Source organism: Gemmatimonadaceae bacterium (assembly GCA_036003045.1).
Lineage (GTDB): Bacteria > Gemmatimonadota > Gemmatimonadetes > Gemmatimonadales > Gemmatimonadaceae > JAQBQB01.
In genome coordinates this window covers 1-56,466 of sequence record DASYSS010000088.1, presented here as the reverse complement: position 1 = coordinate 56,466, position 56,466 = coordinate 1, and the positions used below count along the sequence as shown (strand labels likewise).

Genomic DNA, 56,466 nt, shown 5'->3' with positions numbered 1-56,466 from the left:
TGGTGAAAACGACGCGCCCCTCTCCCGTCCGCCCAGCCCGCCACATCCGCGCGCGATCCCAGGTGAGGATCTTCTCACGTGGGTCGGCGGCGTCGCTCAAAGCGGTCCTTCGGCGCGGGGATGGAAGTGGAGCTCGCGAACGTGGCCCGGCAGCTCGACCGGCTCGTCGTAGAACGACTCGACCGAGATCACGCCGCGCACACGGCGAACGATCACGTGCCCCGCCGCTTCCGGGAGTCCCAGCGAATCGGCGGCGGCGCGAAGCCGCGTCACGATCGCGTCATTGGTCCGTTGGCCGGCGAAACGGACTTCCTGCTGGATGTCGTCGCGGAACTGATAGAAGCGCCAGTACGCCTCACCCACGTTCACGCCGAAATACACCACCGCGGCGAGAAGAAGGAGGCTGAACAGGCAGCCGATCGAGCTGGCGCCACGCCGCGTCGTCACCAATTGCTTTGCACTCCGTCCACGATCTGCTGGACCAGTTTGGCGATCGCCTGGCGGCGTCCTTCCGCCTCGGCGCGCTCGTTGTAGTCAGCTTCGCCGGTGAGCGCCTTGTTCGTGAACAACAAATGGCCATTGGACTGATCGACGATGTCGATCTCGATCGTGATCTTCAGATGCCGCCGGGCGCTGAGCGCCTGTTGCGGGTTGGCGCTGAAGCCCACGGGAACGTCGGCGTCGTATGTCTGGATCGCGCCCTTCACCAGCGCGTCGGCGCGTTCGGCCGGCGCGTCGCGCACGCCGAGCTTGTGCTGCAGCTCCTCGTGCATCCGGTCGTACAGCTCCTTGGTGACATCCGGCGACGCGGTCTGATTGTCGAACGCGGAGATCGCCATCGTGTGGATGTTCGGCGGCAATCCCCCGCCCGCCAGGCTGTAAAGGCAGCCGGACAGGAGGAGCAACGTGAGACTACCGATCGAACCGCCAAATCGCCGCATCGAATTCGCCGCCGTCTTCCGATTTCGTAATCGTAAGTTGTACTGTCCGCCGCGCGCCTTCATTCCGATATTTGATATGAGAGGGGTCACTGCGATCGACCCACTCTGCTACACGGTCACCCTGAACGCGTTCGACGCGAAACAGTGAGTCGCCGTGAAAGCTGAGCCGCCAGGCGACCGGACGCCCGATGTCGGCCCGAAGGGTCACACCCTCAACACGAATGACGGTATCGGGGAGATTTGGCAACGCAACACGCCCCAAAGCCGCCCAAAGCAGGGTTGACGACGGAATAAGCCCGGCCGGCGAGTCGCCGGTGGGTGGAGTTCTTAGCGAGTCGCCCACCAGGACGACCGCCCCGGCGTAGATCCCGCCATTCAAGAAGAAGTCGAGGCGCGCGCTGTCCGGGGACGCCACGCGGGCGGCTCCCTCCCCCTTCGTCGACATCGTGTACTGGCTGACTTCCCAGTTGAACACAATGCGGTGGTGCCCGGGCGCCATCGCGGCGCGCGGCAGCCGTGTCGGTGCCACCAAATCGCCCGTCAACGGCGTGAGTCGCGGGGGCCGACAGGCGGCCATCGCGACGGCGGCGCACGCGAGAAAGCCCGCGCGACCGGCACGCGTGGCGCGTCGAGCCATCAGCGATTCTCCGGCGGCGTCTGCGTGTGAGTGTGTGGATGAGCCTGAGGCAGGGGGAGGGGCTGGAACAAGCCGCGCACGGTGGATGGGATGGCGACGAGACGTCCGCTCTTGTCGATCGAGACGAGCGTGGTGCTCGCGCTCACGAGCCGCTCGTTGGTTTCCGCGTTGGTGATCACGTAGTCGAAGGTGATGCTTCGCGACCGCAGGTCAGCCAGAGTCGTGCGTACTCGAACCAGGTCGTCGTAGCGTGCCGCGCCGTGGAATCGCGCCTTCAGGTCAGACACAGCAAGACCGACGCCGGATCGTTCGATGTCGGCGTAGCTCATTCCGCGCGCACGGATGAAGTCAGTACGCCCGACCTCGCACCAGATCAGATAGTTCGTGTGATAGACGACACCCATCTGGTCGGTTTCGGCGTAGCGCACGCGAAACTGGATGTCGTGCGGCGGCAGGGCGCCCGCCGGAGGAGTCACGACGCGGGGAGCCGCGGCCTCGTTGGTCACGTCGCGAAGATCGTCGGGCATGGTTTGTTTGTAAAGCGAGCGCGGCGCAGGTAAAATTCGCGCGTGCTGAAAGCGCCTTGCTACGTCTTCTCCGACGCTCATTTGGGCTTCGCCGGCGCTGACGTCGAGCGCGCTGTGATCGGCTTCCTCCGGCATGTCGCGACCCACGCCGGTTCGTTGATCGTGAACGGCGACCTCTTCGAGTTCTGGTTCGAGTGGCGCACGGTCATTCCTCGCGGCGCGTTTCGGACGGTGGCCGCGCTGGGCGACGTGGTCGATGCGGGCGTGCAGGTGTTGATGATCGCCGGCAACCACGACTGTTGGGGAGGTGACGTCCTGCGACAGGATGTCGGGGTCGACTACCGATTCGGCCCGCTCGTCGAAGACGTGGCCGGCTGGCGTACCCACATCGAGCACGGAGACGGGCTCCGCCCTCGCGAGGACCGGCGGTACCGCGCGCTACGCCGCGTGCTTCGGAATTCGTGGGCGATCCGGTCGTTTCGCTGGTTGCACCCCGATCTCGCGACGCCTCTCGCGTCGGGCAGCTCGAGCGCAAGCCGCAACTACGCGGCGCGCGACCACGGTCGCGGATTGCGCGTGGCCGCCGAACGCGTGGCGGTGGCGAATCCGGCGATCGACCTCGTGTTGTTCGGCCACTCGCACGTCCCTACCCTCGAGCGATTGACCGGCGGCGCGGCCTACGCGAACGCCGGGTCGTGGCTCGACGCGCCGACCTTTCTCCGGATCACGCCCGACGAGATCGTGCTGCGTCGCTGGGAAAGCGGCGCACGCGGCGAGCCGTCAGCCGAGAGTGCGGATCTCGACGTTCTCCACCGCGCCGCCAAGAAACCGCTGGCCGACGCGTAGGAACTGGTCGGGGTCGTCGGAGGCAACGAAGCGATACGCCGGCGCCGACGCGTCCGGAGCGGAAAGACTTTTTCCGGCCAACGTGCGCGCCGCCTCCGCCGCCGTTTCCTCGGCGCTGTCGATCAGCCGGACCTCGGGACCCATCACAGTCCTCAAAAGAGGCTTCAGCAGCGGATAGTGCGTGCAACCAAGAACCAGCGTATCCACGCCGGCGGCCACCAAGGGTTCGAGGTACTCGCGCGCGACGAGGCGCGTGGCTTCGTGGTCGACCCAGCCCTCCTCGACGAGCGGAACGAAGAGCGGGCAGGCGCGGGCCGTGACCTGCGCGGTCGGAAGGAGCGCGCAGATCGCCCGCTCGTACGCGCCGGATCGGATCGTGCCGGCGGTCCCGATGACACCGATGCGGCCGGCGCGCGTCGCGGCGACGGCCGCGCGAGCACCGGGCTCGACGACTCCCACCACCGGCAACGACAATTCGGCCCTCAGAGTGCCGAGCGCATGCGCCGTGGCAGTGTTGCAGGCAATGACGATCGCCTTGACGTCTTGCTCGGTGAGAAAGGACGCAATCTCGCGACTGTAGCGTCGCACCGTGTCCGGACTCTTTGGTCCGTAGGGCACGCGCGCGGTGTCGCCGAAGTAGACGATGCTCTCGTGCGGCAGCTGGTGGATGAGCTCGTGCACGACGGTGAGTCCGCCGATGCCCGAATCGAAGACGCCGATCGGACGAGAGCTGGACATCAGCGCTGAATCGCGACGGCGAGCGCCAGACCGCGGCCGCCCGGCGCCACGCGCATGCCGACGTGGATCGGAACGTCCCACAGGTGCGACGCGACGAACGCGTCGGCGCCCGCGAAGAGGTGGTTGCCGACGAGGAGCGCGGCCCAGTCCTCGACGTGCGCCTCGCGCGTGTGAATCTCATTGTCGCCGAAGCGCGGCGGCGCGGTCGTGACGGCGGGATTTCCCGCCGCATCGACGTACGAGATGATCAGCGTGTCGTTGGCGGCGCGGCGTGCCTCGTGCACGTCGGCGCCCGATTCGCGGATCATCGCGATACAGACCGCCTCGACGAACATGAACGCGGCCGCGGCTTTGTGGCGGCCGAGGATCGACTGACCGGAGCCCGGGACGAGAAACGAGTAGAAGAACGCTCGGCGCGCGCTGATCGGCGGATGCAGCGAATCGGGCGGGACGGTCGACAGCGGCCGGATCGGCTCGCGCGGAATCGTGTCGGTGCGCTGCCCGGTGGCGCGCGACGGAAGCGCGATCGCAGCGATGGCGGCGGCGGCCAGGCCGCGCCGAAGATTAGACATCGATAACGATGGCATCATGATGACGGCGGCAATCGACGAAGCGCGCTTGGCGGGAGTGCATGGGAATCGAACCCACCCAACCCGACAAAGGTCAGGTCGCAAACGGTTTTGAAGACCGCGAGAGCCACCAGGCCCCCTCCACTCCCCCTCGACGTTTCTCCAAGCGTCACGCGAACACGAGACCGTGCGTGTGCCGGTCGACAACCACGCCGATCTCGATCCCTTCCGAAACCAGCGAAAGGTATTGTCCGACCTTGTCGGCCGGCACGGCGACGAGCAGACCGCCCGACGTTTGTGGATCCATCGCCAACGCGCGCAGGAACGACGAGGAGGTCCGCCAGTCTACACGCTCCTCCAAATAACGTTCGTTCCGCTCGGATCCGCCCGTCGTCACGCCACGATCCCAGGCGTCGCGGGCGCCGGGAAGCACCGGAAGCTTGTCCGCGTCGATGACGATCGAGACATGGCTCGCTTCGGCGATGTGGCTGGCGTGGCCCAGCAGACCGAAGCCGGTGATGTCCGTCGCGCAGCGGGCGCCGACGGCGACGGCGCCGCGGCTTGCCGACGCATTCAGCTTCGTCATCGAATCGATCAGCCCTTTCGTTTCGCTCGCTCCGAGATCGCCTCGCTTGGCCGCCGTGGCGAGAATCGCCGTGCCGAGCGGCTTGGTGAGGACCAGATGGTCGCCGACCTTGGCGTTCGCGTTGCTCAGCATCTTCTTGGGATCGACGCGGCCCGTGACCGACAGACCGAACTTCAACTCGTCGTCGATGATCGTGTGTCCGCCGACGACGAGCGCTCCGGCCTCGTGAACCTTGTCCTGGCCCCCGCGGAGGAGTTCGGTGAGCACCTCGAGCGGCAGCCGATTCGCCGGAAAGCCGACGATGTTGAGCGCGGTCAACGGCTCCCCTCCCATCGCGTACACGTCCGACAGCGCGTTGGCCGCTGCGACCTGGCCGAACGAATATGGGTCGTCGACGATCGGCGCGAAGAAATCGACGGTCTGCACCAGGGCCAGATCTTCGGACACCTGAAATACGCCGGCGTCGTCGAAGGTCTCGCGTCCGACCAGCAGACGCGGGTCCGACCTTACCGGGACGCCGGCGAGCGCCTGCGAAAGATCGAGGTGTCCGAGTTTCGCCGCGCATCCGGCGCATCGCGCGAACGTGGTGAGCCGGGCGGTCTCTTCGGCGATCATGGAACGGCGACCACCGCGTCGATTTCGACGAGCACGCCCCGCGGCAATGCCGACACCTGCACGGTCGAGCGGGCGGGACGCGCTTCGCCGAGGGCCTTGCCGTAGACTTCGTTCACGACGGGAAAATCGCCCATGTCGTGCAAGAAGACCGTGGTCTTCACGACGTCGGCCCAGGTCGCGTTCACCGTAGCGAGCACGGCCGCGAGATTCGCCATGACGCGCTCGGTCTGCTTAGCGACGTCCCCCGTCACGATCTGTCCAGTCGCGGGATCGATCGCGATCTGGCCGGCGGTGAACAGAAACCCGTTGGCGACGATGCCCTGCGAGTATGGCCCGATCGCCGCCGGCGCGGCGTTCGTGTGCACGGTCTTCACGCTCACGACAGATTCTCCGAAGAAATTGATAGTCCGAACAAGCGCGCGGCATTGCGCGACGTCTCGGCGCCGAGCGTCACGGACTCGACGCCGCGGACGTTCGCGACGCGCGCGACGGTCAAGCTAACCCACGCCGGCTCGTTTCGCCGACCGCGGTTCGGGACGGGCGCGAGGTACGGCGAATCCGACTCGACGAGGAGCCGATCCGCCGGCACCAGCCGAATGACCTCGTCCCCCTCCCACTTCTTGAAGGTCACGATGCCGCTGAACGAAACGTACCAGCCCACCGAGAGCGCCGCCTCGGCCAGCGCGACGCTGCCGGTGAAGCAATGAAGCACGCCGCGCACGCCGGCCGCTCCCGCCTCGACGATCATGGCGCGCGTGTCATCTTCCGCTTCGCGCGTGTGCACGACGACCGGCCGGTCGAGCTCGCGCGCGATCGCCAACTGCGCGGCGAAGGCGCGACGCTGCATCGGGCGCGGCGAATGGTCGTAGTGGTAGTCGAGGCCGCACTCGCCGATCGCGACCGACCCGCGTGTTGCGAGTTCTCTGATGGCGGCGGCGTCGCGCGGCTCGTCGAAATCCGCCGCGTCGTGCGGGTGGACGCCGGCGGTGAACCAGACGAACCCGCGGTGCCGTTCGGCCAGCGCCGCGGCGCGTTCGCCGGCAGCGACCGATTCCCCGATGCAAACGACGCCGACCGCGCCCGCGGCGCGCGCATTCTCGATCACCATGTCGCGGTCGGCGTCGAACGCCGGATCCGCGAGATGGGCGTGGCTGTCGAGAAACGCGGTCATGAAAGCACGAACCGCCGCGCGAGGCGGCGGTTCGGAGAGATCGTCATCGCGTGCCGACGGGCGCCGGCCGTTCGCGCCGTCGCTCTTCGGCGAGCGCTCGGGCCGTTCCCTTCTCGTGAGGCGCCGGCGTACGGGGCCAGCGGTGCTCGATGTAGAGCAGGATCGCGCCGGCGACGTAAATCGAGCTGAACGTTCCGGTGAAGACGCCGAACGCCATGATCCATGAGAACGGACGGATCACTTCGCCGGCGAAGACGAGCAGCGACAGCGTCGCCGCGAACACCGTGGCATGCGTCAGCACCGAGCGCGGGAGCGTCTCGTTGATCGACCTATTCAGCACCTCGCGCAACGTTTCCTTGCGCTGCTTTTTCAGATTCTCGCGGACGCGGTCGAAGATGATGATCGTGTCATTGAGCGAGTAGCCGATCACCGTCAGGATCGCGGCGACGACCGTGAGCGAGATCTCGAGGCGCATCATGGCCAGGAACGCCATCGTGGTGAGGATATCGTGGGCCGTGGCGATCGTCGCCGCGACGCCGAACCGCCACTCGAACCGGATCGCGAGGTAGATCAGCGTCACGAGGAACGAGAGCAGGATCGCCGTGATCGCCTTCGTCTTGAGCTCCGCGCCGACACGCGGGCCGACCGACTGCGCCTGTTCGACGCGCGCCGGGTTCCCTGGAACTCGCTGCTTGAGGACATTCACGATGTGCGCGCCGACGCTGTCTGCGTTCGCGGCGGCCGCCATGCCCTCGACCGGCGGGACTTTGATGAGATAGTTGCGCACGTCCCCGAAGGTGGTGACCTCGGAGCCGCTGAAGCCCGCGGCGTCCACGGCGGAGCGAACGACGTCCGTCGGCGCGTCCTGCTGGAACTGAAGCTGGACCACGGTGCCGCCCGTGAATTCGATGCTCTGGTTCAACGCGTTGCCGTTGTGGCGAGCCGCGTGAACGACGAGCAGCACGAGACCGAGGGCGATGAACGCGACGGTGCCGATCGCGGCCGTCTTCCAGTGCTTGATGAAATCGAAATTGGTGTCGTGAAGAATGCGAAGCATGGAAGACCCTTAGATGCTCAGTGCCTGGGCGCCGCGGGAGCGGTTGAGCCAGATGATGTAGAAGGTGCGCACGACGAAGATCGACGTGAACAGCGAAGCGGCGATGCCCGCGATGAGCGTCACGGCGAAGCCCTTCACGGGCCCGGTGCCGTACTGGTAGAGTACCGCGGCGGTGAGGATCGTGGACACGTTCGAGTCGACGATCGCCGGCATGGCGTGGCGGAAGCCCTCGTCGATGGCGGTCCGGACCGTCTTTCCTCGCGCGAGCTCCTCTCGAATGCGCTCGAAGATCAGCACGTTGGCGTCCACCGCGATGCCGATCGAGAGTACGAACCCCGCGATTCCCGGCAGCGTCAGCACGGCGTCGAAGCCAGCGAGCGCAGCCAGCGTGTAGAGCACGTACAGCGCGAGCGCGGCGACGGCGAGGAATCCGGAAAAGCGGTAGTACACGAGCATGATGATCACGACGAGCGCCACCGCGATCAGCGAGGCGCGCAATCCTTTGTTGATCGAATCCTGACCGAGGCTCGGTCCGATGCTACGCACTTCGGCGACGCGAAGCGGAACCGGCAATGCACCGGCTCGCAAGACGAGCGCCAGGTCCTGGGCGTCGGCGAGAGACTTGCCGCCCATCGTGATCTGCCCACGCGTCGAAATCGCGCTCTGAATCACCGGCGGCCGACCCTGGACGCGATCGTCGAGGATGATCGCCATGTAGTCGCCGATGTGCTTGCCCGTCTCATTGCGGAAGCGACGGCCACCTTCGTTGCTCAACGTGAACTCGACGACCGTTCCCTCGAGCGCCTGCTGATTTGGGCGCGCGTCCTTGAGGTAGTCGCCGGTGATGATCGGCTTGGCGTCGACCAGATAGTAGGCCTTGTAAACCTTGCCGCCGAGGTTCTGCGAATCGGTGCCCGGAAGGAATTCCTTGCCCGGCGGGAGCGCGGCATGAACGACCGAATCCGCCAGATATGCGTCGAGGGTCGGGACGTTCTCGCTCGCGACGAAGAAGCCGCCGGGCGTGTCGCCTTGCTGCAGGAGGCTCGAGAACGCGCCGCCGGCCTGTAGCTTGAGCGAATCCGCGTTCGCCGTATCGCTCTTGGCGGTGTCTTTCTTGGCGGCGACGACTTTCTTGGACGTATCCCCCTTCTTGGCCGGGGTCGCCGGCGACAGCTTGCCTCGAAGCCCTGTGTCGGCTTGGGTCAGCAGACCTTGAAGTCCCTTCGTGGCTGCCTGGCCCTTCGAAGTCGTATCAACCTTTCGGCTCAGACCGCGCTGCTTGATGACCTGATCGAGCTTCGGCAAAGCGCGTTCGAGCGCCTGCGTCTTGTCCGTGATCTTGAATTGCAGGAACGCCTGATCTTGCATCAAGCGCTCTGCTCGCTCGCGATCTTGAATGCCCGGAAGCTGAACGACGATCCGATCGTCGCCCTGCGTCTGCACGACAGGTTCGGAAACGCCGAATCCGTCGATGCGCGAGCGCACCGTCTTGAGCGCGCGATTGATCGCTTCCTTCTTGTCCGCCGGAGCGATGGCCTGCTTCGAGTCGTCGACCTCGAGCGCGAGGTACATGCCGCCCTGCAGGTCGAGCCCCCGTCGCAGCGGAACGTGTCGACTGGTGTCGACGCGGAGAACGCCGTCGGCGCCGCGATAGCGCGTCGTAACGTCGCGAGGGAACAACAGATAAATCGAGGCGAGACAGAGCCCGACGATGATGAGGATGCGATACTTCAGGGGCATACGAACCGCGGGTGGAAGGTTGGTGTGCGGAACCTTTAACGTTAACTGGCCCTTACGCTTGCGTCAACGCGCGGCGGGCCATATCGGCGTCTCGGCCGAGTTGGCTCACCAGAGCGTCGATCGACTCGAACTTCGTCGTGTCGCGAAGCCGCTCGACGAGCTCGACGCTCACCGATTCTCCATACCAGTCGCCTGACACGTCGAAAAGATGTACTTCGAGCGTTCGATCGAACTCCCCGAACGTCGGGCGTGGACCGAGGTTCATCATCCCGCCGAAGGACCCGCGCGCCGTCTGGGCGCAGACGGCGTATACCCCGGCCGGAGGGAGAAGTTTGCGCGACGAACCCAGCTCCAGATTGAGCGTCGGATAGCCGATGTCCCGCCCACGTTGCTGGCCCGGAACGACCACACCGCGGAAGCTGTAGTGGCGGCCCAAAGCCGCCCGAGCGTGGGAGAGGTCGCCGTGCGCCACCGCCGTTCGGACCGCGCTCGAAGAAACCGGCACACCGCGCGAGTCGACGGTCGGCGCGACGACGTCGACGTCGAACCCGATCTCGGCGCCGATCTGGGCGAGGAAGCGGGCATCACCGCTCCGACCCCGCCCGAGCCCGTGGTCGTAGCCGATTACCAGCCGGCGGACCCGATATCGCCGAACGAGCAGGTCGCGGACGAACGACTCGGCCGAGTACGCGGCGAGCGACGGAGTGAACGGGAGAGCGGCGACGAGCAGCGGACCACTGTCGGCGAGCGCGTCGAGCTGCTCGACGCCGGGCGTCAGCAACATCGGCGCGGCCGACGGGTTGACGACCTCGAGCGGGTGAGGGCGAAACGTCACGAGCAGCGGCGGGCACGAGGTCTCCGCCGCGTGTTCGTGCAGCCGGCGGAGAATGTCGCGGTGCCCGAGGTGCACGCCGTCGAACGTGCCGACGGTGACGACGGCGCCATCGAGTAGCTGCGGAAAACCGCCCGCCTCTTGTCCGGGGCTCACGACACGCGCGCCTTCATCCGGCATCGCGAATCACCGTCTTCGGCTGGAGCGTGTCGTCATGACGTTCGGCGATGGCGACGAGCGCGCCGGTTTCGTCGACTAGCGAAACCGTCCGACCGCCGGTGCGCACGGCGACCGGGTTGCCGTGCGCGACCCGCGCGAGCTCGGTTTCGGTCAACTGCTGCACCGGAAGGTGCGACACCGCGTCGAGTGGAGGTCGAAGCGCGGCGGCGTGATCGCCGTACTCGTCGAGCGAGTGTGCGTCTTCGACGGAAAACGCACCGCTGCGAACACGCCGCAACGCGACGAGGTGCGCCGCGCTGCCCGTGGCGCGGCCGAGGTCGCGGGCCAGCGCGCGAACGTACGTTCCCCCGCCACACGTGATTCGCGCGTTCAGGTCGTTTCCGGAGAGAGCACCGAGTTGCCACTCGTGTACGACGACGCGAACGGGTGCAAGCTCGAGCGGCGCGCCGCGGCGCGCGGCCGCGTAGGCGCGCACGCCGTCGACGCTCTTTGCCGAGTAGGCCGGCGGCATTTGCGCAATGTCGCCGGTCAGATGCTCGACGCCGCGCGCGATGGCGGAATCATCGGGAACGTCGGCTCGACGCACGGCGATACCGGTCGCGTCGTCGGTGTCGGTCTCTTCGCCAAACCGAATCGTGGCGTCGTAGACCTTGGGTTCACCCTGGATGTGCGGAATGAGCCGGGTTGCGCGGCCGAGTAGCACGACGAGCAGTCCCGTGGCGAAGGGGTCGAGCGTGCCGGCGTGTCCCGCGCGCTTCGCGCCGGTCGCTCGGCGAACGACCGCGACCACGTCGTGCGAGGTCATGCCCGCGGGCTTGTCGACCAACGCGAGCCCGGCGACGTCAGTCGTCCGTGTCTCCATCGGGTGCCGGGGGCGTCTTTCCATCTTTGATCTGCGAAAGCAACGACTCGATTCGCGCGGCCCGCTCGACGCTTTCGTCCGGGAGGAACACGATCTCGGGCGCGAGGCGCAAGCGCAGGGCGCGTCCCACGCGGGCGCGCAGATGCGTCGCGACGCTCGCCAGCCCCTCGAACGTCGCTTTGCGGTCGGCGTCGGACCCCATCACGCTCACGAACACTTTGGCGTGGCGCAGGTCGCGAGTGACCTGCGCCCCCGTCACGGTCACAAGGCGCGTGATGCGCGGATCCTTCGCCTCCTCGGCGAGGAAGGTTGCAACTTCCTCGCGGATCGCTGCGGCCACGCGATCGGCGCGGCGGTGGTCGGCGGCCACGCGTGCACTCCCGGAAATCAGGCCGACGCGGAGCCTTCGAGCGTCCGCGCGACCTGTTCCTTGCGGTAGCACTCGATGACGTCGCCGACCTTGATGTCGTTGAAGTTCTCGACCCCGATGCCGCACTCGAACCCTTCGCGTACTTCGCGAACGTCGTCCTTGAAGCGCTTGAGCGACGCGATCGTGCCGTCGAACACCTCGACGCCGTCACGCACGACGCGCACGCGACCTTGGCGGTTGATCACGCCGCTGCGAACGGCACAGCCGGCGATGGTGCCGATGCGCGAGATCTTGAACACCTCGCGCACGGTGGCTTCGCCGAGGACGACCTCGCGCTCCTCGGGCCGGAGCATGCCTTCCATGGCGGAGCGGACGTCGGCCACCGCCTCGTAGATGATGCGGTACAGCTTGATCTCGACGCCTTCGCGCTCGGCCGCGGTGCGCGCGTTGTTGTCCGGGCGTACGTGGAAGCCGATGATGATCGCCGCCGCGGTCTTGGCGAGCAGGATGTCGCTCTCCGTGATCGCGCCGACGCCGCGATGGATGACGTCGACCTTGACCTCGGCGGTCGAGAGACCGGTGAGCGAGTCGGCCAGCGCTTCCGCCGGTCCACCTTGGTCGGCCTTGATCAGGATGTTGAGCGTGCGCGTACCGCCCAACGCCGACTGGGCCATGAAATCTTCGAGCGTGACTCCGGCGCGGTTGCCGCGGCGGCTCTTGGCTTCGCGGTCGAGGCGCTCGCGGCGTTGCGCGACCTCGCGCGCCGACGCCGCATCCTCGACGACGAGCAACTGATCGCCCGCCATCGGAACGCCCTGGAACCCGAGGATCTGCACCGGAATCGCGGGGCCGGCCTGTTTGACCGCCTTGCCGCGCTCGTCGAACAGGTTTCGCACGCGCCCGGAGTACATGCCGCAGATGAAGTCGTCGCCGACCTTGAGCATGCCGTTCTGCACGAGCACCGTGGCGACCGGACCCTTGCCGGGATCGAGGGAGGCCTCGACGACGGTTCCTGACGCGCGTCGGTTCGGATTCGCCTTGAGGTCGAGAATTTCCGCCTGGAGCAGGATCTGGTCGAGCAGGGAGCCGACGTTCGTCCCCTTCTTGGCCGAGATTTCGGTCGAGAGCGTGTTGCCGCCGAACTCCTCGAGCACGACGCCGTGCTGGAGCAGCTCCTGCTTCACCTTGCCCGGGTTCGCCTGCGGCAGATCGATCTTGTTGATCGCGACGATGAGCGGTACGCCAGCGTTCTTCGCGTGCGAGATCGCCTCGATCGTCTGCGGCATGACCGAGTCGTCGGCGGCAACGACCAGGACCACGATGTCCGTCACCTGGGCGCCGCGGGCGCGCATGGCGGTGAACGCTTCGTGACCCGGCGTGTCGAGGAACGTGATGTTCTTGCCGCTGGGCAGTGAGACGTGGTAGGCGCCGATGTGCTGCGTGATGCCGCCCGCTTCGCCCGCGACGACGTTCGCCTTGCGGATGTAGTCGAGCAGCGACGTCTTCCCGTGGTCGACGTGGCCCATGATCGTCACGACCGGCGGACGCGAGACCAACTCCTCGGGCTGATCGGCTTCGGCGGCGATGCCCGCCTCCTCGGCCTGGTACTCGCTTTCGCGAACCGCCTGGAAGCCGAACTCGCCGGCGATCAACTCGATCTGATCGAAGTCGAGCCGCTGGTTGATCGTCACCATCAGGCCCATCTCCTTGAACGCGAACGCGACGATCTGCGTCGCGGGCACCTTCAGGATCTGAGCGAGCTCGCTCACCGTGATGAATTCGTTGACGCGGACGGTCTTGCGCTCGCGCTCGGCCTGGGCGGCGCGCGCCGCCTCGAGCTCTTCGCGCGAGCCGCGACGGAGATCGCTCGCGGTGCGCCGCGTCGGCGCGCCACGCATCGACGCCATCGTCTTCGCGATGTTCGCATCCACCGCTTCCTGGTCGACCGCGCCGCGCTTTCCTTTTTTGCGGCGGCCGCCGCCGCGGTCGATGACTCCGCCGCCGGCACTCGGACCACCACCCATTCCCTGGCCGCCACCGCCGCCCGGGCCCCCACCCATGCCGGGACGCTTGTCGTCACGACGCGGCGGTGCTGCGCCCCCCCCGGGCGCCGCCGACGCAATCGGCCGCGGCGGGAAGCCGCCGCTGCTGGCGACTGGACGCGGACGCGGTGCGCCCGGTGTGATGGGACGAGGACGCGGACGGTCGGACACCGGCGTGCTGGGCGCCGCGGTCGCGCTCACACGAGCGCCATCGGTCGCGGCGGGGCGCGCGATTTCCGCTTCGCGCTCCTCGCGCTCTTCCATCTCCGCGGCGGCGGCTTCCTCACGCGCGCGACGCTCCTCTTCGGCGCGCACGATCTCGGCGCGTTCCGCCTCGAGGCGCGCGGCTTCGGCGGCGGCCAGTTCACGCGCCTCGGCCGCGGCGTGCGCCGCGGCGACGGCGGCCGCTTGCTCCTCGGCGGCGGCTTGTACGTCGGCGGCTTTTCGTCGGCGACGAATGGGCGCTTCGGCGGCGGCCGGAATCGGAGCGGGTTCTGGCACGGCGGCCGTCGTGCGGCGGCGCCGAGCGGCCGGGGCGGGCGCGGCCTTCTGTTCGGCGCGCACGCGTTTTTCGCGCTCCCACCGAGCTCGGACGCGCGCGACCTGGTCGTCCGTGAGCATGCTCACGTGGCTGCGAAATGGAATGTCCATCTGACGAAGTAGCGAGGCCACTTCCTCAGACGGCATTCCGAACTCATTCGCCAACTCGCCAACCGAAAGCTTGCTCAAACATCCTCCTGACCGGTTCGGGGCGCGCCGGCCGAAGCCAACGCCCGAACGCCGGCAGCCAACTGCCGATCAATGATGCCAACGACGGCCGTCTGATCCCGGCCGACGGCGGCGCCAAGCGCCGCAGCGGAAGGTACTTCCATAAAGTTAACTCGCCGAGCCTGCAGCAGCGGGACGATCTTGTCTCTGCTGTTGGCCGAGGCGTCACTTGCTACCACCGCGAAAATCAACGTGTTTCGCCTCGCGGCTTCACGTACTTGTTTGACTCCAACAATGGCCCCGCGACTGCGTACGCCGAGCCCCAGCAGGCGGAAAACCCGCGTCGCGATCTCGGCGTCAGCGGTCACGCAGCCGTGTTCCCTTCTCCTCCTGTTCCGCCCGCTTCATCGCCGCGGGATTCTCCGTCTTCGGTCGTGAGCTCGTCGATGAGCGCCATGATGCGATCGGCCTCTTCCGGCGCGATGCCGGGGAGCTTGAGAAAGTCCTCGCGCTCGAGGTCGATGATGTCGTTGAGCGTGCGATAGCCGGCCTCGGCGAGGACGGCGACCGTCGCCGGCGGCATCCCCGCGATGTCGGTCAACCGAACGTCGGCCATTTCCTCCGTCTCGCCCGGCAGCGGAGCGAAGATCTGGCCTTCGCCGCCGCGCTCCAGCCACTCACGGCTGGAGTAGAGGTCGATCTTCCATCCGGTGAGCTCGGACGCGAGTCGAACGTTCTGGCCGTTGCGGCCTATGGCGAGCGACAGCTGGTCTTCGTCGACGACGGCCTGGATCGTCTTCGTGCTCGGGTCGCTGAAGACGCGCGCGACCTTGGCCGGAGCGAGCGCCAGCTTGGCGAAGCGTTCCGGGTCCGGGGACCACGGCACGATGTCGATCCGTTCGCCATTCAGCTCGTTGACCACGGCCTGCACGCGCGAGCCCTTGAGGCCGACGCATGCGCCCACCGGATCGATGGAATCGTCACGCGAGAACACCGCGATTTTTGTCCTGCTGCCCACTTCGCGGGCAGCAGCCCGGATTTCCACGATGTTCTGCTGAATCTCGGGCACCTCGAGCTTGAACAGCGCCTTCACGAAGAGCGGGTCTCCGCGGCTCAGCACGAGGCGCGGCCCCTTGGGCGTCTCTTCGACGCGCTTGAGCACCGCGCGAATCGGTTCGCCCTGGTGGAAGTGCTCGCGGTGATTCTGCTCGCGGTACGGAATGATCGCTTCCGCTTCGCGGAACTTGTTCAGCATGACGACGAGCTTGCCGCGCTCGATCTGTTGGATCTCGCCGGACAGCAGATCGCCCACACGGGTCGCAAACTCGTCGCGGATGCGCGTGCGCTCACCCTCGCGGACGCGCTGGATGATGCGCTGCTTGGCCGCCTGCACGGCGGCGCGGCCGAAAACGGCGAAGTCGATGGGCTCTTCCATGACGTCGCCGGGCTCGAAGCTCTGGTCGAACGCCTTGGCGTCTTCCAGGGAGATTTGGTTGCTCGAGTCTTCGACCGCTTCAACGACGGTTTTCAGGAGCACGATCCTGATGTCGCCCTTGCCGTCGTCGATCTCGACCTCGGCGTGAACGTTTGGGCCGTACTTCTTGGCGAGGGCGGCGAGGATTCCGTCCTGGAGCAACGCGTACAGTTCCGCGCGATCGAGCTGCTTGGTGTTCGATACTTCGCGAAACGCGGACAAGATTTCCGTCGAGCTGACCATCCAGGACTCCTCGTGAATGTCTCCCACGGCGACGAGCGCCGACGGGTACCGTGCACCATCGAATTACAGATGAAACGCCAGCCGCGCCTCCTTGATTGCAGCCAACGGAATGCGCCGAGCCGTTCCGTTCTCGAGCTCGAGGACAACGGTCTCTCCCGCTGACCCCGCGTCTTCGTCGACCGTCATGATTCTTCCTTCGACACGACCACCGTGCTCCGGGCTCAGCACGTTGGCCCACTGCCCGACGAACCGCCGCCAGTCGGCGCTGGTTTGCAACCGGCGTTCGCCCGGCGACGACACTTGCAACACGTACTGCGGCGCGACGATCCCGCTCCCGTCGAGCCGCGCTTCCAACGCCCGCGACGCAACCGCACAATCGTCGATCGTCACCGCGGCCCCGTCGCGCCGATCGATGCGAACCTCGATCAACGGCCGACTCCGCGTTCCACCACGCCGAAGCTCGACGAGGTCGTAGCCGACCGCATCAAGCTCCTGCGCCACAACGTCTTCCAGCGCGTCCTTCACATCGAGTCGAGGAAGTCGTCAAGAACAAAAAAATGTGGGGAGCCTCCCCCACATTTCACTCGCGGCCACGTGGACCGCGCAGCAGAACCAATGTAATGGCGAAAATGAGGCGCGGGAAGGGGCGGCGAATCGGCCGTCACCTTCCCGCGCTCGTCACATCGCGGCGAGCCGCGAGGATGGCTGTGCTTACGGCGTTCCCGTCACTGAAAAGTGAACGGCCCCATTCGGACCGGTCGCCGTTACCGTCGCCGTACCGGGCGCCGGGTTCGTCGCCAGCACGACGGAGGCGAGCCCGTTTGCGTCGGTCGTCGAGGACGGGGCGCTCAGGGCGCCGCTGTCCGTCGTCCACGTGACGGTCGCCCCGGCGATGCCGGTTCCGTTCGCGTTGGAAATCTTCACGACGAGCGGCGCGCTGTTGGTTCCAGCCGTCACCGACTGATTGTCGCCGCTGATCACGGCGATCGTCGATCCCGCCGCCGTGGCGGTTGCCGTGATCGTCACCGAAGCGCCGGTCGCGATCGAGGCCGTCAGCGAATCGAGGCCGACCGCCGTGCCGAGCGTCCAGAGCACCGTCGCGTCGCCGTTCGCGTTCGTCAGTGAGCTGGCCGTGCTGACCGAGCCACCCGCGCCGACCACTGCCCACGCCACCGACACACCGGCGAGCGCGTTGCTGTTCTGATCCGTCACGTGGACGCTGATCGGATTGGCGAGCTGTTGGCCCGCCGTACCCGTTTGGCCGTTGCTCCCGGCGTTGACTGTTATGAACGTCGCGACGAGCGCCGCCAGGTTGTTGTCATTGTCGCTGCATCCGACCGCGACCATCGCACCGAGCGTGACCATCGCGAGCGAAACACGCGCTACTTTCACCGTCTCCTTCACCATGACCCTTCCTCCCTTCCCGCTGCGTTGACTGTTGGGTTCCTCGCGAGGTCCGGCCATCGCCGGCATCGTCGATCCGGTGGCTCGCGCGATCGCGGCCCGGCCACGTATTGCCCGGCGCGAACCCGGAGCCGTTGCTCGCGCCGCTAAGCCGAAGACGGGCCCGTTGCCCATTGCTGGTCCCGTCCGTTCTTTTCGGGCAAGAGATCGAACCGAGTTGGTCCTTCCCCTCGTTCTCGTCCCCGAAAAAATCCACCACGATGTGGTCAAGAACTGCGCCGACGACGGCCGGTTTTCTCTTATTCGCGATATCGAATGCGACTGCTCAGCGCGACACGCTCGCGTCGTCGCGAAGCGAGTCGCGCGATCGCGTGTCGATCGTAGCCGGGTTCGCCGATGCACAGCGCCGCGACGTCGTCGTGTCGCCGCTGACCTACCTCGGCAGCGGCTACGCCGCGTCCGCCGCGTACGATCACTTCGGCGCTCGCTCGGCGGTCGCGGTCGTCGCGACGTGGGACGCGCAGAGTCTGCGACCGCAAAGCAATGTGAACGAATCGACCGAGCGCGTCATGCAAGGCGGCCTGCGCGCGGCCGCGCTGCGCACTGTCGCCGACGCCTACGGCTGGTCGTTTTCCGCGGGCGCGACGGCCGGACTCTGGGGGATGGCCACCGAGCATCGCTATCCGGCGCCGTACGACAGCCGCGCCGGCTTCTTCGCGGCCTTCGCCGCGGCGGGCCCCGCCGCCCAGGCGCGACGGCCGATTCTCGGCGGCCTCGCCCAACTCGAGGTCGACGCGCCGGTATTTGGATTCTCTAATCGCGCGTATTCGGAGACCAAGACCGGCCAGCCGCTGTGGAACGTACAGCGGGTCGGGCCGCGCGAGCTTCGCGCCCTGGACGGGGCGCTGACCTATGCTCCCGCTCCGCTGGGGCGGGTCGGCCTGCTCTTCTCCTATCGATTCTCGATTCTCGACTATCGCGACGCGCAACCGTTGCGATCGGCGTCGCAGAGCTTCTCGATCGGCTTGTCGCGCGCCTTCGGCGCGTATCGCCCGCGATGAGGCGCCGCGCGTTCGCGTATGTGACGGCCGCGCTGCTCGCGGTGGCGTGCACGGATGTGGTCGGGCCCGCGGCCGCGACGGACTACGGCTCGCTGTTCGACGACCTGTGGCGCCAGTTCGACCTTCACTACTCGTACTTCTCGGTCGCGCAGGTGAACTGGGACTCGCTCGGCAAGTACTACCGGCCGATCGCGGTGTCGGCGCCGAACGACCGACAGTTCGCGCGCGTGCTCGGCACGATGCTGGCCGAGCTGAAAGACATGCACGTCACGCTGTCCGCCGGCGCGGCCGGCACGATGCGCTACATCTCCCGCTCCGATACCGCGTCGACCTACTTCAATCAGACGATGACGCTCGGCCGTTACGTGCGCCTCCCGGCGTCGACGCCGGGCGGGCACATACAGTTCGGTCTCGCCAACGACTCGGTCGGATACGCCCGCATCTCGACGTTCGACGGCGGCGATTGGTCGGGCGAGATGGACGACGTGATCCGGAGCATGCCCGGCATGCGCGTCCTGATCATCGACGTCCGCGACAACCCCGGGGGCAATTACGTGCTCGCCGCCGACCTGGCGGGACGATTCACGACGCAGCGGCGCGTGTATGGGTACACACGCCGCCGCAACGGGCCGCGCCACGACGACTTCACGGGGTTCACCGAAGAAACGATCGCGCCCGCGGGCAGGCACTTCGGCGGGCGCGTGTTCGTGCTGGCCAATCGCCACTCGTTCAGCAGCGCCGAGGATTTCGTGCTCGCCATGCGTGCGATTCCCGGCGTGATGGTCGTGGGCGACACGACGGCGGGCGCCACGGGCGGGCCGATCGTCCGCGAGCTGGCGAACGGATGGACGTACGAGCTGTCCGAGTGGATCGAGTACACGCCCGACCGCGTGCCGTTCGAATCCGTCGGGCTCGCGCCGACGATCGTCGCGCGCACGACTCCCGACGAGTCGGCCCACGGCGTCGACGCGGTGCTCGAGCGGGCGATGCGGCTCGCGCGAGAACCCTGAGCGGCGACGCCCCCCCGGTCAGCCGGCGCTGGCGACGATCACGCCAAGCTGTCGGCCGGCATCCCCCGCGCGGTGGGAAAAGAAACGCTCGTTGTCGTGGCGCGTGCACCACGCGCTGACCGAGACGTCGCGAACTCCCGAGCGGCGCGCATGGTCGGCGATCAGCGCCCGGAGGTCGACGCGCGTCGGCCGTCCCGGATTCGTGCCGGTGAGCTCCGCGTACACGTCGCCGCTCACCTCGTAACAATCGCCGCAGATCGCAGGGCCGAGATGCACGCGCAACTCGGCCGCGGCGACACCCCGCTTGACCAGCGCGTCGACTCCGCGCTCGACGATGCGGGCCGCGGTGCCGCGCCAGCCCGAGTGCAACAGCCCCGTCGCCCCCGATTCGTGGGCGATGAACACCGGAACGCAGTCGGCGACGGTCACCGCGAGCGCGGTGCCCCGCTCGAATGCGACGTGGCCGTCGGCGTCGTCGGCGCGAAGCCAGCCTTCCCAGCACGTCGCGTGCACCAGAACGGTGGACCCGTGCACCTGGCTCGCCGTCGCGAGCCTCGGCCCGGCGCTGCGAAGCTCGCGCCGCAATGACGACCACCGCTCGGTAACGTCTTTCGCCGGCTCCTCGCTCGCGAGCCCGAAGCTGCCGACAGCGCGCGTCGTCGTGAACGCCAGTACGCCCAGCTCGGCGAACCCGGGCGCGATTTCCGATTGACCGACGACGTTCATTTCGCGCGACGATCCTCCACGCGCTCGATCCGCGCGCCCAGCGCGCGCAGCCGCTCGTCGATCCGCTCGTAACCGCGCTCGATCTGGCCGACGTTGTTGATCGTGCTTTCGCCGTCGGCACAGAGCGCGGCGAGCAGCATCGCCATGCCGGCCCGAATGTCGGGTGACTCGACCACGCTGCCGCGCAGCCGCGACGGGCCGGAGACGATCGCGCGGTGCGGATCGCACAGCACGATCCGCGCGCCCATGCCCACCAACTTGTCGACGAAGAAAAGCCGCGACTCGAACATCTTTTCGTGAATGAGAACGAGTCCCGTGCATTGCGTGGCCGTCACGAGCGCGATGGACATCGTATCGGCGGGGAACGCCGGCCAGGGCTGATCCTCGAGCTTGGGAACGTGTCCCCCGAGGTCACTCTGGATCTCGCGCTCTTGATCGGCCGGGATCACCAGATCCGGTCCCTCGATCTTGCACGAGATGCCGAGGCGCGCGAACCCCATGAGCGTCGAACGAAGATGCTCGACACCAGCGTCGGCGATGCGGAGCGTCGATCGCGTCACCGCGGCCAACCCGATGAACGAGCCGACCTCGATGTGGTCCGGACCGATGCGGTGGCTGCCGCCTTTGAGTGGCGCGCCGCCATGGATCGTGAGGAGGTTGGTCCCGATCCCGTCGATGCGCGCCCCGAGCGCCACGAGAAAGTTGCAGAGATCTTGGACGTGAGGTTCGCAGGCGGCGTTGCGGAGGATCGTCGTCCCCGTCGCCGCGACCGCCGCCGTGATCGCGTTCTCGGTTCCAGTCACGCTCGGCTCGTCCAGAAAGACATCGGCGCCGCGGAGCCCCGGGGTGCTCAGCCGAAAATTGTCCGTCAGGTCGAACGATGCACCCAGCCGCTCGAGCGCGAGAAAGTGCGTATCGACCCGGCGCCGGCCGATGACGTCGCCCCCGGGCGGCGGCAGCTCGATTTGCCCGCACCGGGCCAAGAGCGGCCCTGCGAGGAGGATCGAAGCGCGTATCTTTCGACAGAGAACCGGGTCCAGGCTCGCGGAACGGACGGTTTTGGCGTGGATGCGCAGGGTGTTTCGCGCTTCCCACGAAATGTCCGCTCCGGTCGACGCCACGAGCTCCGCGAGGGTCTCGACGTCGCGGATCCGCGGGACGTTTTCGAGCGTGACCGGCTGGTCGGTGAGAAGAGCGGCGCAGACGATCGGCAGCGCGGCGTTCTTGTTGCCGGAAGGACGGACGGTACCGGAGAGGGATACGCCGCCGTGTACGATGAACTGCGAAGCCGTCATGTGAGGAAGTCGCTCGCGCGATGTATGGTCGGAGCGAAGAATGACCGGGGGCCTGAGCCAAAATCAATGCCGCCGTTCGCTTGCAGTCGTGTTCCGTGGTCCGTAGGATGCGCCGCGTTGGAGCCGTCGTCCCGATCAATGAGCCACGATGCCTAACGTTTTCGAGGAGATCACCGCGATCAGCAGCGCCATCATCGGCGCGTCGCTCGTCACGCTGATCGTGCTCCTCATCATCGGCGCGGCCCGGGCCCGCACGGCGGGAAAACGGTTCGAGGAAAAGCTCCAGCAAGCGGTCGACGACCTGAAGCCCCTCCTCGACGACCTCAGGCCGCTTCTGTACGATCTGAGGCCGCTCGTCGAGCGGGGCAAGGCGATTTCCGAAGATGTGGCGTCGATCGCGCGCACCGTCCGCGAGAACGTCGACCAGGTCGGCGACACGGTCACCGCGGCCAACGACCGGGTGCGCGCCGCGCTCGAGGCGACCGAGGAACGGCTGGCCGAGTTCGACGCGCTCATTTCCGTCGTCCAGGGCGAGGCCGAGGACATCTTCGTGTCGACGGCCGCGGCGGTCCGCGGCGTTCGCGGCGGGGCCGCCTCACTCCGCCGGCGCCGTGGGACAAACCTTGCGTCGGTTGAGGCCGAGGATGACGCCGCGAACGACGAAAGTTCGGACAAGGAGGAGGGCGACGATGGTATCGATGAAAGACCTGAGAAAGAGTCCCCGGCTCCGCGACTTCGACCCCGTGCGCCTCGTCCGCGGGCGTCGTAGGCGCCAGGCCGAGGTCGTCGCCGCCGCCGTCATCGGGGCGGCGGTGGTAGCCGGCCTCGTCTACTTGGTGACCCAGCGGAGCGGGCGACGCGGCAGTTCTTTGGCGCCGACGATGCGCCGGCTGCGCCGCAACGTCGCCGACTATGTCGGCAGCGCGCGCGAGGCGATCGACGACGCCGTCGAATCAGAGCTCAAGGATCTGCGCCGGTCGATTCGGCGGCAGCGCAAGCGCTTTGGAGTCTGACGTGCCGAAATCCGCGCGTCGGACCCGTCGCGCGGGACGAGTGCCGACTTGCGTCTGGTTGGCGGTCGTGTTCCTCGTGGTGACCCCCGCCGTCGCGCACGCTTGGACTCCCGGTACGCACGTGTTCCTCGGCGACGCGGTGATTCGGTCGCTGCAGCTGCTTCCGCCCAGCGTCGCCGCGCTGCTGAGCGAGTTCCCGTACGACTTTTTGTACGGTTCGATCGCGGCGGACACGAGCATCGCGAAGAAGTACGCTCCGGCCGGCCGGCACTGCCACTCGTGGACCGTCGGGATGGAAATCTACGAGAGCGCCGCCGAGCCGCAGCTGCGCGCGTTCGGGCTTGGTTATCTGGCCCACCTCGCCGCGGACGCCGTCGCGCACAACTACTTCGTCCCGCGCCAGCTGGCGGTCACGTCGAGCACGTCGTCGCTCGGCCACTCGTATTGGGAGAGCCGCTTCGAGACCCACCTGGGGACCGAAGTCGCTCGCCGCGCGCGCGAGCTGATTCTGATCGACCACTCGCGCTCGGACGGGCTGCTCGACCGTGTGTTGAGTCCGACGATCTTCAGCACTCCGACCAACCGGCGGATCTTCCGCGGCATGGTCATCGTGGCCGACAACGAGTCCTGGCAGCGCATCTTCCAGCTGCTGCGGGAGAACAGCCGCTGGGATCTCGCGGACGACGACGTCGGCCGCTACCTGGGCCGCGCGTACGATTTCATCATCGACCTGCTGCTGCGGATGGATCGGGCGGAGCCGTACCAGCTCGATCCGTCCGGCGATGCCGCGCTGCGGATGGCGAAGCGAATCCGGCGGCGCGTCCTCCGCGTCGACGGCGAAGAGCGTCTGCACGACGAGGCCGAACGGCAATTCGGGCTGCCGGCCACGTCACTCGCCTTCGCGGCGAAGCTTGCCGCGCCGCTCTACGAGCCGGTGCGCGTCGCGAGCAACTGATTCACGCGCTTCGGGTCGGCACTGCCGCTCGACTTCTTCATCACGAATCCGACGAGCACGCCCTGCAGCCGCCGCTCTCCGCGAAGGAAGCGGCCGGCTTCGCCCGGATGCTCGGCGAAGACTTCGTCGATCCAGCGAACGAGCGCGTCGTCGTCGCTGACCTTGAGCAGCCCGTCGCGTTCGGCGATCGCGCGCGGTTCCCCTCCACGTTCGGCCATCACGCCGAAGATCTGCTTCGCCGCGGTGTGACTCACGACGCCGTCGCGCACGAGCGCGAGCAAGTCGCCAAGTCCCGCCGGCCGGACGAGTAGCTCGTCGATCGACTGCCCCGACGCCTTGAGCGAGGCGAGGACCTCGCCGAGCACCCAGTTCGCGGCCGTCTTTGCGTCGCCGCTCCGCGCCGCCAATTCGTCGAAATAGTCGCCGAGCGCGCGGCTGGAGGTGAGCACGCCGATGTCGTAGGCGGTGAGCGACGGAAACGACGTCATGAATCGCGCGGCCCGCGCCGCCGGCAGCTCGGGAAGCTCGCGGCGGATCCGCTCGATGCGGTCGCTCGTCACCACCAATGGCGGAAGGTCGGGATCGGGGAAATACCGGTAGTCATGACTTCCCTCTTTCGATCGCGCCGGCCGCACTTCTTCCATGGTCGCGTCCCAGAGCATCGTCTGCTGCTCGACGCGCCCGCCCGAATCCAATAGGTCGGCCTGGCGGCGCGCTTCGGCGTCGAGCGCGCGCACCACGGCCGAGAACGAATTCATGTTCTTGATCTCGGTCTTGGTGCCGAGGGCAGTGGCGCCGGGCAGCCGGATGCTGACGTTCGCGTCGACGCGCAGGCTTCCCTCCTCCATGCTCACGTCGCTCACGCCGGCGAATTCGAGGATCTGCTTGAGCGTCTTGAGATACGACTCGGCCTCCGACGCCGACCGGATTTGGGGCTCGCTCACGATTTCGGCGAGTGGAACGCCCGCGCGGTTGAGGTCGACGGCGGTGGCGGCGGTGAACCGGTCGTGGATCGACTTCCCCGCGTCTTCCTCCATGTGGAGACGCGTGACGCCGATGGCTCGCGGGGACGGGTCATCGCCGTGGCCGGGCAGCGTCACGCGCCCATTCGTCGCCAGCGGCCGATCGAATTGAGAGATCTGATATCCCTTCGGCAGGTCGGGATAGAAGTAGTTCTTTCGCGCGAACATCGAGACCGGATGAACCGTGCAGTCGAGCGCGAGCGCCGCGCGGATCGCCAACTCGACGGCGTGGTTGTTCAGCACCGGCAGCGCGCCCGGCAAACCCAGGCACACCGGACACGTGTGCTGGTTGGGCGGCGCGCCGAAGTCGGTGGAGCAGCCGCAGAAGATCTTCGTCGCCGTCTGGAGGTGGACGTGCACCTCGAGGCCGACGACCATCTCGTATCCCAGCCCCGTCGCCGCCGTCATCGGTGCGCCTCGCCGCCGAGCGACCGCTCGAGCGCGTAGGCGGCCGTGAGCATGAGCGCTTCGTCGAAATGGTTGGCGATCAACTGACCGCCCACCGGTAGGCCGCCGACTCGCCCGATCGGGAGCGACATCGCCGGAACGCCGGCGAGATTCGCCGTGCACGTGAAGATGTCGCTCAGGTACATCTCATACGGATCGCTCTTCGCGCCGATTGGAAACGCCGGAGTCGGCGTGGTCGGCGTGAAGAGCACGTGCACGCCCGAGCCGAATACGCTGGCGAAATCGCGCGCGATGAGCGTGCGGACCTGCTGCGCTTTCCGGTAGTACGCGTCGTAGTATCCCGCTGACAGAACATACGTACCGAGGAGAATGCGGCGCGTGACCTCGCGACCGAAGCCGCCCGACCGTGTCGCCTCGTACATCCCGCGCAAGCCGTCGCCGGTGAGTCTCAGTCCGTAACGAACGCCATCGAAGCGCGCGAGGTTCGACGACGCCTCGGCGGGCGCGACGATGTAATACACGGGAATCGCCAGCTCGGTGTACGGCAGCGAGACGTCGCGAATCTCGGCGCCGAGCGAGCGCAGACGTTCGAGAGCCTCGTCGCACTTCGCGCGCACCCCGTGGGCCAGATCCGCGGGGAAATACTCGCGCGGCCGGCCGACGACGAGGCCGTGCAGCGACGCGTCGCGGCCGCTTCGATAGTCGGCCACGACCTTGACCGTGCTGGTCGAGTCGTTCGGGTCGTGACCGGCGATGGCTCCGAGCGCCATCGCCGCGTCGTCCACGCGGCGCCCGAAGACTCCGACTTGGTCGAGCGACGACGCGAACGCGACGAGCCCGAAGCGGCTCACGCGGCCGTAGGTCGGCTTCACGCCGACCACGCCGCAGAACGCGGCGGGCTGCCTCACCGACCCGCCCGTTTCCGAGCCGAGCGCGATCGGGACGACGCCGGCGGCGACCGCCGCGGCCGATCCGCCGGACGATCCGCCGGGCACGCGATCGGGCGCCAGCGGATTGCGCGTCGGACCAAACGCGCTGTTTTCGGTGGACGAGCCCATCGCGAATTCGTCCATGTTCGACTTCGCGACGACGACGGCGCCGTGCGCGCGAAGGCGCGTCACAACGGTCGCCTCGAACGGGCTCACGTAGCCTTCGAGAATCCGCGATCCGCACGACGTCGGCAGCGTGAGCGTCGCGATGTTGTCCTTCACCACCACCGGAACGCCCGCCAGCGCGCCGACCGATCCTCCTTCCGAACGGGCCTCGGCGCAGCGCGTCTCCACCAGCGCGGCGTCGGTCAGCGCCGATTCACGGTCGAGATGCAACAGCGCGTTGAGACCCTCCTTGCCCGCTTTGACCGTCTCGGCGCGTTCGAGCGAACGGAGGATGGGGTCGACGGCCGAAAGTCCGACCTCAACCGATTCACGGAGCATCGCCGCCGAATCATGCTCGAGCGGGGGGAGGGTCACGTGTCGTCGTCTTCGTGCGTCGACAGTCGCGGCACGAGGAAGAAGCCGTCTCGCTCGTTGGGCGCGAAAGCGGCGATCGCTCTCGCCAGCGGAACGGAGGGCCCGGCGTCGGGCCGCAGCGGCGCATAGTCGACGCCGATCCCCGTGAGCGGCTCGACGCCGGTCGTTTCGACGCGCGACAAGACGCTCATGTGCTCGAGAATCGTGTTCAGCTCGGCGACCAGCGCGCGCGCTCGATCGTCGGACACGCCCAGGCGCGCCAGCGACGCGATGTGTCTGACGTCGTCGATCGTGACGGCCATGTCACTCGTCTCCGCGCTCGAGGTTGGCCTGCGCGATCACGAGCGTCTTGCGCCCGATGGCTTCATCGTCGAAGTCGATCTTCACCTTGGCGTCGCGCCCGACGCCGGAGAGCTCGGCGATCGTGCCCGTTCCGAATTTGCGATGGCGCACGCGCGCGCCCACGACGAAGACCGCGGCGTCTTGCGATTCGTCCTCGACGGAACGCCCCCGCCCTCCACCGAGCGAGACTGGTACGCCCGGCCTTCGCGAGGCGGCCGACTCGCGAGCGGGAAGATCGTCGTCCCACGACGACGACGACGCGCCGCGAGGAAACATTCCTCCGCCGGAGCGCCCGTATCCTCGGCCGCCGTACCCCGTCGCGCGGTCCGCGCCCGCGCGCATGAACGCGCGGCCCGAGCTGCGCACCTTGATCGTGCTGCGCGATTCGAGCATCGAGGTCGGAATGCCGTCGAGGAAGCCCGAGGGGCGCGCGCCCATCAACTCGCCGTTGCGCCGCCGCTCCTCGGCGTGTGTGAGATACAGCTTCCGCTCGGCGCGCGTGATCCCGACGTAGAACAACCGACGCTCTTCCTCGAGGAGCGATGGCTCCTCGTACGCCTTGGCGAGCGGAAAGAGCCCGTCCTCGAGGCCCGTGATGAAGACGATGGGGAACTCGAGGCCCTTGGCGTTGTGCAGCGTCATGAGCGTCACCGCCTCGCCGTCAGCCGCGAGCGCGTCGGAATCGGCGACGAGGCTCGCCCGCTGCAAAAAGTGGTCGAGCGGCCGCAGGCCGACCTCTCCCAATTCGTCGGCGACCAACTCGGCGGCGCCCGTGATCAATTCCCTCACGTTGTCGAGCCGCTCGGCCGACTCAGGCCCTTCGGCGCGCAAATAGTCGCCGTAGCGAATCGCGTCGACCAGCTCGCGCAGCAGCTCGTCGACCGCCGACTCCTGGGCGCGCTCGCGCAGCCCACCGATCAGGCGGACGAACTCGGCCAGCGCGATGCGAGCCGCCGGCCGCAGCGCCGAGGTGATGTCTTGGCGTTGCGCCCCCTCGAACATCGGAACAGCGACGAGTCGCGACGCTTCCGCGAGCTGGTCGATCGTCGTTTCACCGAGACCGCGCTTCGGCACGCCCACCGCGCGCCGGAAGGCTTCGTCGTCGGCCGGATTCGCGATGAGCTTGAGGTACGCCATGAGATCGCGAATCTCTCGTCGATCGTAAAAGCGAACGGCGCCGACGAGCCGGTAGGGCATCGCCTGCCGGCGCAACGCCTCTTCCAGCGCTCGACTCTGCGCATTGGTGCGATACAGCACGGCGACGTCGGCGTAGCCGGCCGGCGTCTGACCGGAGCGCCTCACGCCGATCTCGCTCACGACGAAATCGGCTTCGTCGCGCTCGTCGAGCGATCGCACGAGCGTGATCGGCTCGCCGCCGCCGCGCGTCGCGCGGAGCGTCTTGCCCATGCGCGCGGTGTTCGCGCTGATCACGACATTGGCGAGATCGAGAATCTGGGGCGTCGAGCGGTAGTTCTCCTCGAGCCGCACGACCGCCGCGCCGGCGAAGTCCTTGTTGAAGTCGAGGATGTTCCGGATGTCCGCGCCACGCCATCCGTAAATCGACTGATCGTCGTCGCCCACGACGCACACGTTGCCGTGTTGGCCGCCGAGCAGCTTGATCAACTCGTACTGCGCGCGGTTCGTATCCTGGTACTCGTCGACGAGGATGTACTTGAACTGGTCGCGATACCGCGAGAGGCGCTCCGAGTGGCGCTGGAGCATCCGCACCGGAAGCACGAGCAGATCGTCGAAATCGACGGCGTTGGCGAGCCGCAGCGCCTGGTCGAGACTCTTGAAGATCGGCGCGACCGCCTTGGAGAAGGGATCGAACGCCATCCGCTCGTACTCTGCCGGCTCGACGAGCGCGTTCTTCGCGTCGGAGATCGCCGAGTGCACCGCGCGCGGAGCGAACTGCTTGGGCGAAACACCGTGCCGTTCCATCAACCGCTTCACGACGCCGAGCGAATCGTCCTGGTCGTAGATGGTGTACGTCGGCGTTCGGTCCACGAGATGCGCCGACGCACGCAGCATCCGTGCGCCGATCGCGTGAAAGGTCCCCGCCCACATGCCGGCCGGCTCGCTCCCGAGAAGTCGACCGATGCGGTCGCGCATTTCGCCGGCAGCCTTGTTCGTGAACGTGACGGCCAGGATGTTCCGGGCGTTCACACCTTCCACGTCGATCAGCCGCGCGATGCGCGTCGTGAGAACGCGCGTTTTCCCCGATCCGGCGCCCGCGAGCACCAGGAGGGGACCATTCACATGGAGCACAGCCTCGCGCTGCGCCGGGTTGAGGCCCGCCGTCAACCGCTCGTCCAGCATCGTCTGCATCAGTGAAGAATAATCTCGAAGGTGGCGCCGCCCCGGATGCCGGCCGCGCCGATGCTGCCCGGCGCCTCCGACGGCGCGAGCTGCAGGATGCCGTTGTGGTTCTCCTCGACGATTCGCCGGGCCAGTGAGAGCCCGATGCCCCACCCGCTCTGCTTCGTCGAAAAGCCGGGCTCGAAGACGCGCGAGCGCAGCTCGCGCGGCACGCCCGGCCCATCGTCGGCCACGCGAATCACGACGCCCTCCGTGCCGGAGTGCGCGGCCGTCAACCGCACGCGTCCTCCACGGCCGGCGAGCGCGTCGATGGCGTTCTTGGCCAAGACCTCGATCGCCCACTCGAGGAGCACGGGATCGCCCTTCACCTTCGGAAGGCCCGGCTCCTCGTCGTGCTCGACGATGATCGTGTTGGCGAGCGTCGGCACGCGCGCCTGGAAGTATCGGGCGACGCGCACGACGAGCGCGCCGGCGTTGACGTCGTCGAACTTCGGTTCACGCCCGATTCGCTCGAAGCGATGCGCAACGCGGTCCAGCCGGTCCAGGTCGGCGCGCATGTGCCGCGCGGCGGCGGCCGACGACTCGTCGTGCGCGCGCTCCTCCATCAGCTCGATCCATCCGGCCAGACTCGATAGCGGGGTTCCCAGTTGATGGGCGGACTCGCGCGCCATGCCCGCCCAAAGCCGCTCGCGCGCGGCGTCGCCGCGGGTCCGCACGATGTAGACCCACGCCAAGAGCAGAATGGCGGCCATGCTCGCCTGCAGTGCCGGGACGATGCGAAGCCAGCGCACCACCGCCGGATCGCCGTAGTAGACTTTTCCAATGAGCGGATCCACAATCGGCTCGTGTTCCGCTTGGAGCACGGCGACGTACTCGCGAATGCGCGGATCGGTGTCGGGCAGCGAGTGCGTGGGATCGAACGGCAAGTTGGCGTGCCCGGCGACGACGCCGCTCGGGTCGGTCACGACGAGCGGCACGCCCTGCGCCTGAATGCTCTTCGACAGATCGACGAGCGCCGCGTCCATCGCGCCGGGCGAGCTGTCGGCGAACGCGCGAAACACGCGCGCGTACATCTCGGTCGACCGCCGCGCGTCGCCGCGCAGGTCGACGATCACACGCTGCGTGTACCAGACGTACGACCCCAGCAGTACCAGAAACAGCGTGGCGACCAGCATCTCGGATTTGCTGCGCCGCATAATGGGAGGGGACGGACGGTCAGCCGATCTTGTCGACGCCGAGATACGGGCGCAACGCGTCCGGAACGGTGACCGTTCCGTCGGCGTTCTGGTGATGCTCCAACAAACAGGCGATCGTGCGCGGAAACGCCAGCCCCGATCCGTTCAGCGTGTGTACGAATCGAGGCTTCTCACCCTTGGCCGGGCGATAGCGAATGTTGGCGCGACGCGCCTGAAAGTCGGTGAACGTGCTGCACGACGACACTTCCAGCCAGGCGCCGACGCCCGGCGCCCAGCACTCCAGGTCGTACGTCATCGCCGAGCTGAAGCCGGTGTCGCCGGCGGCGAGCAGCTTCCGGCGGTGCGGCAGCTCGAGACGCTCGAGCATCGTTTCGGCATGACGCGTCAGGAGCTCGAGCTGCTCGGCCGACGTCTCCGGCGTCGCGTAGCGCACGAGCTCCACCTTGTCGAATTCGTGCGTGCGCAGAATGCCGCGCGTGTCCTTGCCCGCCGACCCGGCCTCGCGGCGAAAACACTTGCTGTACGCGACGAACGCCATCGGCATCGCGTCGAACTCGATGATCTCGTCCCGGTACAGATTCGTGACCGGGACTTCGGCCGTGGGGATGAGAAAGAGGTCGTCGCCGCGAGTGCCGTACGCGTCGTCCTCGAACTTGGGCAGCTGGCCCGTGCCGGTCATCGTCGCGCGATTGACGAGGAGCGGCGGCCACACCTCTTCGTAGCCGTGCTGTTCGCGATGCGTGTCCATGAACATCGCGATCAACGACCGGATGAGTCTCGCCCCCATGCCGCGATAGAAAACGAACCCGGAGCCGGAAACCTTCCCCGCCCGCTCGAGATCGATCATCCCGAGCGACGCGCCGATCTCCCAATGCGGCTTGACGCCGTCGCGCTCGCGGGGCGAGCCCCACTCGCGAACGACGACGTTGTGCGTCTCGTCGCCGTCCGGAACCGCCGGAAGCGTGACGTTTGGAATCTCGAGCAGCGTTCGGTCGAGCGCCTGCTGCGCCGCGCCCAACTCGTGCTCGAGCCTCGTGATCTCGTCGCCAAGGGCACGTCCCTGCGCGATCAAATCGTCGGCGTCTTCCCGCGCGCGCTTTCGCCGAGCGACTTCCTGCGAGTTGGCGTTGCGCGCTGCCTTCCGCTCTTCGACCGCCTGGATCAACGTCCGGCGGTCACGCTCGAGTTGGACGCCGCGATCGATGACGGGCTCCAGGCCGTCGAGCGCGCCGCGGCGCCGGAGCCCATCGCGCAGCAGATCGACCTGCTCGCGGAGCATCCGCGCGTCGTGCATGCGTCAGGTCTTCGGGATGCCGTCGGCGAACGACACAAAACCGCAGTTGGGATCGACGGTGAACATGACCTTCATCGACCGCGTGGTGAGATCGACCGCGGTGACGATGATCTTCGCGTACAGGTTCTGGCCGGTGATCGCGAGGCCGCAGGTCGTGAGGTCGTTCGACTGCGCGAGGACCGTCACGTTCGACGCACCGATCAGCGTGGTGTCGGCGCGATATCCGTTCTTCGGCGCTTGGAACACGTTCGTGAAAGAAGTCCCCGAGACCTGGAGACCGACCGCGTGGGTCGGCGCGAGACCAGAGGCGATCGTGCGCAACGGCAAGAACAGCACGTGCCCCGCCGAATCGATGTCGAACGCGACGTCGAAGAGAAAGGTCGACGACGCGGGCACCAACTGGCCGGTCGAGATCTGCAGCGCCGTCGGCGCACCGAGCGGCGCACCATTGATCGCGTAAACCACGCCGCTGTCGGTGAGCGTCGGAAGCGACGCCGGAACACCGGTGAGGTCGCCGCACGAGATGGCGGTGATGGCGGCGGCGAACGTCGCCAACGCGAAAAACGGAGCCGGAACCGGCGAGAAACGACGAGTCATCATAGGGGGATTCGTGCGAAGGATACGGACGAGTTGAGGATTGTTCAAGCGATTGGGGCCGCTTGACTTCGACCACTTCGATCTCTAGCTTCGCCACCACTTCGGGGGGAAGCGCGAACGACGGAATGCCGAGCATTCGTGATCTGGTCGCTGCCATCCGGCAGCGTGAAGGAGTCGACGCCGCCGTCGTCCTCGGACGCGACGGTTTGTTGATCGACGGCCAGCTCACCGAGGGGCTCGACGCCGACGACATCGCCGCCCGAATTCCCGCCATCCTGAGCTCCGCGGACGAGCTCGGCGTCGCCGCCAACCGTGGCGAGCTGGTGACGGCGGTGCTGGAGCACCGCCAAGGCATCGCGATCGTATCGGTGCTGACGGCCGATGCCGTGCTTCTCGTGCTCATGTCGCCCGGCGCCGCCGTCGGGCAAATGCTGCTCGAGATTCGCCGCAACCGCGAACGCATCGCCGCTCTCGTCTAAGCACACCGAGTCGCCGTGTCCAACTCGCCTCCGTGCCACGTACTCGTCGCCGACGACGAACCGCACATCGGCCGCATCATCAAGATGAAACTCGAGCAGGGACCGTTTCGGGTCACTTTGGCGTACGACGGGCGCGAGGCGCTCGAGACGCTGGAGCGCGAAACGGACATCTGCCTCGTCATGCTCGACCTCATGATGCCCCACCTGAGCGGCCTCGATGTGCTGGCCGCGATGCGCCGCGACGCGCGGTGGCAAAAAGTCCCGTGCATCATCCTGACGGCGGCCGGCCAGGAACAGCAGCACACGAGCGCCATGGCGCTCGGCGCGAACGACTTCCTGACCAAGCCGTTCAGTCCCAAAAAGCTCTACGCGAGAGCGGCTGAATTGGTCGGCCTCGCGGTCGACGATTCGAACGTGGACGCCCCCCCAGGATGAGCCGCTGGGCGGTGGTTCTGGCCGGCGGGGTCGGGTCGCGATTCTGGCCGTTGTCCACGCCGTCGCGCCCGAAACAATTGTTGCCACTCGTTTCCTCGCAGCCGCTCCTCGCGGACACGGCGGCGCGGCTACGTCCAATCGTGTCATCGGATCGAACGCTGATACTCACGAGTGAGACGTTGGTGCCAAGCGTGGCCGCCCTCCTTCCGGACGTGCCGGCGTCCAACATCCTGGCGGAGCCCCGCCCCGCCGGGACCGCGGCGGCCCTCACGTGGGCCGCGCAGGAGATCGCGCGCCGCGACGGTCCGGCCGCCGTCATGATGTCCGTGCATGCCGATTGGGCCGTGGCCGACGCCGCCGGCTTCCAGCACGCGCTGACGCTCGCCGCCCAGACCGCGGAACGGCACCACGCCCTGGTGACGGTCGGCGTCGTTCCGACCCGCGCGGATCCGGGGTTCGGGTACATCCACCCGGGCGAAGCGCTCGACGGCGAGACCAGTGGCGCACGCCGCGTCGCGCGGTTCGTCGAGAAGCCCGACCGGGCGCGCGCCGAACAGATGCGCCGCGACGGATATCTCTGGAACTCCGGCATCTTCGTGTGGCGCGTCGGCGATTTTCTCGACGACGTGCGGCGCTTCACGCCGGAAGTCTCGCGCGCGCTCCACGCCAATTCTGACGACATGCTCGGCTTCTTCGGCGCGGTCACGCCGATTTCCGTCGACGTCGGAGTGCTCGAGCGGAGCGACCGGGTCGTGGTGCTCGCGGGCGATTTCGGTTGGGACGACGTCGGGACGTGGGGTGCGCTGCGCCGCGTGCGCCGAACGGATGCCGCCGGCAACACGGCAAGCGGACGGCTCTACGCGATCGACTCGCGAGACAATGTCGTGCACGCACCCAGCGCCACCGTGGTCATGTATGGGGTGTCGAACCTCGTCGTGGTCATGGAGAACGACATGCTGCTCGTCACCACCACGGAACGGTCATCCGATTTGAAAACGCTCATGGACGCCCTCCCGCGCGGCGTCCGGGAACGTCCGTGAGCGCCGTCTACCTCTACGACGACGCGGCGGCCAGGCGCTTCGAGCCGTTCGCCAGCACGCGTCCCGTTTCGGAGCTCGTCGCCGGCGTGTCGCTCATCCGCGAGCGATGGCGCCACGCCATGCAGCCGAGCGACGGCCTGTTTTTTCTCGCCGGAGAGCGGCACGCGGACTTCGACGAGCCGGGCGCGGTCGGGGCGAGCGGCGTGATTCCGGCGGGCTCGATCATCGTCAACAGCCGCTGCGTTCCCCAGCTGCCCGCGGACCCGCAATCGGTGCCGCGGCGCGTCGCGCCCGTTACGATGTGGCGATGCGGAAACCAAATGGCGGCGATGCGCCTGCGCGAGCCGATGGATCCGCTCGAATTCGCCGACGGCACGCTGAGCCTCGACGAGATCGCGGCGGGCACGGGCGCGATCGCCGAGGTGCACGGCTGGTGGCTGGAGGACGTCTGGGATTTGATTCGCCTGCTGCAGGAACAGCTGACGCACGACATTCCGATCGCCACGCGCGGGATGTCGGGGTCGTTGCCCCGGCACGCGACCATTCTCGGCGATCAGCCGCTGTTCGTCTCGCAGGACGCCGTCGTCGAGCCGCACGTGGTGCTCGACGCGACCGCCGGGCCGATCATGGTGTGCGAGGGATCGCACGTCCGGGCCTTCACGCGGATCTCGGGGCCCTGCTACATCGGCCGGCACGTCACGGTGCTCGGCGGCGACGTGACGGGGAGCTCGGTCGGCGACTGGTCGAAGGTGCGCGGCGAGCTGAGTACGAGCATCGTCGTCGGCCACTCGAACAAGGGACACGACGGCTTCGTCGGGCATTCGTACCTTGGCCGCTGGGTCAACATCGGCGCGGGGACGATCACGAGCAATTTGAAGAACACGTACGGCCCCGTCGCGATGTGGACGCCCGACGGCGTGCGCGACACGGGGATGCAGTTCCTCGGCACGATGTTCGGCGACCACGTGAAGACCGGAATCGGGCTGCGGCTGACGACGGGAACGGTGATCGGCGCCGGGTCGAACGTGTACGGCGCGATGCCGCCCAAGGTCGTGGCGCCCTTTTCGTGGGGCGACGCGTGGCCGTACAAGCTCCACCAGGCCGACAAGTTCATCGAGAGCGCGACGCGCATGATGGCGCGGCGATCGATTACGTTGAGCGATCGCGGGCGGCGGCATCTCGCCGCGACGCACGCCAGCCGGTGGGTCCTCGAGGACGGGGAGCGCTAATCGTGAAGCTGTGGATGCTCGGGAGCGGCAGTCGGGGGAACGCGATTCTCGTGGAGTGCGACGGATCGCGGATCCTGATCGACTGCGGCTACGGCACTCGCACGCTCACGGGGCGGCTCAAGACGATCGGGGTGAAGCCCGATTCGATCGACGCGTGCCTCGTGACGCACGAGCATTCGGACCATGTGCACGGCGCGAAGTCGGCGATGAAGCGCTGGGGTTGGGAGATGTATGCGACTCCGGCGACGGCACGCGCGGCGAAGCTCAGCGGGTCGCATCTCAATCGCTTCGCCGCGGGAACGACGCTGCATTTCCCGACGATGACCGTGTCGACGACGCCGACGCCGCACGACGCGCGCGAGTCGGTGGGGTTCGTGGTGACGAGCAAGTCGACGGGCGCCCGCGCCGGGTTGTTCTATGACTTTGGCTACGTGACGCGGGCGATCGCGCGAGCGTGTGCCTCGCTCGACATCCTCGTGCTCGAGTCGAACCACGACGCCGACATGCTGCGCGACGGTCCGTACCCGGCGTTTCTGCAGGCGAGGATCGCGTCTCGCGTCGGGCATCTCAGCAACCTCGCCGCAGCCGCGTTCGCTCGCGAAGCGGTGACGCGCGAAACGAATCACCTCGTGCTCGCGCACCTGAGCGAGAAGTGCAACACGCCACGGGTTGCGCTGACGAACATGCGCACCGCGCTGGCGAAGTCGCGATTCCGCGGAACGCTGACGGCGGCGAAGCAGGACGCGGTCGTCGGGCCGTTCACGCCCGGTACCGCGCGCGCCGAAAAGCCGGTTCAGTACACGCTGTTCGCCTGACGCCGACTCCACGGCTGGCGGGAGTCGCCCGGGGGTGCCCTATTGATGGGGTCGCACTTCGCGGTTTGCAGACACGCCCCCCATCTCCGCCCAGAGGGTCTATGCGCAACACTCGCTTGCTGATCGCAGCCATCTCACTCGTCGCCTGTGCGAAGTCCGAGTCGGCGAAAACCGATTCCGCGGCGGCCATGTCGGCCGCTCCCGCCGCGCCGGCAGCCGTCACCGCGGCCGACATGGCCAGCACGGTGAACGGCAAAGTCATGGCGCAGGGTTCCGACTCGGTGTTGTCGACCTTCACCTGTTCCCCGGGTACGGCCGCCAACACCACGCGGTGTGTGGACCCGGCCGCGCCGAAAGACACGGTGAACTACACCTACACGCTGACCGGCGCCGACAGCGTGATGTTCGAGTCCGCGCCGTTCACGCCGCCGACCCCGCCCAAGAGCCCGAAGCTGATCAATCACGTCGTCGGGCACCTGGCGGGCAACCAATGGACGGGGACGACCGTGTCGGTCCTGGCGGCGAAGCCGGATTCCGTCGTGCAGCGCACGCGGTGGACGGCAACCAAGGCGCAGTGAAGCCGTTGCCGTGCGCCGGAAAACAAAAACGGGCCGCCTTTCGGCGGCCCGTTCTCGTCGGTCCGAGCTCGCGGCTCTTAGTACATCCCGCCCATGCCGCCCGGACCAGCCGGCGCCGCGGGCTTCTCTTCCTTCCTCTCGACGATGAGCGCTTCGGTCGTGAGGAGCAGACCGGCGATCGACGCCGCGTTCTGCAGCGCCGTGCGCGTCACCTTCGTCGGATCGATCACGCCCGCCTGCACGAGGTTCTCGTACGTGTCGGTGAGCGCGTTGTAGCCGAACGCGTCGTCCTTCGAACCGCGAACCTTCTCGACGACGATCGAGCCTTCACCACCCGCGTTCTGCACGATCATGCGGATCGGCTCCTCGATCGCGCGGCGGATGATGTCGACGCCGATCTGCTCGTCGGCCTCGCCGAGCTTGAGGGTCTTGAGCGCGCGTTGTGCGCGAATGAACGCCACGCCGCCGCCCGGGACGATGCCTTCCTCGGCCGCGGCGCGGGTCGCGTGGAGCGCGTCCTCGACGCGGGCCTTCTTTTCCTTCATCTCGGCTTCGGTCGCCGCGCCGACGTTGATCACCGCGACACCGCCGGCGAGCTTCGCCAGACGCTCCTGGAGCTTCTCCTTGTCGTAGTCGCTCGTCGAGGCGTCGATCGCGACACGGATTTCCTTGATGCGGCCCTGGATCTTGTCGTCCGATCCGGCACCGTCGATGATCGTCGTGTTGTCTTTGTCGACCACGACGCGCTTGGCGCGGCCCAAGTCCGTGACGACCGCGTTCTCGAGCTTGAAGCCGACTTCCTCGCTGATGACCTGCCCGTTGGTCAGGACCGCGATGTCCTGCAGCATCGCCTTGCGGCGATCGCCGAAGCCCGGGGCCTTCACGGCCGCCACCTTGAGCGTGCCGCGGAGCTTGTTCACGACGAGCGTCGCGAGCGCTTCACCTTCGACGTCTTCAGCGATGATGAGCAGCGGACGTCCTTGCTGGGCGACCTTCTCCAGCACCGGCAGGAGGTCCTTCATCGACGAGACCTTCTTGTCGTGGATCAGGATGAGCGCGTCCTCGAGGACCGCTTCCATCTTTTCCGGATCGGTGACGAAGTAGGGCGAGACGTAGCCGCGGTCGAACTGCATGCCCTCGACCGTCTCGAGCGTCGTCTCGAGGCCCTTCGCCTCTTCGACGGTGATGACGCCGTCCTTGCCGACCTTGTCGAACGCGTCGGCGATCAGGTCGCCGATCTCGGCATCGTTGTTCGCCGAAATGGCGCCGACCTGGGCGATCTCTTTCTTGCCCGAGGTGGGGACGCTGATCTTCTTGAGTTCGGCGACGACCGCGGCGACGGCCTGGTCGATGCCGCGCTTGATGGCCATCGGGTTCGAGCCGGCGGTGACGTTCTTGAGGCCTTCGCGGAAGATCGCCTGCGCGAGCACGGTGGCGGTGGTGGTGCCGTCGCCGGCGTTGTCGCTCGTCTTGGTGGCGACTTCCTTGACCATCTGCGCGCCCATGTTCTCGAGCGGATCGTTCAGCTCGATTTCCTTGGCGACGGTGACGCCGTCCTTGGTGACCGTGGGGGCGCCGAATTTCTTGTCGATGACGACGTTCCGGCCCTTCGGACCGAGGGTGACCTTCACGGCCTCGGCCAGCTGATCGACCCCACGCTTGAGTGCAGCGCGCGCGTCGACGTTGAAATGGAGTTCTTTGGCTGCCATGGCGAAATCTCTAGAGTGAGTTGTCTAAATCAAACGACGTGAATTTCAGTAACGGGCCGGAGTGTCAGGACAGCACCGCGAGGACGTCCGACTCGCGGAGAATGAGATACTGCTCGTTGTCGATCGTGACCTCGGTGCCGCTGTACTTTCCGTACAGGACCTTGTCGCCGACCTTGACGTCCATCGGGACGCGCTTGTCCTTCTCGAACCGCCCGGGGCCGACGGCGACGATCTCGCCCTGCTGCGGCTTCTCCTTGGCCGTATCCGGGATGTACAGACCGCCCCGCATCTGCTCCGTCTCCTCGAGCGCGCGAATGACGACGCGGTCGGCCAACGGGTTGACCTTGACGCTGGTCTTGGTGGCCATACTGGGTGCTCCTCCTTGCTCTGGCTGCGATGACGTGAAGGCAAAATGGACTTAGCACTCGACATCGGAGAGTGCTAACAGCCTCCAAGTCTAGGGAGGTCCAGGAACGGAGTCAAGCGCGCGACTGTGACGCACTGACACCGTAACCCATTCGTGACAAACGGGTTAGACCCGCTTTTCGCTCTCCGAGAGTAGCCCGTACGCGAGCGCCAGTCCGTGTAGCGTGAGGTGCGGCTCGACGCGATCGAAGGATTTGCACAGCTCCGCCATCGTCGTCGCGAATCCGCCGGTCGCGATCACCGTCGGCACGCTGGGTCTCGGCCACTCACGCTTGATCCGCTCGACGACGCCGTCGATCGCGTCTGCGCCGCCGAACATCACGCCGGCACGAATGCACTCCTCCGTGCGACGCCCGATCACGCGCCGCGGAATCGACAGCTCGGTGGCAGGCAGCTTCGACGTCCGCCGAGTGAGCGTCTCGGACGACGTCATGATCCCAGGGGCGATCACCCCGCCCAGAAAAACGCCGTCCGACGTAATGCAATCGAACGTCGTCGCGGTGCCGAGGTCCACGACGATCGCGTCGTGGTCATAGAGGCGGCTCGCGGCGAGCGTGTTGATCAGGCGATCCGCGCCGACGGTGAGCGGCTCGTCGACGTCGAGCTTGATCGGCAGGGGAGACGACGCGTCGACGATGAGCGGCGCGGCGACCGTGAAGTATTCCTGGCATCCTTGGGCGAGCGGGCCCGTGACGCGCGGCACGACGGAGCCGATCGCCACGCCGTCCACGTTGGCGGGGTTGAATTCGCTCGCCGAAAGCAGTGAACGAAGGAGGACGCCGAATTCGTCCGGCGTGCGCGGAACCTCGGTCATGATCCGCCAATGCGCGCGCAACTCCGTCGCCTGGAAGAGCCCGATCGTGAGTTCGGTGTTGCCGACGTCGAAGACGAGAATCACGTCGCCTCCTCCTGAAGTACCAGGGATCCGGCGCGCACCGCCGCGACGCGCGACCCCGTGTTGATGAGCAGCGCGCCGGTGCGGTCGATGCCGGCGACGCGCCCGGCGACCGGTTCGACGCACCCGTGCCCCGCGGCGTAATCGCGCGCCGCGAACTCGGCGAGCTCCGAGTCGGTGAGGTGCCCGAGGGCCGCCGCCGCGTCGCGAAGCTGCGGCACGACCGCCCGCAGGACGTCGAGGCGCGTCGTTCCCGCCGCCAAGCCGATGGCGCGTGGCTCGGCGCTCGGCGCGACGACGTTGATGCCGACGCCGACCGCGACCCATTCGATCGCACCGTCGCGCCAGCGCGCCTCGGCGAGCACGCCGGCGAGCTTGCGGTCGCCGATGTAGACGTCGTTCGGCCACTTGAGGCGCACCGGATCGGTCGTGAATCGCTCGAGCGCGCGCGCCAGACCCAGACCAACTCGCAGCGACAACACGTCGGCCGACGCCGGATCGCTCGGACGCTCGATGAGGGTGAGCCACACACCGGCGCCGGGGTTGGACGTCCACGCGCGCCCGTGACGGCCCCGCCCACTCGTCTGCTCGTGGGCCAGGACCAGTGTGCCCGCCGGCGCGTCGGCCGACGCCAGCTCGTGCGCGACGTCTTGCGTCGACGTCACGGTTCCGAGCAGCTCGATGCGCGGCACGCCCAGCAGCGCCGCGACGACGGCGGCTGAAGCACCGTCGTACAGGACGACTCCGCCAGCGTCGGCGTTCGTCATGATCGTTCCGTAGTCCGTCAGCGAAAGAATGCGATTCCCAAAACGATGAGTCCGACGATCACTCGGTACGCCGCGAAGACGCCATAGCTACGCCGAACGACGAACCGCAAGAGTACGGCGATGGCCAGCCATCCGCTGACGGCGGACGCGACGACGCCGGCGACGAGCGGCGTCGTCACGCCCTCGGTCTTGAGCACGTGCGGCAGCTTCAAGATGGCCGCGGCCGCGATGATCGGCATGCTCATGAGAAAGCTGAATACGGCGGCGTCTTCGCGCGTGAAGCGCAGCGCCCGCCCCGCCGTGATCGTCGACCCCGAGCGCGACACGCCGGGAACGATCGCGAACATCTGGGCCAACCCGACGAGCAGCGCGTCGCGCACCGTCATGGTCGGGAGCGAGCGATCTGACGCGGCCGCCTTGTCGATCCACCACAGCAATATGCCCATCGCGATCAATACGACGGCAATCAGGCGCGGGTCGCGAAAAGTGCTGTCGGCCTGCTTCTCCAACGCGAGCCCGGCGATTGCCCCCGGGATCGTGGCGATGACGAGGAAGCCCACCCGCCGCCGTTCCTCCGCGGTGCCCTGCCCCAGCGATGCTCGGACCATCGCGATCCATTGCGCGCGAAAGTACCAGAGGACGGCGATCAATGTGCCGACATGCAGCGCGACGTCGAACGCGAGGCCGGGGTCGTTCCAGTGAAAGAGCCAGGGCACGAGCGTCAGGTGCGCCGAGCTGCTGACGGGTAGAAACTCCGAGAGGCCCTGGACGATCCCGAGAATGATGGCGTGGGCGAGGCTCACGCGGCTCCACGTGGAAGGGGGGAGGGCGAGTGCGCGGTCGCGCGCGCGGTGTTGCGCTCGGCGCGGGAGGGCGACGCCAGGGTGTACTCGTAGAACGCTTCGTAGTCACCGACGATCGCGTCGAGCGAGAAGCGGTCGCGCGAGTCCCGCGCGGCGAGGGTGCTCATCGCGTGCCAGCGGTCGCGGTCACGGAGCAGCTCGAGCGAGGCGGACGCCATGGCGTCGACGTCGCCGACCTCGCAGAGAAATCCCGTCTCGCCGTCGCGGACGACCTCCGGCAATCCGCCGGCGTTGGACCCGATTACGGGAACACCCGACGCGAGCGCCTCGAGCGCGCTCAGACCGAACGACTCGGTGCTCGACGGCAGAAGAAAGAGGTCGGCGCCGGCGAGCAGCGGCGCCACCGCGTCGATCTTGCCAAGGAAGAACACCTTGTCCTGCAGGCCGAGCTCGCGGGACGCCGCTTCCGCGTCGACGCGGTCCGGGCCGTCGCCGATCATCATGAGCACCGATGGCACCTGGCGCTCGACTTCGGCGAAGATCTTCACGACGTCGGTCACGCGCTTTACCGACCGGAAGTTCGACACGTGCATCAGCACGCGCTTCCCGGCGTCCACTTGCTCGGTGAAGATCGACGAGTAGCGCGAGCGGTCGTAGATCTCGGGGTCGACGAAATTCGGGATGACCTCGATGCGGCACGCCGTGCATCCGAAGGTCGTGAGCGTCTCGGTCTGGAGATAGCGGCTGACGGCTGTGAGCCCGTCGGATTTTTCAATCGAGAACTTCGTGATCGGGCGGAACGAGGGGTCCTGCCCGACGATCGTGATGTCCGTTCCGTGCAGCGTCGTGACGACGCGGATGTCGCGACGCGATTGCTTGAGCATCTCTTGCGCGATCCACGCGCTCGTCGCATGAGGAATCGCGTAGTGGCAATGGAGCAAGTCGAGCGAATGGGCCATCGTCACCTCGTGCATTCGAACCGCGAGCGCGAGGTCGTACGGCGGATACTCGAAGAGCGGGTAGCGCCCTACATCGACCTCATGGAAATAGATGCCGGGAGTAAACGCGGGGAGCCGAAACGGCTGCTGGTATGTGATGAAGTGCACCTCGTGCCCGCGGTGCGCGAGCGCGATGCCGAGCTCCGTGGCCAGCGCCCCGGAGCCGCCGTACGTCGGGTAGCACGTGATGCCAACCTTCACCGGCCCGCTCTCTCCGCCGTGCCGCCGTACACGATCCCGGTCGTCCAGCGCGCGACGACCTCCTCCCAATCACGCGCCAACGGGTTCACAGAGAGAACGCGGTCGGGCGGGAGTTGGTGACGGAACCAGGTCCGCTGGCGCTTGGCGTATTGTCTCGTCTCGATCAGGATCGTCTCGCGCGCCTCGGCGCGCGCGACTTCGCCGCGCGCCATGCGCCTCACGGTTTCGTATCCCGTTGCCTTCCAGGCGGGCGCGTCCGGTGGTACCGAATGCATGAGTCTCTCGACCTCGGTCGGCCATCCAGCGTTGAGCATCATGTCGAGCCGCGCGCCGATCCGTTGCGCGAGCGCGGGGCCCGGATCCACCAGAAGATAGCGCGGGCGCCAACGTGCTTCCCCTTGCCCAGCCCCCCGATGCGCCGCGTGAAGATCGCTCACGCGGTGGCCGGTGAGCAGCGCGATCTCGATGGCTCGCAGCAGTTGCGCGCGTCCGAGATGCGCGCGCGGCGGATCGAGGCGCTCGACCCAGCGCTTGAGCTCCTCCGTCGTCAGCGCGGCGAGCTCGGGCTCCAGGCGCCGACGCCGCTCGGCGTCGATCGGCGGCTCGGCGAAGAGTCCCTCGAATAGCGCGCGCAAATACAATCCCGTGCCGCCGACGACGATCGGCGTGCGGCCAAGCGAAAGCGTGTCGGCGATCCAGCCGTGGGCCGCTTTGGCCCACACCGCCGACGAATAGCGAACGGTGGGATCGACGACGTCGAGCCCCAAGTGCGGCACCCGCGTGCGCTCGTCCGCCGTCGGCTTTGCCGTGCCGATGTCGAAGCCGCGATATACCTGACGCGAATCGGCGCTGACGATGGTGATCGGCCGGCGCTCGGCGAGCCACATCGCGATGGCACTCTTGCCGCCGGCCGTCGGCCCGCAGATGACCCCGACGTCAATGACGGCCGAATCGCCGGTCGATTTCATCCCACGTGAGTTGGACGATCGTCGCCCTGCCGTGCACGTCGTGCGCGGGGAGCGTGGTGTCGCGCAGGGCTGCGTAGAGCGCGCGCTGCTCGGCGGGCGACAACGCGTCGCCGGCCTTGATCGCGGCCTTGCACGCGACCGTCGCTGCCAGGCGCTCGTGGCGCGAATGCTCGCTCGCGCCGCGGTCGCCGGTGATCGTGGCGAGCGTGTCTCGAAGGCAACGCTCCGGATCGAAGCGCGGGTGCGGCATGGGCACGGCTCGCACGATCAGCGTGTGGCCGCCGAATCCCTCGATCTCGAATCCGAGTTGCTCGAACGCGGCTCGATTCTGCTCGAACGCCTCGCTCTCCGCCGGTCCGAGATGCAACGTCATCGGAAAGAGCAGACGCTGCGCGGGGTGTTCGCCGCGCGCGAGCGCGCCCATGAACTGCTCGAACAGCACGCGTTCGTGCGCCGAATGTTGATCAATCAGCACGACGCCGTGTTCGTGCTCGAAGGCGATGTAGGTGCGATGCAGTTGGAAAAGGGGCGGTACGTCGCTTGGAGCGGTGGACGGGGGGACAGGTGGACTGGTGGACGGGTCGGGCGGCGCATTTGTCGCTTCGTTGAATAGACCATCGGCGGTCGGCGGCGGCGCGGGGATGGAGTCGAGCCGGCTGGCCGCCTCGGGCGACGGCTCGGCGAGCGGCGCGTGTGTGGGCCAAACACGCCGGCCAAATGTGGCGCCGGCTTCGAACGTGCCGAGCGCGCGGCGCACGGCGGTTTCGATCGCACGCTCCACCGTCCATCGATCGCGGAAGCGAACTTCGGCTTTCGCGGGATGAACGTTGACGTCGACCGAATCCGCGGCGACGACGACGTCGAGAAAGAGCGTGGGCCGCACGCCGGCGGGAATCGTCGAGCGGTACGCGGTCTCCGCGGCGCGCGCGAGACCCGCGTCGCGCACGGCTCTGCCGTTCACCGAGAGAAAGACGCGTCGTGTGGCGGTGCCCGCGTCCGACGGACGCTCGACCAACCCGGCGACGTGCGTCGTGCCACTCACGTCGTCGACGTCGAGCAGACGCTCCGCGAACGGCCCGCCGTAGATCGCGGCCAACCGCTCGCGCGGGGTCGCGCTCGCCGGAAGCGAGAGGATCGACTTGCCGTCGTGCGAGAGCGAGATGCGGACGTCGCGGCGCGTAAGGGCCATCGTGGCGACGACGTCGAGGATCGCTCGCCATTCTGAGCGCGCGCCGCGCAAGAACTTGAGTCGCGCGGGCGCGTTGTAGAACAGTCGCGCGGCGCGCACCGTGGTGCCGCGGCGGCGGCTCGTCGCGTCGACGTCGATGACGCGACCGCCGGCGGCGCGCACGACCGTTCCCGCGCCGTCGTCGGGCGCCGTCTCGAGCTCGAGCTCCGACACCGAGCAGATCGCCGCCAGCGCCTCGCCGCGGAACCCGAAGCTGCGCACGCCGACCAGATCGCGCGCCGAGCGAATTTTTGAAGTCGCGTGCCGCTCCAAGGCGAGGACGGCGTCGTCGCGCGTCATGCCGGTGCCGTCGTCGCTCACGCGAATCGTCTGCCGGCCGCCGTCTTCGATCGCGACGTCGATCGCGCGGGCGCCGGCGTCGATGGCGTTCTCGATGAGCTCCTTGACCACCGACGCCGGCCGCTCGACGACTTCGCCCGCGGCGATTTGATCGGCGACGTCGCTCGGCAGGACGGCGATGCGCGGGGGAGAAGCGACGGTCACGGCGCCAAAGCTACGGGCGCGCCGCGCGGCCGGTCAATTGCCGATTTGTGACGCGTCCCGCGTGTCGAGGGAGATGAGCGCGGACGACTCGACCCATCCGTCGCGGCCGTCGTCGAGGCGGACGCGCGTCCACGCGCCCTGCCGGCCGATCTCTCGCACGACTTCGCCGACGATCGCCGTGGGCCCCCGATCGCCGCCGATCTCGGGATCGGAGGTGAGCGACGCGGTGGTGCGCATGACCTCGAGGTGCCGTCCGGCGGCGCGGTCGACCAGCGCGAAGCCGCAGACCAACACGATCCCGGCCGCGACGGCGAGCGACGCGACCCGCGTGCGTCGCACTTCGTCACCGCGTCTCGCGCGCGTCGCGGCCCAGCCCCACGTCGCGAGCCACAGCAGCGCCGCCGCAATGAACACCCACTCGACGGGAACCGGCGGAACGAACCCACTCGCCGTCCAGGGCAACGAGTGAACGAGCTCGACGCGCTCGCGGACGTCCGCAGCAAGCGGCTCGAGACGCAGGGCGTGCTGCCACGCCGCGACGCTCCGCGCCGTATCGGCGACCGCCCACGCCGCCGTGCCGAGGTTGGCCCACGCGTCCGGGGCACGAGGATCAGCCTGCACCGACTCGAGGAACGACTCGCGCGCGGCGACGAACTCGTGCCGCCCATAGGCCTCGACGCCGGCGTCGAACGCGCGACGTGGATCGACGCGCTGCGACAGAGCGTGCGCGGCGACCGCGCCGAGCGCCGCGATCACCACGATGCTCATGACGCGCGTGAAGATCTGCGTGCGTGGCAGCGCCTCGTCGTCGACCGCGCGGTACAAACGTTCGGCTCTCTCGGCGGCGTCGGAGGGCAGCGCACCTCCGGCGGCAAACGCCGCCTCGTCCAACTCGCGGAGGAATCGCTCGGCCTGGGTCGCGATGCCGGTCGACACGCCACGACGGCGCAGTACTCTGGCCAATCCGCCGGCTCGCGTAAAGCTTTCCGGCTGAAGCGTCAGCCGTTCGCTGAGCGCCGACGTGTACGCGCGGCGAACCGTCGACGCGTCACGCGACTTCGCTGCCGCTCGCACGGCGGCGCCAAGGCGGCGAGACGGTTCGTGTGCGCGATCGGTCGTCGGTCGTCGCACAGAACGGCGGCGAAGCGTGACCGCAGGCAGCGGGGCAAGTGCGAGCAGCGCCCAGAAGGCCGCCGATTCGTGCACCGGAGCACGAGCAGCGCCGCGATAGCGCGGGCGGAGAGGCAAGAGCGTTTCCGTTCGCGCCGTATCCGCCGACGCCAGCGACCCCGGGCCGACGTGCACGCGCGTGCTGCCGGTCGACGCGATTTCGTAGCGCCGCGTGTCGGGGTTGAAGTAGCCGTAGCGAATCGGCGGCACGTCGAGCTCGCCCGCGACTTTGGGCGTGAGCAGCCAGTCGAACTCCTTGGAGCCGGCGATGCGCCGCGCCGTCGTGTCCACGCGCACCCGCTCGTCGCCCTTGACCAACGTCGCCCATGGAACGCCGACCGCCGGACGCGGGAAGAGCTTCACGTTCCCGGTGCCCATGACGCGAACGGTCAGCACGATCGGATCGCCGACGCGCGACGCCAGCGTGTCGAGTCGCGTCGCCACACGCACGTTGCCGACCGCGCCGCCGAAGTCGGCGGGACGCCCGGCCGCGGGCGGCTCGACCGCCACGATGATGGTGCTGTCCGTCTCGAGGTCGTGCGTCTCTTCGCGGCTGAAGAAACTCGCGGAGAGCGGAAGTGAGTACACGAGCTGCGCCGGCGGAATCGCGAAGCGGCCCGGCATCAACGGAAAGAGCGCGCGCTGGTAGACGAGCGCGTCGAAGCAATGCGAGCCGCCTTCGCGTCTCGGCGGATTGGCGCGCGCCGGCAGATCGTACGCGAGCATCGACTGCATGTCCGGCGGGAAGAACGTCGGGTTCCTGCGCAGCCGGTCGCGCACGGCGGCATTCAAGAAGACCGCGACTTCGTAATTGGCTTGCTGTCCGACGTACACCGTTTCCGGAGCTGACAGCGCCCGGAAGTCGATCGCGAGGCTCGTGTCGACACGCGCGCGCGCAACGACCGCGGGAACCTGCGCGCGCCCTGCGGCGTGCACGGCGATTTCCACCGGCCGAGAGCGAATGACGTCTTTGCCGAGTCTCGCCTCGAACGGTGAAACCGCGAAGGTGCCAGGCCGGTCGGTGGTAAGGACGTAGCGATACTCGGCGGTCACCGAACCATCGCCGCGCCGGTCGTACGACACATGCGGCACCGGAGACGACCGGAGAATGTCGAACGGATAGAACGACGGCACGATCAGCCGCGGAACGGTCGAGCCTTTGGCGCTCACCGCCACCGACACCTCGAACGCCTCGCACGTCGAGGCCGAATCCGGCCCGTGCGCGACGATCGCGAGCTGCGCGACGATGGCAAGCGCGGCGATCACCAGTCCTTTCCTCCAGGCGGCGGCTCCTGCCGATTCGCCTTCTGCCGCTTGGACTGCACGTCACGCTCTTCGCGCGCCGCGCTGCCGAGCAACTGCTCGGCCTGCTGTTGTCCGAGACCGCCCTGCGGTTGCGGAGAATGCTGCTGCGGGGGCGCGCCGGAACCGCCCCCGCCGCCACCACCGCCACCCCCGCCGCCCTTCTGTTTCTGTCGAAGCGCGAGCTCGTAGTTCCACTTTGCGTCCATGTCGGTCGGACGCATGAGCAACGCCTTTTTGTAGATCGCGAGCGTCGAATCGAGCTCGCCGCTCTGTTCACCCGACGGCGCCGCGAGCCCCGGCTTCAAATGGGCGAGACCAAGGTTGAACAGAGTCCGGAAGCGAAGTTCGTCTTTCTTCATGTCGGTGAGCGAGCGAAGCGCGTCGACCGCGGATGCGTTCGAGTCGGCGGCAACGAGCGCCGTGCCGAAGTTGTAGAGCGCCTCGGCCGACTTGTCGCCGGCGGCGATAGCGTCACGGTACAGCGACGCCGCCTGAGCGTACTGCCCGTGGTGATAGGCCGTCGCCGCCTGCTGCGACCGCGTGAGGCGCGCGCAGCCGTTGAGCGAGACCATCAGCAGCAGTCCGGCGGCGGCCGCCGTTTGCGCTGCCGAGCGAGGAGCACGGTGGCCGCGCCGCTCGATGAGCAGCGTGTCGAGCAACAGCAGCAGCAGCGCCGGGAACAAGAACCACTGGTAGCGTGGCGTCTTCGACTCGCCGGCGAGACTGGCACGCGCCTTGGTTCTCAGCGTAGCGAGCGCCGATTTGATGCGCGCGGCCTTGTCCGTCGCGTCGGCGGGAATGAACGTCCCACCGGCCGCGTCGGCCGCGCCCTTCAAGAATTCCGGATGGTAGTTGGTGATCACGGTGCTGCCGTTCTCGTCCTTCTTGGTGGTCGTCGACCCGTCTTGATTCTTGATCGGGATCGTCGTGCCCTCCGTCGTGCCGAACCCCACCGTCACGAGGCTGATGCCCTGCTGCGCCGCCCGCTTGGCTTCCGCCTGAACGTCCTCGAGCGGCTCGAATGCCTCTCCATCGCTCATGACGACCAGTGCGCGATCCGAGCCACTGTTGGTCACCGTGAGGAGATCGACTCCCTGATGGATGGTGCGCGCCATCGACGTCCCCGCCTGCCCCACGACGCTCGGGTCGAGATTGTCGAGGAAAAGGTCGAGCGCTCCTTCGTCGATCGTGAGCGGCGACAAAACATAGCTGCGCCCGGCGAACGCCTGCAGCCCGATGCGATCTCCGGGCGAGAGTGCGCGGAGGCGTCGGACTTCTTCCTTCATCCGCTCGAGCCGGCTCGGCCGCTCGTCTTGCGCGAGCATCGAGAGCGACGCGTCGAGCGCGAGCACCATGTCGATACCGCGCGTGCGAACGACCGTCCGCTCGTCCCCCCAGCGCGGGCCGGCCGCCGCGATGCCGACCAACCCACCAGCAACGCCAAGCCGCACCATGCGCCAACCCGGCCGCACCAGCGTGCGCGGCGGGATGATGCGCGAAATCACATCCATGCTGCCGAGGCGGTTGAGACGCGCCTTTCGCTGCGTGAACGCGCGACGGAGCACGTAGATGGTGAGCAGCGGAAGAATCGCCGCGAGGGCGAGCAGGTACGGATAGTCGAACGTCACGTCGGGCATCACGGCAGCGGCCCCCGGCGTGCGGCAAGCATCAACTCGGCGAAGAGCATGAGCGCGGCGAAGTACAGCGGCCAGCGAAAGAGCTCGGTGTAGCGCACGTACGCGCGGGTACGGACCGGCTCGCGCTCGAGCTGGTCGATCTCCTGGTAGATACGCTGCAACGCCGCGGCGTCGCGCGCGCGATAGTAGCGGCCGCCCGTGGTCTTCGCGATGTCGGAGAGGAGCGGCTCGTCGATGCGGACGAGGCGGTTCTCGTAGCGAAGCCCGAAGAGCCCTCGACCAACCGGCACGGGTGCCATTCCTTCGGTGCCGACGCCGATCGTGTAGATCTTGATGCCGAACACCTGCGCCGCCTTGGCGGCCGTGCGCGGATCGATCGCGCCCCGGTTGTTCTCACCGTCGGTGAGAAGGATCATCACGCGCGACCGTCCCGGTGCATCGCGCAGCCGGTTCGCGGCCGTGGCGATCGCCGTGCCGATGGCCGTCCCGTCCTCGAGCTGTCCGGCGGCGAGGTTGTCGACGGCCTGGTTGACGACGGGATAGTCGGTCGTGAGTGGAACCTGTGTGAGCGCCTCGGACGCGAACGCGACGACGCCGATACGGTCGCTCGAGCGAGCGGCGATGAACCGCTTCACGACGTCCTTCGCGACTTCGAGGCGGTTGTTCGGCGTGAAGTCCTGCGCGAGCATCGAGCTCGAGAGGTCGATCGCGAGGACGATGTTGATGCCCTCGCTCGTGGTGTTCTCGGAGTGCGATCCGGACCGCGGCCGCGACAACGCGACGATCATGGACGCCAGCAGCAGATTCCGGAACAGGAAGAGAAAGAACGGCGTCCGCCGCCCGGCGCGTGGCCCGACCGCCAGCACCGGCACGCGCGAAAAGACGATCGCCGCCGGCCGTCGGCGTCGCCGAATGATCCACCAGATCGGCAGCAGCAGGAGAAACGCCAGCACCCACGGCGTCGCGAACTGAATTCTCCCGAGCGCGATCATGCGGCCTCCGCGGGAGACGTCGGCGTTGGCGTCGTCGGGGGAGTCGGCGTCGTGATTGGAGCTTCGGGCGGGGTCGCGGCGTGCTCCACCGCGACGATGGCTCGCGCCTCGCGGCCCAGATCGCGCGCGCGATCCGTGCTCACGGCGCGACGCGCGAACTTGATCAGATCGGCGTCGGTCAAAGCGCGCCCCAATCTTGACTCGGGGACCGTCGGGAGCTCGCGCGCGACGCGCTGCAGCTCCGTGCTAGTGAGCGATAGTGCCGCGCGCGTGTGGCGCGCCGCGAGATAGTCGCGCAGGACTTCGATCACGAGCGTCACGTAGCGGCCACGCTCGCCCGCCTCGAGCAACGCCAGTCTTTCGATGCGCTCGAAATCGGCCTCGGCCTGCTTGAACGGATCGATCGCCGGAATCGGCTGCGCTTTTCGGCGGCGCCGCTTCAACCACCACCAAAGAAGAATGAGCCCGATGATCACCGCGGCGAGGAGCGCCCACAGCCACCACGGGAACGGATTCACCTCGAACAGGTCGCGCGGCGGTTTCGGAACGCGCTTGGCGCTGTCCGGCGGCAGCACGCTTTTCACGAAGATCGTCGCGCCCGTCACGGGAACGCGACGCGTCACGGACCCCAGCTTCACGATGATGTCGTCGAAGCGAATGCCCTGCGCGCCCACGTCCCACGCGGCGACGCGATAGTCCGCGTACTGCTCGACCGCCGACGTGTCGGCGCTGGTGCGCACATTCACCGGGTCGAGCGACTGCACGGCGCCGGTCGAGTCGAGCGCGCGCGGAAAGTCGATCGTCGCTCCCGACGGCGCGCGAATGCCGATCGTGACGCGGAACGGATCACCGATGCGAACGCTGTCGGGGGCGACTTTCACCGCCGCCTTCACCTGAAGCGCGCTCGACGCACCTTGCGCGGCAACCGCCGTCGCCGAGAACACGATGAGCGAGGAGCCGATCGCGGCCAAGCGCGCGCGCGACGCACGCCACAACGAGGTCATCGTTGAACCCTCGTCTCGCGCGTGCGGAAAAACCGCAGCAACGGTTCCATGATCCCGCGGTCCGTCCGCACGGCGATCTCGTCAATCGCCAGGCGTCGCAGCAGATGCTTCCGCCGATCGCTTTCCTCGGCGACGGCGGTGTTGAAGCGCTGGCGCACCGCGAGATTGCTCGTGTCCACGTCGAGCGTGGCGCCCGTTTCCGGGTCGATGAATCGCGCCAGACCGACGTCGGGCAGCGTCTTCTCGCTCGGGTCCTCGACGGTCACGGCCACCAGATCGTGGCGCTGCGCGAGCAGCTTGAGCGGTCGCTCGATCTGTTCGCCGAGGAAATCGGAGACGAGGAAGATGATCGCTTTGTGCGAGAGCATCTTGTTCAGATACTCCGTGGCGCCGGCGATGTCGGTGCCTCGCCCTTGCGGCGTGAACGCGAGGATGTCGCGGATGAGGCGAAGCGCGTGGCGGCGCCCCTTGCGCGGAGGAACGACATGCTCGATGCGGTCGGTGAACATCAACCCACCGACGCGGTCGTTGTTGCGGATGGCCGACATCGTGAGCACCGCGGCGAGCTCCGACGCGACCTCGCTCTTGAAGCGTCGTCGCGTACCGAACCGCTCGGAGCCGGACACGTCCACCGCGAGCATCACCGTCAGCTCGCGCTCTTCGATGTAGCGCTTCACGTACGGCCGCTGCATGCGAGCGGTGACGTTCCAGTCGATGCTGCGCACTTCGTCGCCCGCTTGGTACTCGCGGACCTCCGAGAACTCCATTCCCTGCCCTTTGAACACCGATCGGTACTCGCCGGTGAACAAAGAATTCACAAGGCCGCGCGTGCGCAACTCGAGCAACTTGACCTGGCGCAGCACTTCGGCCGGCACAGCCGGCGCCGCGCCGGACGTGGTCGCGACGGCGAACGACCCGGAGCGCCGCGGCGGCGGAATCGGCGCGGGCTTCGAACGACGAAAGAGAGAGAACGCCACGTCAGGCCTCGGAGAACGGCCTCTCGTGTCGGCGCGTCAGCGATCGCATCACGGGCTCTCGATCTTCGCGAGAACGCGCTGCACGATCTGATCGCTCGTCACGTCTTCGGCCTCGGCTTCGTACGTCGTGAGGACGCGGTGACGCAACACGTCCGGACCGATGGCCTTCACGTCGTCCGGCGTCACGAAGGCGCGGCCGCGCAGAAACGCGTGCGCTCGCGACGCCTGGGCGAGCGCGATCGTCGCGCGGGGGCTCGCGCCGAACTCGATCAGCGGTACGAGGTCGGGAAGTCCCGCCGCCGCCGGCTCGCGCGTGGCGAGCACGATGTCGACGATGTAGTCCATGATGCGGTCGTCCATGTACAGGTCGGCGATGCGGCGCCGCGCATCGAGGATCTGGTCCGGCTGCGCGACGGCGTCGACGTCGATCGGCTCGCCGCCCGCCATACGCCGCATGATCTCCTTCTCTTCGTCGCGCGACGGATAACCGACGCGCAGCTTGAGCATGAACCGGTCGACCTGCGCTTCGGGCAGCTGGTAGGTGCCCTCCTGCTCGATCGGATTCTGCGTCGCGAGCACGAGGAACGGCTCCTCGAGCTTGAACGTCGTGCCGCCGATCGTCACCTGCTTTTCCTGCATCGCCTCGAGCAGCGCCGCCTGCACCTTGGCCGGTGCGCGGTTGATTTCGTCGGCGAGGATGATGTTCGCGAAGATCGGCCCGCGCTTCACCGAGAACTGCCCCGTGGACTGGTCGTACACCTGCGTGCCGAGCACGTCCGCCGGAAGCAAGTCCGGAGTGAACTGAATGCGGTGGAACGTCGTATCAATCGTCTCGGCGAGCGTCCGGACCGTGAGCGTCTTGGCAAGTCCGGGCACGCCCTCGAGCAGCACGTGTCCGCCGGTAAGAATGCTGATCAGCAGTCGGTCGACCATGTACTCCTGGCCGACGACGCGTTTGGCGACTTGGCGGGCGACGTCCTGGACGAGTCGAGAATCCGCCGCGTTGGATACCTGAGTGGCCACGTTCAATGGAGTTCGAGTGTTCGGATGACCGTCGCGGTCATCTGTGCATCATTTGGACAACCGACGACGAGGTCGGCCCTGCCGTCCTACCCCGGGTTTTGACGACGGTGCCCCCCCCTGCGTCCCGCCACTCGGTGTCGGCCCCATCGCTCCCAGTGCTTCGCGCTCGGCGGCTGTGAGCTCGCGCACCGCACCCGACGGCAGGTTCCCGAGGGAAATCGGACCGAACCGGGTTCGCACCAGCCGTTCGACGCCGAGGCCGAGCGCCGTGCACAAACGACGGACCTCGCGCTTTCGGCCCTCGGTGATCGTCACCTCGAGGTCCCAGCGGTCGCGTCCGACGTTGGTGGCGACAATACGCTTGGGATGCACGGGCCCGTCGTCGAGCATCACACCGGCGCGTGCAACTCGCGCCGCTTCGTCGCCCTTGCCGGTCACCGTCGCGACGTAGGTCCGCTCGATTTCTCCCTTCGGATGCGACAGCCGGTGCGCCGCTTCGCCATCCGTCGTGAGCAGGAGGAGCCCTTCCGTGAGGTAGTCGAGGCGGCCGACGTACGTGAGCCCGCGCACGTCGGGGACGAGCTCGAAGACGGTCCGACGCCCGTCCGGATCGGAGCGCGTCGTCATCACCCCCGCCGGCTTGTTGAGCGCGTACCAGACGGTGCTGCGCGGAGCCTCGACGGTCCGTCCGTCCACGACGATCTCGTCGCGCGAGGGATCGACGATCTGGCCGGTGCGCGCGACCTCTCCGTTCACACGCACGCGCCCGGCGGCGATCAACTCCTCGGCTTTCCTCCGCGACGCGACTCCGGCGCGAGCGAGCGCGCGCTGGATGCGCATCGTCTCCGTCACGCTACACGCCCGCGTCCGCGAGAGCGGGGGCGTCGGCGATGTCCGCCGACTCGGGTCGCGGCTCCTCGGCCGTCGTATCGGCGCGCACCGACGGAACGTCGACGACGCGATCCGCGGGCTCCATGCGATCCACGACAGGGGGCGCCGTGGGTGCATCGGCACGATCCGGCGCGCGCAGTGCGATCGCCAACTCGTCGCCGCGCGGCAGCTCTTCGAGGTGGCGCAGCCCGAAGTACTCGAGGAAAACGGGCGTCGTTCCGTAAAGGAGCGGACGTCCCAGTCCTTCGCCACGGCCCGTGACATCGATGAGACCGCGCTCATGGAGCGACTTGAGAACGCTGCCCACCATCACGCCGCGAATCTCCTCGATCTCGAGGCGCGAGATCGGCTGTCGGTACGCGATGATCGCGAGCGTCTCGAGCGCCGCGCCCGAGAGACGAGCCGGGCGCGCCGCCAACTGCGCGCGCTCGATGGCCTCGGTGTATTCGGCGCGCGTGAGGATTTGCCAGCCGCCGCCGAGCTCCTGGAGCTCGACGCCGTGGCCGTCGACGTCGTAGCGCTCGCGCAGTTCCTCGAGCGCGGCCTGCAATTCGGCGGGCGATGCGTCGGGCTCGAGAACGGCGAGCTCTTCGGTCGCGATCGGTCTGGCGCTGGCGAACAGCGCGGCCTCAAGCAGCTTCGCTAGCGGCGTCACGTGAGATCTCCACGTCGGCGAAAGGTCGGGGCTGGTCGACCCGCAACTCGCCGAGTTTGGCGAGCTCGAGAAGACCGAGGAGGGTCGAGAGGATTTGCCAAGGTTCGGCGCCGCGCTGGACGAGCTGCGTCCAACGGATGCGCGCTTTCAGCGCCAGCACCGAGCGAATGACCAGGATCGCTCCGGGAATGTCGAGGGCGCGCGGAATGACTTCGTGCATGTCAGGACGCGCGACCGTGCGCAGCACGCGGTCCACCGCGGCGAGCAATTCGGCGAGCGAGAGCGCGAGCGGCGCCTGCGCGGCGACCGGCGCCTGCGGCAGATATGCGCGTGAGAACTGATTGCGCCGCTCCTCGCCGCGCCGCTCGAGAAGGTCGACGACCTCGCGCATCTGTTGATACTCGAGCAGGCGTCGTACGAGCTCGGCGCGCGGATCCTCCCACTGCTCCTCGTCGCCGCGCGGGAGGAGCATCTGCGCCTTGATGCGCAGGAGTCGCGCGGCCATCTCGAGGTATTCCGCCGCCTCGTTGAGCCCGAGAGTGCGAATGCGTACGACGAACTGCTCGCAGATGCGCGCGATCGGGATGTCGTAGATATCGAGCTGCTCTTCGCGAATGAGCGAGAGCAGCAGGTCGAGAGGACCCGAGAACGACGACAGCTCGACGATGAAGCCTCCGCCCGCCTCGAGGGTCGCGGCCGCGGCGCTTGCAGAGGGAGCGAACGTTTCCGGCACGTAAGTGGGTGTGGAGGTCACGCGACGCTCAGGCTAGCCAGAGGGAAAGCGACGGCAGCTTGTACGGATCGGCGAGACGAAGCAGCAGCTCGCCGAATGAAAACGCAGGAGCGAGCCAGGTGTTGAGAAGCGTACCACCGAAACTGAGCAACAGCACGAGAATGACGATGCCGTAGCGGCCGACCTGTTGATACCACACCGCCAGGCGAAGCGGCAGCAGGTATTTCACGACGTGCGATCCGTCGAGCGGCGGAATGGGAATCAAGTTGAAGGCGAGCAACAGCAGGTTGATGCGGACCGCGGTGACCATCATTGCTTGCATGATGGCGAGCGTCGTCTCCAATCCCGACAATCCGCGTCCAAGCAATCCGGCGACGATGAAGACGATGACCGCGGCGAGCGCGATGACCAGGTTCGCGGTGACGCCCGCGAGCGAGACGATGATGTCGCCGCGCTTGAAATTCCGATAGTTGCGCGGATTCACGGGGACCGGTTTCGCGCCGCCGAGAATGATCTGCCCCTTGCTCGAGATCGCGAGCACGAGCGGCAGAATCACCGTCATGAACGGGTCGATGTGCTTGACCGGATTCCAAGTGAGACGACCGAGGCTCAGGGCGGTGGTGTCCCCCTGTTTGAGTGCCGCGTAGCCGTGTGCGTACTCGTGCGCGATGACCGAGAACAGCAGCACCGGCGCAGCCATCAACACATCTTGGATATGCAACGTCGGCAGTCGGGAGCGGGTTGGCGGTCGCCGG

Annotated in this window: 59 protein-coding genes and 1 tRNA gene (1 of these 60 only partly in view); 12 read left to right on the top strand and 48 right to left on the bottom strand. The window is 67.6% G+C overall.

What is annotated here, in order from left to right:
* The 5 genes from rfaE2 to VGQ44_19980 all read right to left on the bottom strand — a co-directional run.
* Positions 1-100 carry the start of a D-glycero-beta-D-manno-heptose 1-phosphate adenylyltransferase gene (gene rfaE2, locus VGQ44_20000; protein ID HEV8449125.1) on the bottom strand. Its footprint begins 389 nt before the window's first position, so 100 of the gene's 489 nt are visible here — the first part of the coding sequence; the start codon lies at positions 98-100; its stop codon lies off the left edge, out of view.
* Positions 97-447, bottom strand: coding sequence for a hypothetical protein (locus VGQ44_19995; GenBank protein ID HEV8449124.1), 351 nt, complete (start codon positions 445-447; stop codon positions 97-99). The genes rfaE2 and VGQ44_19995 overlap by 4 nt, the downstream gene beginning before the upstream one ends.
* Entirely contained in the window at positions 444-905 is a 462-nt protein-coding gene (gene lptE / locus VGQ44_19990; GenBank protein ID HEV8449123.1) for an LPS assembly lipoprotein LptE, read from the bottom strand. Before lptE ends, VGQ44_19995 begins: the two co-directional genes overlap by 4 nt.
* Before the next feature lie 7 nt (positions 906-912).
* The gene (locus VGQ44_19985) at positions 913-1,470 is read right to left on the bottom strand and encodes a hypothetical protein (GenBank protein ID HEV8449122.1); all 558 of its coding nucleotides are present in this window, start codon (positions 1,468-1,470) and stop codon (positions 913-915) included.
* A gap of 107 nt (positions 1,471-1,577) precedes the next feature.
* Positions 1,578-2,105, bottom strand: coding sequence for a thioesterase family protein (locus tag VGQ44_19980; protein ID HEV8449121.1), 528 nt, complete (start codon positions 2,103-2,105; stop codon positions 1,578-1,580).
* Positions 2,106-2,147: 42 nt separating this feature from the next.
* Here VGQ44_19980 and VGQ44_19975 point away from each other — a divergent pair, with 42 nt between their 5' ends.
* Entirely contained in the window at positions 2,148-2,951 is an 804-nt protein-coding gene (locus tag VGQ44_19975) for a UDP-2,3-diacylglucosamine diphosphatase (protein ID HEV8449120.1), read from the top strand.
* On the opposite strand, the gene murI is transcribed toward VGQ44_19975, so the two are convergent.
* From murI to VGQ44_19895, 16 genes are all read right to left on the bottom strand, one after another.
* Positions 2,886-3,689: a glutamate racemase gene (murI, locus tag VGQ44_19970; GenBank protein HEV8449119.1), complete on the bottom strand. Its 804-nt coding sequence runs from the start codon at positions 3,687-3,689 to the stop codon at positions 2,886-2,888. The genes VGQ44_19975 and murI overlap by 66 nt on opposite strands.
* Positions 3,689-4,261, bottom strand: a complete 573-nt coding sequence (locus tag VGQ44_19965; GenBank protein HEV8449118.1) for a hypothetical protein — start codon at positions 4,259-4,261, stop codon at positions 3,689-3,691. Before VGQ44_19965 ends, murI begins: the two co-directional genes overlap by 1 nt.
* 47 nt (positions 4,262-4,308) lie before the next feature.
* Positions 4,309-4,407 (bottom strand) — tRNA-Sec (locus VGQ44_19960).
* 20 nt (positions 4,408-4,427) lie between these two features.
* The gene (selD, locus tag VGQ44_19955; protein HEV8449117.1) at positions 4,428-5,459 is read right to left on the bottom strand and encodes a selenide, water dikinase SelD; all 1,032 of its coding nucleotides are present in this window, start codon (positions 5,457-5,459) and stop codon (positions 4,428-4,430) included.
* Positions 5,456-5,839, bottom strand: coding sequence for a Rid family detoxifying hydrolase (locus VGQ44_19950; protein HEV8449116.1), 384 nt, complete (start codon positions 5,837-5,839; stop codon positions 5,456-5,458). The genes selD and VGQ44_19950 overlap by 4 nt, the downstream gene beginning before the upstream one ends.
* Positions 5,836-6,630, bottom strand: coding sequence for a TatD family hydrolase (locus tag VGQ44_19945; GenBank protein ID HEV8449115.1), 795 nt, complete (start codon positions 6,628-6,630; stop codon positions 5,836-5,838). The genes VGQ44_19950 and VGQ44_19945 overlap by 4 nt, the downstream gene beginning before the upstream one ends.
* Positions 6,631-6,673: 43 nt before the next feature.
* Positions 6,674-7,687, bottom strand: coding sequence for a protein translocase subunit SecF (gene secF, locus VGQ44_19940; GenBank protein HEV8449114.1), 1,014 nt, complete (start codon positions 7,685-7,687; stop codon positions 6,674-6,676).
* 9 nt (positions 7,688-7,696) lie between these two features.
* The gene (secD, locus tag VGQ44_19935) at positions 7,697-9,427 is read right to left on the bottom strand and encodes a protein translocase subunit SecD (protein ID HEV8449113.1); all 1,731 of its coding nucleotides are present in this window, start codon (positions 9,425-9,427) and stop codon (positions 7,697-7,699) included.
* A gap of 52 nt (positions 9,428-9,479) precedes the next feature.
* Entirely contained in the window at positions 9,480-10,415 is a 936-nt protein-coding gene (locus VGQ44_19930; GenBank protein HEV8449112.1) for a bifunctional riboflavin kinase/FAD synthetase, read from the bottom strand.
* 13 nt (positions 10,416-10,428) lie between these two features.
* Entirely contained in the window at positions 10,429-11,301 is an 873-nt protein-coding gene (gene truB / locus VGQ44_19925) for a tRNA pseudouridine(55) synthase TruB (GenBank protein HEV8449111.1), read from the bottom strand.
* Positions 11,282-11,671 carry a 30S ribosome-binding factor RbfA gene (rbfA, locus tag VGQ44_19920; GenBank protein ID HEV8449110.1) on the bottom strand — a complete coding sequence of 130 codons (390 nt, stop codon included), beginning with the start codon at positions 11,669-11,671 and terminating at the stop codon, positions 11,282-11,284. The genes truB and rbfA overlap by 20 nt, the downstream gene beginning before the upstream one ends.
* Before the next feature lie 17 nt (positions 11,672-11,688).
* The gene (gene infB, locus VGQ44_19915; GenBank protein HEV8449109.1) at positions 11,689-14,442 is read right to left on the bottom strand and encodes a translation initiation factor IF-2; all 2,754 of its coding nucleotides are present in this window, start codon (positions 14,440-14,442) and stop codon (positions 11,689-11,691) included.
* Positions 14,439-14,789, bottom strand: a complete 351-nt coding sequence (locus tag VGQ44_19910; protein ID HEV8449108.1) for a ribosomal L7Ae/L30e/S12e/Gadd45 family protein — start codon at positions 14,787-14,789, stop codon at positions 14,439-14,441. Before VGQ44_19910 ends, infB begins: the two co-directional genes overlap by 4 nt.
* On the bottom strand, positions 14,786-16,138 hold the full coding sequence (gene nusA, locus VGQ44_19905) for a transcription termination factor NusA (protein ID HEV8449107.1): 1,353 nt from the start codon (positions 16,136-16,138) through the stop codon (positions 14,786-14,788). Before nusA ends, VGQ44_19910 begins: the two co-directional genes overlap by 4 nt.
* Positions 16,139-16,201: 63 nt before the next feature.
* Positions 16,202-16,663 (bottom strand): ribosome maturation factor RimP, encoded by a 462-nt coding sequence (rimP, locus tag VGQ44_19900; GenBank protein ID HEV8449106.1) that lies wholly within the window; start codon positions 16,661-16,663, stop codon positions 16,202-16,204.
* A 186-nt stretch (positions 16,664-16,849) separates the two neighbouring features.
* Positions 16,850-17,545, bottom strand: a complete 696-nt coding sequence (locus VGQ44_19895; protein HEV8449105.1) for an Ig-like domain-containing protein — start codon at positions 17,543-17,545, stop codon at positions 16,850-16,852.
* A gap of 257 nt (positions 17,546-17,802) precedes the next feature.
* Here VGQ44_19895 and VGQ44_19890 point away from each other — a divergent pair, with 257 nt between their 5' ends.
* On the top strand, positions 17,803-18,603 hold the full coding sequence (locus VGQ44_19890) for a hypothetical protein (GenBank protein ID HEV8449104.1): 801 nt from the start codon (positions 17,803-17,805) through the stop codon (positions 18,601-18,603).
* Entirely contained in the window at positions 18,600-19,613 is a 1,014-nt protein-coding gene (locus tag VGQ44_19885; GenBank protein HEV8449103.1) for a S41 family peptidase, read from the top strand. Before VGQ44_19890 ends, VGQ44_19885 begins: the two co-directional genes overlap by 4 nt.
* Positions 19,614-19,631: 18 nt before the next feature.
* Here the strand turns inward: VGQ44_19885 and VGQ44_19880 are convergent, their stop codons facing one another.
* On the bottom strand, positions 19,632-20,339 hold the full coding sequence (locus VGQ44_19880; GenBank protein ID HEV8449102.1) for a polyphenol oxidase family protein: 708 nt from the start codon (positions 20,337-20,339) through the stop codon (positions 19,632-19,634).
* Positions 20,336-21,634, bottom strand: a complete 1,299-nt coding sequence (gene murA / locus VGQ44_19875) for a UDP-N-acetylglucosamine 1-carboxyvinyltransferase (GenBank protein HEV8449101.1) — start codon at positions 21,632-21,634, stop codon at positions 20,336-20,338. The genes VGQ44_19880 and murA overlap by 4 nt, the downstream gene beginning before the upstream one ends.
* Positions 21,635-21,782: 148 nt before the next feature.
* On the opposite strand from murA, the gene VGQ44_19870 reads away from it, so the two are divergent.
* From VGQ44_19870 to VGQ44_19860, 3 genes are read left to right on the top strand one after another with little or no spacing between them, the layout of a single operon-like run.
* Positions 21,783-22,403, top strand: coding sequence for a hypothetical protein (locus tag VGQ44_19870; protein HEV8449100.1), 621 nt, complete (start codon positions 21,783-21,785; stop codon positions 22,401-22,403).
* The gene (locus tag VGQ44_19865) at positions 22,378-22,647 is read left to right on the top strand and encodes a hypothetical protein (protein HEV8449099.1); all 270 of its coding nucleotides are present in this window, start codon (positions 22,378-22,380) and stop codon (positions 22,645-22,647) included. Before VGQ44_19870 ends, VGQ44_19865 begins: the two co-directional genes overlap by 26 nt.
* 40 nt (positions 22,648-22,687) lie before the next feature.
* Positions 22,688-23,602: a zinc dependent phospholipase C family protein gene (locus VGQ44_19860; GenBank protein HEV8449098.1), complete on the top strand. Its 915-nt coding sequence runs from the start codon at positions 22,688-22,690 to the stop codon at positions 23,600-23,602.
* Here VGQ44_19860 and gatB read toward each other — a convergent pair.
* From gatB to VGQ44_19825, 7 genes are read right to left on the bottom strand one after another with little or no spacing between them, the layout of a single operon-like run.
* Positions 23,572-25,032, bottom strand: a complete 1,461-nt coding sequence (gatB, locus tag VGQ44_19855; GenBank protein ID HEV8449097.1) for an Asp-tRNA(Asn)/Glu-tRNA(Gln) amidotransferase subunit GatB — start codon at positions 25,030-25,032, stop codon at positions 23,572-23,574. The two genes, VGQ44_19860 and gatB, sit on opposite strands and share 31 nt — an antisense overlap.
* Positions 25,029-26,501, bottom strand: coding sequence for an Asp-tRNA(Asn)/Glu-tRNA(Gln) amidotransferase subunit GatA (gene gatA, locus VGQ44_19850; GenBank protein ID HEV8449096.1), 1,473 nt, complete (start codon positions 26,499-26,501; stop codon positions 25,029-25,031). Before gatA ends, gatB begins: the two co-directional genes overlap by 4 nt.
* Positions 26,498-26,803, bottom strand: a complete 306-nt coding sequence (gene gatC / locus VGQ44_19845; protein ID HEV8449095.1) for an Asp-tRNA(Asn)/Glu-tRNA(Gln) amidotransferase subunit GatC — start codon at positions 26,801-26,803, stop codon at positions 26,498-26,500. Before gatC ends, gatA begins: the two co-directional genes overlap by 4 nt.
* A 1-nt stretch (position 26,804) precedes the next feature.
* Complete coding sequence (locus tag VGQ44_19840; GenBank protein ID HEV8449094.1) at positions 26,805-29,171, bottom strand: UvrD-helicase domain-containing protein; 2,367 nt, start codon at positions 29,169-29,171, stop codon at positions 26,805-26,807.
* Positions 29,171-30,358: a HAMP domain-containing sensor histidine kinase gene (locus VGQ44_19835; protein HEV8449093.1), complete on the bottom strand. Its 1,188-nt coding sequence runs from the start codon at positions 30,356-30,358 to the stop codon at positions 29,171-29,173. The genes VGQ44_19840 and VGQ44_19835 overlap by 1 nt, the downstream gene beginning before the upstream one ends.
* A 19-nt stretch (positions 30,359-30,377) precedes the next feature.
* Positions 30,378-31,652, bottom strand: a complete 1,275-nt coding sequence (gene serS / locus VGQ44_19830) for a serine--tRNA ligase (GenBank protein ID HEV8449092.1) — start codon at positions 31,650-31,652, stop codon at positions 30,378-30,380.
* A 3-nt stretch (positions 31,653-31,655) separates the two neighbouring features.
* Positions 31,656-32,252 carry a hypothetical protein gene (locus VGQ44_19825; protein ID HEV8449091.1) on the bottom strand — a complete coding sequence of 199 codons (597 nt, stop codon included), beginning with the start codon at positions 32,250-32,252 and terminating at the stop codon, positions 31,656-31,658.
* 122 nt (positions 32,253-32,374) lie between these two features.
* On the opposite strand from VGQ44_19825, the gene VGQ44_19820 reads away from it, so the two are divergent.
* The 6 genes from VGQ44_19820 (at position 32,375) to VGQ44_19795 (ending at position 36,825) form a co-directional block, all read left to right on the top strand.
* Entirely contained in the window at positions 32,375-32,728 is a 354-nt protein-coding gene (locus VGQ44_19820; GenBank protein HEV8449090.1) for a roadblock/LC7 domain-containing protein, read from the top strand.
* A gap of 15 nt (positions 32,729-32,743) precedes the next feature.
* On the top strand, positions 32,744-33,163 hold the full coding sequence (locus VGQ44_19815) for a response regulator transcription factor (protein HEV8449089.1): 420 nt from the start codon (positions 32,744-32,746) through the stop codon (positions 33,161-33,163).
* Positions 33,160-34,203, top strand: a complete 1,044-nt coding sequence (locus tag VGQ44_19810; protein HEV8449088.1) for a mannose-1-phosphate guanylyltransferase — start codon at positions 33,160-33,162, stop codon at positions 34,201-34,203. Before VGQ44_19815 ends, VGQ44_19810 begins: the two co-directional genes overlap by 4 nt.
* Positions 34,200-35,432, top strand: coding sequence for a putative sugar nucleotidyl transferase (locus VGQ44_19805; GenBank protein HEV8449087.1), 1,233 nt, complete (start codon positions 34,200-34,202; stop codon positions 35,430-35,432). The genes VGQ44_19810 and VGQ44_19805 overlap by 4 nt, the downstream gene beginning before the upstream one ends.
* 2 nt (positions 35,433-35,434) lie before the next feature.
* Complete coding sequence (locus VGQ44_19800) at positions 35,435-36,247, top strand: MBL fold metallo-hydrolase (protein ID HEV8449086.1); 813 nt, start codon at positions 35,435-35,437, stop codon at positions 36,245-36,247.
* Between the two features lie 101 nt (positions 36,248-36,348).
* Positions 36,349-36,825, top strand: a complete 477-nt coding sequence (locus VGQ44_19795) for a hypothetical protein (protein ID HEV8449085.1) — start codon at positions 36,349-36,351, stop codon at positions 36,823-36,825.
* Between the two features lie 77 nt (positions 36,826-36,902).
* Here VGQ44_19795 and groL read toward each other — a convergent pair whose 3' ends face one another.
* The 18 genes from groL to VGQ44_19705 form a co-directional block, all read right to left on the bottom strand.
* Entirely contained in the window at positions 36,903-38,534 is a 1,632-nt protein-coding gene (gene groL / locus VGQ44_19790) for a chaperonin GroEL (GenBank protein ID HEV8449084.1), read from the bottom strand.
* A gap of 64 nt (positions 38,535-38,598) precedes the next feature.
* Positions 38,599-38,901 (bottom strand): co-chaperone GroES, encoded by a 303-nt coding sequence (locus VGQ44_19785; GenBank protein HEV8449083.1) that lies wholly within the window; start codon positions 38,899-38,901, stop codon positions 38,599-38,601.
* A gap of 165 nt (positions 38,902-39,066) precedes the next feature.
* Entirely contained in the window at positions 39,067-39,858 is a 792-nt protein-coding gene (locus tag VGQ44_19780; protein HEV8449082.1) for a type III pantothenate kinase, read from the bottom strand.
* Positions 39,855-40,622, bottom strand: a complete 768-nt coding sequence (locus VGQ44_19775; protein HEV8449081.1) for a biotin--[acetyl-CoA-carboxylase] ligase — start codon at positions 40,620-40,622, stop codon at positions 39,855-39,857. The genes VGQ44_19780 and VGQ44_19775 overlap by 4 nt, the downstream gene beginning before the upstream one ends.
* Positions 40,623-40,639: 17 nt before the next feature.
* Positions 40,640-41,425 (bottom strand): undecaprenyl-diphosphate phosphatase, encoded by a 786-nt coding sequence (locus tag VGQ44_19770; protein ID HEV8449080.1) that lies wholly within the window; start codon positions 41,423-41,425, stop codon positions 40,640-40,642.
* Positions 41,422-42,624, bottom strand: coding sequence for an N-acetyl-alpha-D-glucosaminyl L-malate synthase BshA (gene bshA / locus VGQ44_19765; protein HEV8449079.1), 1,203 nt, complete (start codon positions 42,622-42,624; stop codon positions 41,422-41,424). Before bshA ends, VGQ44_19770 begins: the two co-directional genes overlap by 4 nt.
* Positions 42,621-43,592, bottom strand: a complete 972-nt coding sequence (gene miaA, locus VGQ44_19760) for a tRNA (adenosine(37)-N6)-dimethylallyltransferase MiaA (protein HEV8449078.1) — start codon at positions 43,590-43,592, stop codon at positions 42,621-42,623. The genes bshA and miaA overlap by 4 nt, the downstream gene beginning before the upstream one ends.
* Positions 43,561-45,324, bottom strand: coding sequence for a DNA mismatch repair endonuclease MutL (mutL, locus tag VGQ44_19755; protein ID HEV8449077.1), 1,764 nt, complete (start codon positions 45,322-45,324; stop codon positions 43,561-43,563). Before mutL ends, miaA begins: the two co-directional genes overlap by 32 nt.
* A gap of 33 nt (positions 45,325-45,357) precedes the next feature.
* Positions 45,358-47,760: a BatD family protein gene (locus VGQ44_19750; protein HEV8449076.1), complete on the bottom strand. Its 2,403-nt coding sequence runs from the start codon at positions 47,758-47,760 to the stop codon at positions 45,358-45,360.
* Positions 47,757-49,436: a VWA domain-containing protein gene (locus VGQ44_19745; GenBank protein HEV8449075.1), complete on the bottom strand. Its 1,680-nt coding sequence runs from the start codon at positions 49,434-49,436 to the stop codon at positions 47,757-47,759. The genes VGQ44_19750 and VGQ44_19745 overlap by 4 nt, the downstream gene beginning before the upstream one ends.
* Complete coding sequence (locus VGQ44_19740) at positions 49,436-50,428, bottom strand: VWA domain-containing protein (protein HEV8449074.1); 993 nt, start codon at positions 50,426-50,428, stop codon at positions 49,436-49,438. Before VGQ44_19740 ends, VGQ44_19745 begins: the two co-directional genes overlap by 1 nt.
* Positions 50,425-51,432 (bottom strand): BatA domain-containing protein, encoded by a 1,008-nt coding sequence (locus VGQ44_19735; protein HEV8449073.1) that lies wholly within the window; start codon positions 51,430-51,432, stop codon positions 50,425-50,427. Before VGQ44_19735 ends, VGQ44_19740 begins: the two co-directional genes overlap by 4 nt.
* On the bottom strand, positions 51,429-52,409 hold the full coding sequence (locus VGQ44_19730) for a DUF58 domain-containing protein (protein ID HEV8449072.1): 981 nt from the start codon (positions 52,407-52,409) through the stop codon (positions 51,429-51,431). Before VGQ44_19730 ends, VGQ44_19735 begins: the two co-directional genes overlap by 4 nt.
* 48 nt (positions 52,410-52,457) lie before the next feature.
* Positions 52,458-53,432, bottom strand: a complete 975-nt coding sequence (locus tag VGQ44_19725; GenBank protein HEV8449071.1) for a MoxR family ATPase — start codon at positions 53,430-53,432, stop codon at positions 52,458-52,460.
* 48 nt (positions 53,433-53,480) lie between these two features.
* The gene (locus VGQ44_19720; GenBank protein HEV8449070.1) at positions 53,481-54,284 is read right to left on the bottom strand and encodes a pseudouridine synthase; all 804 of its coding nucleotides are present in this window, start codon (positions 54,282-54,284) and stop codon (positions 53,481-53,483) included.
* A 1-nt stretch (position 54,285) separates the two neighbouring features.
* Entirely contained in the window at positions 54,286-54,978 is a 693-nt protein-coding gene (gene scpB, locus VGQ44_19715; GenBank protein ID HEV8449069.1) for an SMC-Scp complex subunit ScpB, read from the bottom strand.
* Positions 54,953-55,732, bottom strand: a complete 780-nt coding sequence (locus VGQ44_19710; GenBank protein HEV8449068.1) for a segregation/condensation protein A — start codon at positions 55,730-55,732, stop codon at positions 54,953-54,955. Before VGQ44_19710 ends, scpB begins: the two co-directional genes overlap by 26 nt.
* 7 nt (positions 55,733-55,739) lie before the next feature.
* Positions 55,740-56,411 (bottom strand): site-2 protease family protein, encoded by a 672-nt coding sequence (locus VGQ44_19705; protein HEV8449067.1) that lies wholly within the window; start codon positions 56,409-56,411, stop codon positions 55,740-55,742.
* Between the last annotated feature and the right edge of the window lie 55 nt (positions 56,412-56,466).

What these genes read in the sequence shown, in the direction of transcription:
- VGQ44_19705 (HEV8449067.1), bottom strand. Translation starts at nt 56,411, where the DNA reads ATGGCTGCGCCGGTGCTGCTGTTCTCGGTCATCGCGCACGAGTACGCA.
- VGQ44_19835 (HEV8449093.1), bottom strand. Translation starts at nt 30,358, where the DNA reads ATGCGGCGCAGCAAATCCGAGATGCTGGTCGCCACGCTGTTTCTGGTA.
- VGQ44_19775 (HEV8449081.1), bottom strand. Translation starts at nt 40,622, where the DNA reads ATGACGAACGCCGACGCTGGCGGAGTCGTCCTGTACGACGGTGCTTCA.
- VGQ44_19740 (HEV8449074.1), bottom strand. Translation starts at nt 50,428, where the DNA reads ATGATCGCGCTCGGGAGAATTCAGTTCGCGACGCCGTGGGTGCTGGCG.
- VGQ44_19880 (HEV8449102.1), bottom strand. Translation starts at nt 20,339, where the DNA reads ATGAACGTCGTCGGTCAATCGGAAATCGCGCCCGGGTTCGCCGAGCTG.
- gatC (HEV8449095.1), bottom strand. Translation starts at nt 26,803, where the DNA reads ATGGCCGTCACGATCGACGACGTCAGACACATCGCGTCGCTGGCGCGC.
- murA (HEV8449101.1), bottom strand. Translation starts at nt 21,634, where the DNA reads ATGACGGCTTCGCAGTTCATCGTACACGGCGGCGTATCCCTCTCCGGT.
- gatB (HEV8449097.1), bottom strand. Translation starts at nt 25,032, where the DNA reads ATGACGGCGGCGACGGGGCTGGGATACGAGATGGTCGTCGGCCTCGAG.
- VGQ44_19840 (HEV8449094.1), bottom strand. Translation starts at nt 29,171, where the DNA reads ATGCAGACGATGCTGGACGAGCGGTTGACGGCGGGCCTCAACCCGGCG.
- VGQ44_19885 (HEV8449103.1), top strand. Translation starts at nt 18,600, where the DNA reads ATGAGGCGCCGCGCGTTCGCGTATGTGACGGCCGCGCTGCTCGCGGTG.
- VGQ44_19965 (HEV8449118.1), bottom strand. Translation starts at nt 4,261, where the DNA reads ATGTCTAATCTTCGGCGCGGCCTGGCCGCCGCCGCCATCGCTGCGATC.
- truB (HEV8449111.1), bottom strand. Translation starts at nt 11,301, where the DNA reads ATGGAGACACGGACGACTGACGTCGCCGGGCTCGCGTTGGTCGACAAG.
- VGQ44_19745 (HEV8449075.1), bottom strand. Translation starts at nt 49,436, where the DNA reads ATGCCCGACGTGACGTTCGACTATCCGTACCTGCTCGCCCTCGCGGCG.
- serS (HEV8449092.1), bottom strand. Translation starts at nt 31,652, where the DNA reads ATGCACGACGCGCGGATGCTCCGCGAGCAGGTCGATCTGCTGCGCGAT.
- VGQ44_19870 (HEV8449100.1), top strand. Translation starts at nt 21,783, where the DNA reads ATGCCTAACGTTTTCGAGGAGATCACCGCGATCAGCAGCGCCATCATC.
- VGQ44_19785 (HEV8449083.1), bottom strand. Translation starts at nt 38,901, where the DNA reads ATGGCCACCAAGACCAGCGTCAAGGTCAACCCGTTGGCCGACCGCGTC.
- secF (HEV8449114.1), bottom strand. Translation starts at nt 7,687, where the DNA reads ATGCTTCGCATTCTTCACGACACCAATTTCGATTTCATCAAGCACTGG.
- VGQ44_19735 (HEV8449073.1), bottom strand. Translation starts at nt 51,432, where the DNA reads ATGACCTCGTTGTGGCGTGCGTCGCGCGCGCGCTTGGCCGCGATCGGC.
- nusA (HEV8449107.1), bottom strand. Translation starts at nt 16,138, where the DNA reads ATGGTCAGCTCGACGGAAATCTTGTCCGCGTTTCGCGAAGTATCGAAC.
- secD (HEV8449113.1), bottom strand. Translation starts at nt 9,427, where the DNA reads ATGCCCCTGAAGTATCGCATCCTCATCATCGTCGGGCTCTGTCTCGCC.
- selD (HEV8449117.1), bottom strand. Translation starts at nt 5,459, where the DNA reads ATGATCGCCGAAGAGACCGCCCGGCTCACCACGTTCGCGCGATGCGCC.
- groL (HEV8449084.1), bottom strand. Translation starts at nt 38,534, where the DNA reads ATGGCAGCCAAAGAACTCCATTTCAACGTCGACGCGCGCGCTGCACTC.
- VGQ44_19890 (HEV8449104.1), top strand. Translation starts at nt 17,803, where the DNA reads ATGTGGTCAAGAACTGCGCCGACGACGGCCGGTTTTCTCTTATTCGCG.
- VGQ44_19820 (HEV8449090.1), top strand. Translation starts at nt 32,375, where the DNA reads ATGCCGAGCATTCGTGATCTGGTCGCTGCCATCCGGCAGCGTGAAGGA.
- VGQ44_19980 (HEV8449121.1), bottom strand. Translation starts at nt 2,105, where the DNA reads ATGCCCGACGATCTTCGCGACGTGACCAACGAGGCCGCGGCTCCCCGC.
- VGQ44_19795 (HEV8449085.1), top strand. Translation starts at nt 36,349, where the DNA reads ATGCGCAACACTCGCTTGCTGATCGCAGCCATCTCACTCGTCGCCTGT.
- VGQ44_19945 (HEV8449115.1), bottom strand. Translation starts at nt 6,630, where the DNA reads ATGACCGCGTTTCTCGACAGCCACGCCCATCTCGCGGATCCGGCGTTC.
- VGQ44_19895 (HEV8449105.1), bottom strand. Translation starts at nt 17,545, where the DNA reads ATGGTGAAGGAGACGGTGAAAGTAGCGCGTGTTTCGCTCGCGATGGTC.
- miaA (HEV8449078.1), bottom strand. Translation starts at nt 43,592, where the DNA reads ATGAAATCGACCGGCGATTCGGCCGTCATTGACGTCGGGGTCATCTGC.
- murI (HEV8449119.1), bottom strand. Translation starts at nt 3,689, where the DNA reads ATGTCCAGCTCTCGTCCGATCGGCGTCTTCGATTCGGGCATCGGCGGA.
- VGQ44_19810 (HEV8449088.1), top strand. Translation starts at nt 33,160, where the DNA reads ATGAGCCGCTGGGCGGTGGTTCTGGCCGGCGGGGTCGGGTCGCGATTC.
- VGQ44_19825 (HEV8449091.1), bottom strand. Translation starts at nt 32,252, where the DNA reads ATGATGACTCGTCGTTTCTCGCCGGTTCCGGCTCCGTTTTTCGCGTTG.